Source organism: Paenibacillus sp. FSL H3-0321 (assembly GCF_038002865.1).
Lineage (GTDB): Bacteria > Bacillota > Bacilli > Paenibacillales > Paenibacillaceae > Paenibacillus_AQ.
The window spans coordinates 4150972-4208642 of sequence record NZ_JBBODH010000001.1 but is presented as its reverse complement, the minus strand read 5'-3'; the positions used below and the strand labels follow the sequence as shown (position 1 = coordinate 4208642).

The window sequence follows — 57671 nt, the reverse complement described above, 5'->3', positions numbered from 1 at the left end:
TCCCTTGGGTTAGGCAATGATCTCCTGAATGTATAGCTCACGTTCCATCATCAGGTTGACGATCTTTCCCTCCACCTGCACCATAGGGCGGGTAGGGTTGCTGCGGTCTGTAAAGATAATCTCTCCATGACGCCCGTCGCTTAATCGTATTCTTGTGCCATTGTAGAGATCCGTTGTTTTCTGAATAAAGGTTTGAACGATAACCGGATCCAGCTTACCGAAGCTTTCAGTCTGTAGCTGCTCCAATACCAGATAAGGCGACTGAGCCTTTCTGTAAGCCTTCTCCAGGGTCATAGCGTGAAAGATATCAGCCACAGCAACGATCTTGGCGTAGACATGAATTTGGCTGCCCTCCAGATGGAGCGGATAACCAGTACCGTCTATTTTTTCGTGATGCTGAAGTGCCGCAAGTCTAACCCCTTCGTTAATAGCTGTAACATTTCTCAGCAGCTGGTATCCATAAGTGGTATGTCTGCGGACTTCTTCTAATTCCGCTCCATTCAGCGGGGTCGGCTTGTGCAGCAGTGCCCCATCTACTTTAACGTTACCGATATCATGCAGCAAACCGGCAAATGCAGCCTGCATCCAATCTTTCTGCGGATATCCGCACCACTGGGCGATTTTATAACAGGTTAATGCCGACAGCACTGCATTGTGATAGTTATAATCTTCATCATGCAGAATCCGTGGAGCAAACTTCAAGACATGATAATCTTTTAAATTGCCGATCAATGCTTCCAACTGACTCCGTAATTCAAAAATGGGTATCGAGGCAGCAGCAACAGAACCGTAGCTCTGCTTAATCAAAATCAGCATCTTCTCATATTCATCATGTAAAGAGGAATTGCTTTTGGCCAGCACTGACTCATTTATGAGTGTTCCTGCCTTGACTGGCAACGTCTTCGCGGCTGTTTTAACATTTTCAGCAGGTACGGCCTCTCCCTGGTTGCCTTCAATCTCCACATGTTGAATTAAAAAAGCCTGCAGAATCTCAACGTCGCGTGGCAGTATTATTTTTCCTTTGGGAAATAATACTCCTCCTAAAGGGGTAACTACATCTTTAATAACTTTTGAACCTGGTTTAACTTCTGCTACGGATATATTTGGCATCCACTCAGCCCCTCTACTTCATGACACTTGCGCTCAGGAATGCTGCTCTATATAGAGACTGAACATTACCGGCTAACTGGTGTGCCGCCAGGCAGCACCGGAGTATTTGATTCTCTAATTATAGTATGGATAGTTGCAAGCGGCTAGATAGTGTATCGGCAATCCATAAAAATTATATTAGAAAGCAAAAAAAGAGCACGGGCTTCTTATAAGAAACCTGTGCTCTCTTTATAGGGTGCTATTCGAGAATATCCTCGTCATTGCCGGCGTCCATTTCAGGCTCAGCGGCTTCAGTAGTTTCAGCAGTTTCATCTATTGCTGTAACCTGGCCCTCTTCGCCGTCCTCGAGCTCGGACAATTCGTCTTCCTCATTCTTATCGGCTCTGCAAAGGGTGGCTACTGCATCATCCTCACGGATATTAATCAGCTTAACGCCCTGCGCATAACGGCCCATGGTAGAAATCCCATCCATACTCGTACGAATCAAGGTCCCGCTCGTTGTAATGATCATCAGGTCTTCGTCTTTCTTAACAACCTTCAAGCCAACAACCGGTCCATTCTTATCCGTAAGATTAATGGTCTTGATTCCCTTACCGCCACGGGTTTGTGAACGATAGTCGCTGGCAGGTGTACGTTTGCCGTAACCCTTAGTCGTTACGATCAACACCTCAAGCTCCTTGTCCACGCAGTCCATTCCGATCACATGGTCATTGTCGTCCAAGTTAATCCCTTTGACCCCTGTTGCACTGCGGCCCATAGAACGTACATCGTTCTCGGAGAAGGTAATCGACATGCCGCGGGCAGTACCGATAATCAGATTCTGCTCTCCGTCTGTCAGCTTAACTTCGATCAAGGAGTCTTCCTCACGAAGATTAATGGCAATCAATCCGCCTTTGCGGATGTTGTTATAATCTTCAAGCGGCGTTTTCTTCACGATTCCTTCGCGGGTAGCAAAGAACAGGTATTTGTCGCTATCCGCTTCCTCTACCTGGATGACTGCACTGATCTTCTCACCCTGTTCAATTTGAATCAGGTTGATGATCGGCGTCCCCCGTGCAGTACGTCCGAGCTCAGGAATCTCATACGCCTTGATCCGGTACACTTTGCCCTTATCGGTAAAGAACATGAGGTAATTATGGGAATTACTCACGAAGAGATGCTCCACGAAATCCTCATCCTTGGTATCCATCCCGATCACACCGCGGCCTCCACGCTTCTGGCTGCGATATGTGCTCACCGGCAGACGTTTGATATAACCGGTATGCGTAATCGTAATGACAACCTCTTCACGCGGGATCAGATCCTCGTCAAGAATGCTTTCTTCGCCGACAGTGATTTCGGTGCGGCGGTCATCCGAAAATTTATCACGGATTTCCTGAAGCTCGTTGCTGATGATATCCAGCACGAGATGCTCATTGGCCAGAATTTCCTTATACTCGGCAATCTTGACTAGCAATTCATTATACTCGTTCTCAATTTTTTCCCGTTCCAATCCGGTCAGGCGCTGCATCCGCATATCGAGAATTGCTTGAGCCTGCTCAATACTGAGGCTGAATGTTTCCATCAAGCCTTCACGGGCGATATCCGTCGTACGGGAAGCTCTGATCAGCGCAATAACCTCATCCAGATGATCCAGTGCAATACGCAGACCTTCCAGAATATGCGCCCGTGCCTCAGCCTTCTTCAGATCAAAGATCGTACGCCGGCGGATAACTTCGATTTGATGCTGTAAGTAGTGATACAGCACGTCGCGAAGATTCAGGATCTTCGGCTCGTTGCCTACGATAGCCAGCATATTGATACCGAATGTAGATTGCATGGCAGTATGTTTGTACAAGTTATTGAGTACGACACTTGGATTGACATCACGCCGCATCTCAATTACAACGCGCATACCGTTACGGTCGGACTCATCACGAAGATCGGTTATTCCCTCGATCCGTTTCTCGCGTACCAATTCTGCAATCTTTTCAACCAATCTCGCTTTGTTGACCTGATAAGGCAGTTCATGCACAATGATCCGCGCTTTACCATTGTTCTCCTCAATGGTTGCTTTAGCACGCATCGTAACCGATCCGCGTCCTGTACGGTAAGCTTGGCGAATACCTTCACGGCCCAAAATATAGCCCGCTGTAGGGAAATCCGGCCCTTGAATATATTCCATAAGCTCCATAGGTGTGATCTCTGGATTCTTGATCATCGCCTGTACGCCATCAATGACTTCACCCAGATTATGCGGAGGAATGTTGGTAGCCATCCCTACAGCGATCCCGGATACCCCGTTAACGAGCAGGTTAGGATAACGCGCAGGCAAAACTACAGGTTCATTCTCTTCACCGTCATAGTTAGGTGCGAAATCAACTGTTTCCTTGTTGAGATCGCGAAGCATTTCTCCGGCGATTTTGGACAGGCGTGCCTCGGTATACCGCATTGCTGCCGCCATATCTCCGTCAATGGAACCGAAGTTCCCATGGCCGTCTACGAGCATGTAGCGCATGGAGAAATCCTGCGCCATCCGTACCATCGTCTCATAAACAGCGGAGTCCCCGTGAGGATGATACTTACCGATAACCTCACCGACGATTCTCGCTGACTTCTTGTGAGGTTTATCCGGAGACATTCCAAGTTCCGACATCGCAAACAAAATGCGTCGGTGAACAGGCTTGAGTCCGTCCCGCACATCTGGCAAAGCCCGGCTTACAATGATGCTCATTGCGTAATCCATAAAGGATTCGCGCATTTCCTCACCAATGTCCCGATCTTTGATTTGCGGGTTATTTTGTTCAGCCATGAGTTGCTGGACCTCCTTCAGTTAAAAACCGCTACCCTTTATTATATTACTTTCACAAAAGCAGCACAATTAAACACTATAGATTTATATCTTCTATATTCATTTCTTTTGGCACAGTCAGGGGTAAATGCCCTTTCCGCCAATGTCTTCGTTACATAGACTGTAAAGACAAGAAGATTGGTTATATGGCCCTGGTTTTGTCCAAAATGACATAACCCCATATCCTTATATTATAACATTGTTTAGTTAGCTTGTCCTAAAATTTCAGCTTTCCAGATTCATCATTCAGATCAACCCACAAAACTTTAAGTTTATACTTTCGAAGCAAGTTTTGTACGAGGAGAATTCAATGCTGTTACGCTCACAAAACTTTTAAGGAGGAAGATAATGAGGATTCAACGGGTCTCCAGCAAATGGGCAAAAACTAAAGTTATCCTGCAAAACCGCCTACTGGCAATCTTCATCCCTGAAACACGAAAGTACAGTTTGGCCGCTCTTAACGAATTGCTCGGAACCTACGGGACGGTATATATAAAACCTGACCGCGGGACTTATGGGAATGGTGTGATGCGAGCCGAGCAGCGTACGGTGAATTTAAGTCCCAGCGGACAGCAGCCGGTCAACGGAGATTACGGTACTGGAAGCAGTGAAGCCGCGGTTGAACAAAAAATAATGTATATCTTGCGTCATGGTTTGGAGGCAGAAGCATTCTCCACAACGGAGGAGCTGCATAATGCTTTGAAGCCGAAGATTAAAGGACGCTCCTACTTAATCCAACAGGGAATTGATTTGCTCCGGCATGCTGACCGGCCGTTTGATTTGCGGGTACTGACGCAAAAAAGACCGGATGGAGGGTGGGAAACAACCGGAATGCTGGGCAGAGTCGCCGCTCCGCAAAAGATTGTGACCAATTATCATAACGGGGGAAGTGTCTTTACCGTCAATGCGTTGTTTAAAGAACATATGGGCCCGGCAGAGATGGCATCCACGCTTCAGTCGTTAAAATCCCTGGGTGTAAAAATCGCCATGCAGCTTGAAACAGCCTACCCTGGGCTTAAAGAGATCGGGCTTGATATCGCCCTGGATCAGCATCATGATGTATGGCTGCTTGAAGTGAACACCCTTCCCTCCATCATTGCCTTTAAATTAATTCACGACAAATCTATTTATCGCAAAATTCATCGTTATGCTGTGGCGTATGGACGGTTAAAGAGAAGAAAAACAGCAGTCTCCCGCCGGTAACCCCTCTCCTGAGCAAAAGATTGCCCTAAACTAAAAGAACCTCCGGTTTCTATTCGCCAAGGAATAGAAAACTGGAGGTTCTTTGCTAAGAACATATGCTTCAGCCCTGTATGAGGGCCGGAGTACGCATATGATTAAATATCAAGGTTCCGAACAGATTGGGCATGTTCCTGAATGAACTCGCGACGCGGCTCGACGTTGTCGCCCATCAGCGTATCGAAAATTCCGTCAGCCAAGATGGCATCATCAATCGTTACCTGCAGCATCATGCGGCTCTCAGGATCCATGGTGGTATCCCAAAGCTGGGTGGCGTTCATTTCTCCCAGACCTTTGTAGCGCTGAACATTTACCTTAACATTCTCACCAAAGGTAGCAATGATCTCATCACGTTCTCTCTCACTTTGAGCATAGCGGATGACTTTGTTGCGCTCAATTTTGAACAGCGGCGGCTGGGCAATATAAATATAGCCAGCTTCGATAATCTTCCGCATGTAGCGGTAGAAGAAGGTCAACAGCAGAGTCCGGATATGGGCTCCGTCGACGTCGGCATCAGTCATAATAACAACCTTGTGATAACGCGCCTTGGACAGATCGAAGTCCTCGCTGATCCCGGTTCCCAGAGCAGTAATAATCGCCCGGATTTCGGCATTGGATAGGATACGGTCAAGCCGTGCTTTCTCTACGTTCAGGATTTTACCGCGCAGCGGCAGAATCGCCTGGAAGTGACGGTCCCGGCCCTGCTTGGCTGATCCACCGGCAGAGTCACCTTCGACGATATACAGCTCACTGATCGAAGCATCCTTGGATGAGCAGTCTGCCAGCTTACCCGGCAAGGCACTGACTTCAAGGGCGCTCTTGCGGCGGGTCAGTTCACGGGCTTTGCGGGCAGCCTCACGGGCACGTGAAGCCTGCAGTGACTTCTCGAGCACCCGCCGGGAAACCGCAGGGTTCTCTTCCAGGAATTCCTGCAGCTTCTCACCGAACAAGGACTCTACAATCCCGCGGACTTCACTGTTGCCGAGCTTGGTCTTCGTTTGCCCTTCGAATTGCGGCTCAGGAATTTTCACGGAAATAATCGCCGTCAATCCTTCACGAACGTCATCTCCGGTCAGATTGTTGCTGCTGTCCTTGATCACGCCGGTCTTGCGGGCATAATCATTGATGATCCGTGTCAATGCACTCTTAAAGCCGGATTCATGCGTTCCGCCTTCATGCGTATTGATATTGTTGGCAAAAGAGTAAATGTTCTCTGTGTACGAATCGTTATATTGCAGAGCTACTTCAACCGCAATCATATCCCGTGAGCCTTCCACGTAGATCGGATCCTCATGAAGTGCCTCTTTTTTCTCGTTCAGATATTTCACATATTCCACGATACCGCCATCGTATTTGAAAGTATTGGAAACGCCAGTCCGCTCATCCAGCAATGAAAGCTCGATTCCCTTGTTAAGGAACGCCAGCTCGCGGATACGGGTAAGGAGCGTGTTGTATTCGAAGACTATCGTTTCGGTGAAAATCTCCGAGTCTGGATGAAAGGTTGTAGTGGTACCCGTCTCGTCGGAATCTCCGATAATCTTGATATCATATTGCGGTGCACCGCGTCTGTATTCCTGCTGGTAGACGTGGCCGTCACGTTTGACGGTTACAACTACCTTCTCGGATAATGCGTTCACAACCGATATCCCTACACCGTGAAGACCGCCCGAAACCTTATATCCGCCACCGCCGAATTTACCACCTGCATGCAGGACAGTCATTACAACCTCAAGCGTCGATTTCTTCAGCTTCACGTTCTCACCGACAGGGATACCCCGTCCGTTATCAATAACGGTCACACTGTTATCCTCATGAATAATCACTTGAATCCGGTCGCAAAAACCTGCCAGCGCCTCATCGATACTATTATCGACGACCTCCCAAACCAAATGATGCAGACCTTTAGCGCTAGTGGAGCCAATGTACATGCCGGGACGTTTCCGAACAGCTTCCAGCCCTTCCAGTACCTGAATCTGGCTCTCATCATATGTCGGTTGATTCATTGACATGCCTTCACCTACTTCTTTCTGATTATCTCTTGTAACCTGAAAAGCTTATATTTCCAACAAGATTTTGGCTCTTTTTTTTAGAGTGGAGGAGGAAATAGGGGAGTAGTACACAGTATTTTTGGTCACGACAATGGACTTCGCTTCCTCTTCACCGATTCGTTCCAGTTTTTTATCCTGCTGGGAATGAACAATGAACTGCTTCGACACCTTCGAGGATTTCTCAATCGATATATCAAATATAGCAATCAGCTCTGAGGATCGAATAATCTTTTCTCCGCCCAAATGAATATACATTCTCTTCCTCCGCTCTTTATAACTCCACTTTTCCATCATGAACATGGTATAGGCTTGCGCCTTTTAATTTATCGGCACTTAAACTTTCCACACCGGTGGCAGTGATGAAGGTTTGTACCTTGCTTTGAAAGGTTTCTATAAGCTGAGTCTGGCGGTAAGGGTCAAGCTCGGACAAAACATCATCAAGAAGCAGCACAGGATACTCCCCGATTTCTTCATGGATCAGCTCGATTTCCGCCAGCTTGAGCGATAAAGCTGCCGTGCGCTGCTGCCCCTGAGAACCGTAGACCTGAGCTTCTCTTCCGTTGATAAAAAAGGACAGGTCATCCCGATGGGGACCCGTCAGCGTCATGCCGCGCCTAATTTCCTGATCTCTTGTTTGTGATAACTTTAACATAAATTTGTCTAATAAGACAGCTTCATCTTCCTCGTCACGCTCGCCGAAAGAGGGGACGTACAGCAATTTCAGCTCTTCCCCGCCGTTCGTAATGCCCCGGTGAATGCTTTCTGCCCAGATTTGCAGCTTCTTTATGAATTGTTTCCTTTTTTTGACGATTTTAACACCATGCTCTATAAGTTGGGCATCCCATATTTCCAACAGCTCCTTGCCTGCTGCTTCTTTGCCCCATAGCTGCTTCAGCAGATTGCCTCTTTGCAGGAGCACCTTCTGGTATTGCTGCAGATGGAAAAGATAACTTGGCTGTACCTGGCCAATCTCCATATCAAGAAACCGGCGCCGTATTCCAGGTGTCCCTTTGACGATCTCCAAATCTTCCGGAGCGAACATCACCACGTTGAGCGATCCGACGAATTCACTGAGCCGGCGCTGTTCCAGCCCGTTGATTCTGGCTTTTTTGCCTTGGGCGGACAAGGTCAGCTCCAGCTTCAAGTCGCCATATTTACGTTCCACCTCGGCAACAATTTGCGCGGATCCTCCGGGAGCATCGAAAGAAATGAGTTCCCGGTCCTTCGAGGTACGGTGGCTCTTGGTCATCGCCAGGACGAACAGAGCCTCCATGAGGTTTGTTTTGCCCTGGGCATTCTGACCGAGAATCAGGTTCACATCGCCCAGGCTCTCCAGACGCAGCAGCCCGTAGTTACGGTAATGCTGCAGACCGATATTTTTAACAAACACGAACCTCTGCCTCCTTGGGTGAACTACTCTTTTATTCCGCCGCCTTCAATCTCGAATGCGCCGTTGTCCTGAACCTCTATTGTATCACCCGGATAAAGCTTTCTGCCACGTCGTTCTTCTTTTTCTCCGTTAACCTTCACGTAGCCTTCCTGCAGCAGCGCCTTCGCCATGCCGCCTGTGGATACGCAATCCGAAAGCTTCAAGAACTGATCCAGCTTAATATATCCACTGTGGATAAGTATTTTTTTCATGTTTTTTATCCTTCCCACCACTTATCCACAGGTCCGTGAACAGCGGCGTTTAATTTGTTGTTCGGTACGGCAGAATGACATACAAACTGCGGCTGTCATCCAGCGGTTTAAGAATAATCGGACTCATCATACCGGTGAAGGCGATGACGAGCTGCTCGCTTTCGACAACTTTCAGGACATCGAGCATATATTTGGAGTTGAAGGAGATTTTGAGCGGTTCGCCTTTGAAATCAAGCACTTCAAGTTCTTCACGGACCTTTCCCAGCTCTGACGAGCTGGAAGAGATCTCAACATCGCCGTTCTCCAGTGTCTGCATACGCACAATGTTTGTTTTTTCTTCACGGGACAGCAAATAAGCGCGGTCAATCGATTCGCTGAGTTTTTTTGTATCCAAAGTTAGTTCTGTTTTGTAGTTGGTCGGAATAATTCTAGAAGTATCCGGATAAATTCCATCCAGAATCCGCGAATAGAACAGCACTTTGTCGATTTTGAAGAGCACCTGATTATCGGCCACGACAATATCCACCAGCATATTCTGGTCCGGTATGATTTTGCTTAGCTCATTCAGCGTTTTGCCGGCAATGACAATGTTGGCGAATTGGACACTCTCGGTCCCTTCCAGATGTGCAGCTCTTGTGGCCAGACGGTGGCGGTCGGTAGCTGTAAATTTAAATTCGTTCTCACTCAGATTCCACAGAATCCCTGTCAGAATCGGCGTTGTCTCTTGGGTGGAGATGGAGAAAGCGGTTTGTTTAATCATATTTTTCAGCAAATCACCTGGAATTGAGATCGTTTCGTTCTCCTCGATGCTCGGCAGCACTGGGAATTCCTCGGGGTCAAGACCTACGATCTGAATTTCCGTGGAGCCGGAAGAGATATAGGTTTGAAAGCCCTCTTTGACTTCCATGTGGATTTCTTTGGAGGGAAGCTTCTTGATGATCTCGACGAAAAACTTGGCTGGAAGCACAACGCTGCCTGGCTGTTCCACTTTTACGATGGTATGGCTATCATTCTCTGCAGGTATGAAGGACTGGATGGAAATGTCCGTATCACTTGCAGTCAGGGTAACGCCTTGATGGCTTACCTCCAGCTTAATGCCGGTCAGAATGGGGATCGTGGTTCTGCTGGAGATTGCCTTGGATACGTGCCCGATTGATTCGTTGAGTTCATTTTTAAGAATGCTGATTTTCATGATTTCACTCCTAGCTGAAAAATTGGGAAATAGGTGTACGTAATTCCTCTTCGAAACCTGCTCTTAGAAGATGAATTATTATAGTTATTTAATAGTATTAGTAGTAGGGGCGCCGTTTATGTGGATAACCCCGGAAACAGCATAAAATTAAGCCTATCCACATGTGTATAGATTGTGCATAGGCTCTTTGTTCCTCTTAGGAAGGATTTTTAATTTTCTCCGCAAGATTATTTACCACTTTGTACAACTCCTGGTCTACCTTTAATTGCTGCGTAATCTTCTCATGGGCATGTATAACTGTCGTATGGTCACGTCCCCCGAAAGCTTCTCCGATTTTGGGAAGCGAATAATCCGTTAATTCACGGGAGAGATACATAGCGATTTGACGTGGAAAAGCTACGGCTTTGGTGCGTTTGCGCGCCTTGAAATCTTCCATGCGCAAATTGTAATATTCGCCGACCTTTTGCTGAATATCATTCATGGTGATCATCTTCGGCCGGCTGGAAGGGATGATATCCTTCAGTGCTTCGGCTGCCAGATGAGTGGTTACGTCCTGGTTGGTAAGCGATGAGTAGGCAACAACCCGGATCAATGCGCCCTCAAGCTCGCGAATGTTCGTATCGATCTGGTTGGCGATGTACATCATGGCCTCATTGGGGATATCCAGGTTCTCCGCCTTGGCTTTTTTGCGCAAAATGGCAATCCGCGTCTCCAGATCAGGCGGTTGAATATCGGTAATGAGTCCCCATTCAAAACGGGAACGAAGCCGTTCTTCCAGAGTGGGAATTTCCTTTGGGGGACGGTCGCTGGAGATAATAATTTGCTTGCGTTCTTCATGAAGAGCGTTAAACGTATGGAAAAATTCCTCCTGCGTTGACTCTTTGCCGGCCAGGAATTGAATATCGTCAATCAGCAGAATGTCAACGTTGCGGTATTTGTTACGGAAGCTTTCACCGCGGTTGTCACGGATGGAGTTGATGAATTCATTCGTGAATTTCTCGGACGAGATGTAGATAACCTTATTGTTAGGGTTATGTTCCAGGACGTAGTGTCCGATGGCATGCATTAGATGAGTCTTCCCGAGACCCACCCCGCCGTACAAAAACAAGGGGTTATACGCTTTGGCAGGCGCTTCCGCTACAGCCAGAGAGGCTGCATGCGCAAACCGGTTGCCGGAGCCGATAACGAACGTATCGAAAGTGTATTTGGGATTAAGCAAATGAGTCTGCGCTTCTTCACGCGATACTGCGGGAGAAGGCGTCATCTGCTGGATTACAGGCTCTATGGGCTTGTTCTCCTCAATCACAAATTTGACGTCAACCTGTTGTCCGGTAACTTCATAAACCGTAGCTCCTACCAATTTGGTGTAACGACTTTCCAGCCATTCTACGGCAAACGTTGTAGGTGCCGAGATGATAATGGCGTGCTGGCTAAGAGTTAATGCCTTCGTAGCCTTAAACCATGTATCGAAGCTCGGTTTGCTTAATTTGGTTTGAATAATCGATAATATTTGCTGCCATAATTCGGAAGTATGGCTGTCCACAGACTGTCACTCCTTTAAATCTTCCAAATGTGGCATCAGCCATGAAGTGGAAATGTCGAAGAAAATGGGTTAGTGCTGAATCTTATCCCCAATATGCAATATCAAGAGACAAAAAAATATGGATAAATTTGAATTGTTCACAACTTTATCCACAGCTTGTTGATAATATATAGAACAAACAAATCTATTCACATTCAAAAGTAATACCATCATAGCAAATGCCCCCTTACTTTTCAATGAGCGACACCATTTTATCCACAAATTCAAGCACTTGTGTATAATTTTTAAGAACAACACTACATATTGTTGATAATTTGTTTACCGTTCGACAGTTTCCGTCATGACTTCGATTTTTTTATACACAGGTTGTGCGCATGTGTGATTAGTCGACTTCATTTTTTGCGCACAGGTGGATAACTGTAAAACGCTGTGGATTAAATTTTTGGATCGGTGGATTGTGGATAAGCGGATTTAGATGAGGGGGAGTAAGGTTGGAGAGACAAGGTTGACTTTTTCGCACATTATGTGTTTAAATATATAAAGGTGTTTTCTGTGAGGATATGTCTTCAAATTATAATGACAATACTTGTAGATACTGTCCCTACTCAAAAGAGCGGCTTAGTCCGTTTCTGCTAATATGACAGTAATTAAGTTCCTGTAAGGGAGGTGCAATACATGAGACCGACGTTCAAACCGAATGTGAGCAAACGCAAGAAGGTGCATGGTTTCCGCAAAAGAATGAGCACGAAAAACGGCCGCAAAGTGCTGGCAGCCCGCCGCTTGAAAGGCAGAAAAGTTTTGAGTGCGTAAGTTAGGCCACTTAAGGACCACTGCGGTGGTCCTTTTTTAAATATAAGGGGGCTGGACAGGTGGATCATCTGATTCGCTTCCTTATATAGCCTGAGAAACGGATATCGCCCTTTATAATGGAGGAGGTTCCGTTTTTCACGAGTGCATGAATATTTGTTAAGCTCTGCAGAGGATGTTGGCTACACTTTGCGGGGCTTTTTAATGTATGCGGATGTAAATGAAGGAATAAGCCATATGTCCGGACTCAACCGTTTATGGCGGCAGCCGGATGACTATACTAATTAGAAGAAAAATTCCGGAGCTCATCGTGTCCGGTCTTTGAATAGGAGATTCCCGTGCACAAAAGATTACGATTACGAAACCGTGCCGACTTCAGTCGCGTATATCGCCATGGGAAGTCATTTGCGAATCATCAATTTGTAGTGTATTGGTTCAGCAGAAAAGAGGTGGAGCGGTTCCGGTTGGGTGTGTCGGTTAGCAAAAAGGTCGGAAACGCCGTTGTCCGTAACCGGATGAGACGACTGGTGAAGGAAATTATCCGTCATCATGAACCGGAAATTGCCGGCGGGCTGGACATGGTCTTCATCGTTCGTAAAGGAGCACTTTCCATGGATTACGCCGAGCTGGAGAAAAGTGCGCTTCATGTGCTGCGCAAAGCCAAGCTGCTCAAGGCTTCACGCAAGTAAGGGGCTTGTTTATTTGTATTCATAATTATGGTATGATTTACGGTGCAATGGAATGTTTATGAGAGGGGTTTTGAAGTGTCTCTATTGAAGACTAGACGAGGAAAACAATTTCTTCTCCTCGGCCTAATGGTACTGATGATTGCTGTTCTGTCAGGGTGCGCTCCATCATCAGCGGTTACGCACACTACGGAGGATTTGAAGAACGGAAGCTTTTGGCAAAGTAATGTCGTTTATTATTTCGCCATAGCGCTCGATACTTTCGCAAAATGGTTTGATGGACAGTATGGACTAGCCGTACTTGTAATGGTTTTGATCGTCCGCACATTAATTTTGCCGCTTACCATGAAGCAGGTAAGGAGCTCGCGTGCGATGCAGGCCATTCAACCGGAACTCCAAAAGATCCAGAAAAAATATAAAGATCAGCCTGAAAAAGTACAGCAAGAAACGATGCGCCTGTTCCAGGAGAATAAGGTGAATCCGATTTCCGGCTGTCTGCCGCTGATTGTGCAAATGCCGATTTTTATCGCTCTTTACAACTCGATCTATTACAACCCTGCTCTGCGGGAGCATTCGTTCTTGTGGCTCCAGCTCGGCAAACCCGATCATCTGTTCATCCTGCCGTTGCTGGCTGCCGCTACTACATTCCTGCAGACCAGAATGATGACCAAGATGAATCCGGTTCAACAGCAGGGCCCTATGCAGTTCATGATGATGGTATATCCGGTTCTGATTTTCATCATGTCCTACAATTTCCCTTCAGCACTTCCACTGTACTGGTTCTACAGTAACCTTTACACCATTATTCAGAACTACTTCTTATACCGCAACAACGATAAGACCAAATTGGCTGTTGCAGGTGCCGGTAGCAGCAGTGAAGTTAACCTTGTGAAGAGCAAGAATCCTGCTTCCGTTACGAAAAGCAATGGAAGCAAAGGATCGAAGGGGGCCAAAAAGTCAAAATGAGCAAAATCGTCGCAACAGGGAAAACCATTGAAGAAGCTGTAGAACGGGGACTTAACCAGCTTGGAGTTCAAAAGGACCGGGTCACGGTCAACGTACTTGAACAGCCGTCAAGAGGATTCCTTGGATTGATCGGTGCGAAGGATGCCAAGGTTGAATTAACCTTAATTGCCGAGGCCGCACCGGCATCAGCGGCGAGTGCTCCGTCAATGCCTCAGCAGTCATCTAGAGAGAGCAAACAGGAGGCTGTCGGCGGCGTGCCGCGCCAAGATTCCGGACAACCGGTGGAGGAAGCATACCAAGAAGCCGTTCATTTCATCGTGGATGTCGCCAAGAGTATGGGGCTTGAGGTAGAAGTGGAAATCGTTCATACAAAGGAATCGACCATTCTGCAAATTTCCGGTCCGGATCTGGGGCTGCTGATCGGCAGAAGAGGACAAACTCTCGATGCTTTGCAGTATTTGGCTAATATTGTGGCCAACCGTTATTCTGACAGTTTCATCCGGCTGGTGCTGGATGCGGAGAATTTCCGCGAACGCCGCAAAAAGACATTGGAAGAGCTGGCTGACCGGCTTGCGGGACGGGTAGTTCGAACCCGTAAAGAGGTTGTGCTGGAGCCGATGTCACCGCAGGAACGGAAGATTATACATGCCAGACTGCAGGATCACCGGCAGGTTAACACCCTTAGTAAGGGTGAAGAACCGAATCGCCGTGTCGTTATAACATTGAAGTAGAGACTAATATTGCCGCAATGACTCCTTGACCAATGTAAGGGGTCATTGCTTTTTTTAAAATAGAAGAAAGTATAGATTATATCGAGGTGAATAACAGCATGCTTAGTGACACCATCGCTGCCGTATCGACGGCATTAGGCGAAGGGGGAATTGCGATCATCCGGGTGAGCGGCCCACAGGCCATCTCCCAGGTCGCACCCTTATTCCGCAGCCGGGTCCCGCTGACCGAAGCGGAATCGCATACCGTTCATTACGGTCATATTATAAGTCCGGCTGACGGTGAACGAATGGAAGAAGTACTGGTAACCGTGATGAAGGGGCCGCGTTCTTTTACAACAGAGGATGTAGTGGAGATCAGTGCCCATGGCGGGGTGATTTCGGTTAGAAGAGTGATGGATCTGCTGTTACAGCAGGATATCCGATTAGCTGAGCCGGGTGAATTCACCAAGCGTGCTTTTTTGGGCGGACGAATTGACCTTTCCCAGGCAGAAGCGGTAATTGATTTGATTCGTTCCAAGTCGGACCGTGCTTTTTCCGTTGCGCTGAAGCAGGTTAGCGGTTCTTTGTCCCAGCGTATCGACTCCCTGCGCCATACCCTTATCGAGACGCTGGCGCATATTGAAGTGAATATTGATTATCCCGAACATGATGTGGAATCCTTAACCGCCGAGTTTATTAAAGACAAGAGCAGTGAAGTAATGGACGGCATTAATAAGCTGCTCAAGACTGCTAATGAAGGTAAAATTTTGCGCGAAGGCATTACGACAGCTATTGTGGGCCGTCCCAATGTCGGTAAATCATCCCTGCTGAACGCACTGGCTCGCGATAACAAAGCGATTGTAACGGATATTCCTGGAACAACGCGTGATGTCATAGAGGAAATTGTAACGATTAATAATATACCGTTGAAGCTGCTGGATACAGCAGGTATTCGTGAAACCATGGATGTGGTGGAAAGAATCGGGGTAGAGCGTTCCAAAGCAGCTTTTAGTGATGCTGACCTGATTCTGCTGGTGCTGAATGCAAATGAAGAGCTTCATGAAGATGAGCTGGAACTTATGGAACAAATCCACGGTAGACAAGCGTTAGTCATCATGAATAAAATGGACTTACCGGCACGCCTGGATAAAGCCAAGCTGCACGAATATTTTAGCGAGGCCAGCATTGTCCCGATGTCGGTACTGGAAGAGGAAGGTCTGGATAAACTGGAAGAAGCTATTTCGGAGCTCTTTTTTGGCGGCAAGCTTGAATCGGGCGATTTGACTTATGTAAGTAATGTACGCCATATCGCTCTGCTCAAAAAAGCGCATAGGTCGCTTCAGGATGCGTACGAGGCTGCGGAGATGCATATTCCAATTGATATGATCCAGATCGATGTAAGGTTGGCTTGGGAGCAGCTTGGAGAAATTATCGGGGATACTGCTGCCGATTCTTTGCTGGATCAAATTTTCTCGCAATTCTGTTTAGGCAAATAGCATGCTTCTTGCGAATGATTCATTAATGAGTTATTGCAGATCATGTTCATCATATTACTGCGATTGAAACGCAGCCTTTGGGGAGGAACAAGACATGAGTTATGAAGGAGGCAGCTATGACGTTGTTGTCATAGGCGCCGGACATGCCGGTTGCGAGGCTGCTCTGGCGGCTGCACGCATGGGCTGCAATACGTTGATGATTACGATAAACCTGGATATGGTAGCGTTTATGCCCTGCAATCCGTCCATTGGCGGACCAGCTAAGGGCCATGTAGTGCGCGAAATTGATGCCCTCGGCGGTGAAATGGGCCGCAACATTGATAAGACATACATTCAATTGCGTATGCTTAACACAGGCAAAGGACCCGCAGTCCATGCCTTGCGCGCGCAAGCGGATAAATTCCTGTATCAGCATGCGATGAAGGAAACGATGGAGAAAACGCCTAACCTAACGCTGCGCCAGGGCATGGTGGAGGAGCTTATCGTTGAAGACGGCCGCTGTGTAGGTGTAATTACGAAGACAGGTACGGTGTACCGCAGCAAGACGGTAATTCTGACGACTGGAACTTATTTGCGGGGCAAAGTGATTATGGGTGAGCTGACATATGAGAGCGGGCCGAATAATCAGCAGCCTTCAGTACGGTTGTCCGAAAATTTGCGTGAGCTTGGTTTTGATCTGGTGCGCTTTAAGACGGGGACACCCCCACGTGTGCATAAGGATACGATTGATTTTTCCAAAACGGAAATTCAGCCGGGTGACGACAAACCCAAGTTCTTCTCATTTGAAACGAAGTCGTCGCAGAATGAGCAGCTTCCTTGCTGGCTCACCTATACCTCTGAAGTGACTCATCAGATCATTAATGACAATCTTCACCGGGCGCCGATGTTTACTGGAATAATTGAAGGAACAGGACCCCGTTATTGCCCTTCTATAGAAGATAAAGTTGTCCGTTTCAGCGATAAATCCAAACATCAGATATTCCTTGAACCGGAAGGAAAAAACACATCGGAATACTATGTACAAGGACTTTCCACCAGTCTTCCTGAAGATGTTCAGCTGGCGGTTCTCCGTTCGATTCCAGGGATGGAGAAGGTCGAAATGATGCGTAATGGTTATGCGATTGAATATGATGCCATGGTTCCTACACAGTTATGGCCTTCACTGGAAACCAAACGTTTGCCTGGGCTGTTCACTGCCGGTCAAATCAATGGAACCTCCGGCTATGAAGAGGCAGCAGGGCAGGGGGTTATGGCAGGCATTAATGCAGCGCGGAAAGTTCAGGATAAAGAACCGGTTGTACTTGATCGGTCACAAGGTTATATTGGCGTACTGATTGATGATCTGGTGACCAAAGGAACTAATGAACCATATCGTCTGCTTACCTCGCGTGCGGAATACCGTCTGCTGCTTCGCCATGATAATGCTGACCTGCGTCTGACGCCTATCGGACATGATATTGGTCTGATCCCAGAGCAGCGGTATGCGGCTTTCCTGGATAAGAAAGAGCGTGTTGAACGTGAAATCGTCCGGCTCCAGGAAACTAAGGTGAAACCAGTGGAGGTCAATGATGCGCTTGCGGGTTATGAGTCTGCCCCAATCGTAGATGGAAGCAACATGCTTACTCTGATGCGCCGCCCTGAGCTTACGTATAGTTTCGTGGACCAGGTTTCTCCTTCTCCTGAAGCACTGGACGAAGAGATGAAGGAGCAGGTTGAAATTCAGATTAAATATGCCGGATATATCGAGAAACAGCTGCAGCATGTGGAAAAACTGCAAAAGATGGAGAAGAAGAAGATTCCTGAGAGTATCAACTATAACGAAATTCATGGATTGGCAATGGAAGCGCGGCAGAAGCTGACTAAGATTGCTCCAATCTCAATCGGGCAGGCTTCGCGGATAGCTGGGGTAACACCAGCAGATATTTCGATTCTTCTTGTACATTTGGAGCATTTCAATCGTGTGACGGCAGCGAAAGGATAATCTATGGATAATACTGTAGCACAGTTTGCGGCTCTACTTCAGGAACAGGGAATCAAGCTGAACCCGGAGCAGCTTAAGCAATTTGAGCTTTATTATCAGGAACTGGTTTCCTGGAATGAAAAAATGAATCTCACCGGAATTACCGAACGGGATCAGGTATATACCAAACACTTTTATGATTCCCTTTCACTTGCTTTCTATTTAAAGATGGATGATGCGAAAAGCCTGGCTGATATCGGATCAGGAGCCGGCTTCCCAGGAATTCCGCTTAAGATTTGTTTCCCGCATTTGAAGCTGACAATTGTTGATTCACTAAGCAAACGAATTTCCTTTCTCCAGCATGTATGCGATACACTGGGTTTAGAAAATGTTCAATTGATTCATGGCCGGGCAGAGGATGTATCCCGACAATTTGTTCATCGCGATGCCTATGATATAGTTACGGCCCGGGCGGTTGCCCGTTTATCCCTGCTGAATGAATTCTGTCTTCCGTTTACGAAAAAAGAGGGTGTGTTTGCAGCAATGAAGGGCAGTGATCCTGCTGAGGAACTAAAGGAGGCGAAGTTCAGTTTCAAGGAGCTTCGCGCTGAACTGCAAAAGGTTGAATCCTTCAGTTTACCCGTAGAGGAATCTGCGAGACATATCGTTATTATTCGTAAGACAGGAGCCACACCAGCAAAATATCCGCGTAAAGCGGGAATTCCGGCCAAATCTCCTTTGATCTGATTGTTTCACGTGAAACATCGTTTGAGAGAATGAATGCTGTAAAGATCAAGTCCTTATTCCTTAGGGCTTGATCTTTTTTTATGTTTCTCCATAGCTATATTCGTGGCATACATTGCAGGAAAAATAGGTCCATATGGAGAATAGGATTATGAGCGAAAAAGTGATAGAATAATATAGTAAGACTTTTAGGAAGGGTTGCACTCCCGATTTTGCAGATTTTTCATCTAGAAAGAGATTTTTGCGCCGGGAACCGCCACCGAAAGAACTGCAATATCTTTTGGAATGAAGTCAATAGAAGCTTTCTTTTTGCTGTACGATACGATAAGCTTTTCGCTAGACAGGGTCAAGGCGATCGTACTATAACGAAATTAGGTGGTAATGAACGGAATGAAAGAACAATTCACCAAGCTTTTTGGATTTACCGAGCGGAGCAGCGGAGAAGAGATCAAACAAATCCCGGTTCATGAGGTCATCAGCAGTCCTTATCAGCCACGGACTATTTTTGATGACGACAAGATAGACGAGCTTTGTCAGACTATCAAAACTCACGGTGTGATCCAGCCTATTGTCGTGCGGATGCGCGATTCCCAGTATGAGATTATCGCAGGTGAACGTCGCTGGCGGGCTGTGAAGAAGCTTGGTCTGGAGACAATTCCGGCTATTGTTCGTGAGTTCAATGATTCGCAGGCTGCATCTATTGCCTTAATCGAGAATTTGCAGCGTGAAGGTTTGACCTCAATTGAAGAAGCTATCGCCTATCAGAAATTGATTGATCTTCACCAATTGACTCAAGAAAGCTTGGCACAGCGTCTCGGTAAAAGCCAGTCAACAATCGCGAATAAAATCCGCTTGCTGCAATTACCTGAACAGGTTAAAACTGCACTTATGGAACGCCAAATTACAGAACGGCATGCCCGTTCCTTATTATCTCTAGACAGTGTGGAAATGCAGTTGAAGGTGCTCGCGGAGATTATTTCTAAAGGTCTAAATGTTAAGCAGACAGAGGCAAGGATCGCATTTTATAAAGCTGTGAATCAAACCAAAAAATCCAAACGGGTTTCCTATACAAAGGATGTCCGGCTCGCTCTAAATACAATTCGTCAATCCATAGATATGGTATCAGGTTCTGGAATGGAGATTAAAACCTCGGAAAATGACCGCGGTGACCATTACGAGATCGTGATTCAAATCCCAAAAAGATAATTCGTTTTAAAAGCTGAAGGCGGCCCTGAGGTGATTGGCCGCCTTTTCTGTGACTTGAACCGGAGTATATCACATAAGACAGAAATGAAATGATACTTGTATATTTGTCTATATTTCTCGCAAAAAGTGATGCCGTATTCAATTTACGATTGCGCCGTAAAACAACTCACGACCTACAAGATGATTTTTCCTAACAATTCGAGGTGAAATAAGTGTCCAAGATTATTGCCATAGCAAATCAAAAAGGTGGAGTCGGTAAAACGACAACCTCTGTGAACCTTGGTGCCGGTATGGCTACTTTAGGGAAAAGAGTGCTTCTTGTCGATATTGATCCGCAAGGCAACACTACAAGCGGCGTTGGCGTCAACAAAGCGGATGTAGCAAATTGCATTTATGATATTCTTATTAATGAAGTGAATCCTCAGGAAACGATATTGGAAACACAAATTGAGGGGCTTCATATTATCCCGGCAACGATTCAATTGGCAGGTGCGGAGATTGAATTGGTATCTACAATTTCCAGAGAGCTGAAGCTGAAGAAGGCGCTTAATGCGGTGAAGAGCAATTATGATTATATTATCATTGATTGTCCTCCATCATTGGGCATCCTTACCATTAATTCGCTGACGGCTGCGGATTCAGTGATTATTCCTATCCAGTGTGAATATTATGCCCTTGAAGGATTAAGCCAGCTGCTTAACACTGTACGGCTCGTGCAAAAGAACCTCAACCCGCATTTAAAGATTGAAGGGGTATTGTTAACCATGCTTGATGCCCGGACTAATCTGGGGATCCAAGTCATTGAAGAAGTGAAAAAGTATTTCCAGGAAAAGGTTTACAAAACGATTATTCCACGTAATGTACGATTGAGTGAAGCGCCTTCCCATGGGCAATCCATTATTACTTATGATACCCGTTCCAAAGGAGCGGAAGTGTACTTAGAGTTGGCAAAGGAAGTGATCTCTTATGAGTAAGCGTTTAGGGAAAGGTCTCGATGCGTTAATTCCATCCTTGTCTATTAATGAAGACGATAAGGTTGTGGAGATACCTTTAGGGCAATTGCGCGCTAACCCTTATCAGCCCCGTAAGGACTTTAATGAGGAAGCCATACAGGAGTTGGCTGAATCCATAAGACAACATGGTGTAATCCAACCGATTATTGTTCGCGCTGTGCTAAAAGGTTATGAAATCATCGCTGGTGAACGCAGATTCCGAGCTTCACAATATTGTGGAAAAGCAACCATTCCTGCTGTTGTGCGAAGTCTTAGCGATCAGCAAGTTATGGAAATTGCCCTGATTGAAAATCTGCAGCGGGAAAATTTAAACGCGATGGAAATCGCAGTTGCTTATCAAGGGTTAATGGATCAATTTTCGCTTACCCAAGAGGAGCTTTCACTGAAGGTAGGTAAATCAAGATCGCATATCGCTAATTTCTTACGACTGCTGACTTTACCGGAAGAAGTGAAGGAATATGTTTCACGTGGAACAATTTCCATGGGACATGCTCGGGCAATCGTTGCCTTGAAAGATCCGGAGACGGTGAAACAGTTAGCGGATCAATGTGTGGAACAGCAGTGGAATGTCAGACAGTTAGAAGAGGTCGTAAAGAACCTGGACCGTAAACCTGCCAATGGCATAAAAGCGAAAGTTGTTAAACGTGATCCATACATTGATAATGTTGAGGAAGGGTTGCGCGAGCGATTCAAAACAACAGTGAAGATTAAACAAGGTAAAGAAAAAGGCAAAATTGAAATCAATTATTACAGTGCCCAAGACCTGGAAAGATTACTGGAACTATTGGGAAACTGATTTGGATATCTGTGCCCGAAAACATATCCTGAGATATCCTTTAGCGGATATGGAGGGGTGTGTTTTTTAAATGAGAAAAAGTGAGGGTGGAGAGATGGAGGAATTGATTTATTTAGATCATGCGGCAACTTCATGGCCTAAGCCCCCTGAGGTGGCTGCCGCGATGCTGGATGCCCTGCAACACTCCGGCGCGAATGCCGGCCGTGGTAATCACTCGCTGGCCATTGGGACAGGCAGGGTACTGGTGAGAGCGCGAAGCATGCTTGCTGAACTTTTTTCTATCTCCAACGCACAGGATATTGCCTTTACCTACAATACAACAATGGGGCTAAATATGGCCATTAAGGGTACACTGCAACGGGGGGATCATGTCATCTCAACGATGACGGAACATAATTCCGTTCGTAGGCCGCTGGAATATTTACGCCGGACTTTAGAAGTGGAAGTAGATTATTTACGCGTCGATTCTAAAGGCCAGGTCGATTTGCTGGAACTTCAAAAATCATTAAGACGCAATACTAAAATGGTGATCTGCAATCATAGTTCCAATCTGCTGGGCAGTATTCTACCGATCGGGGAAATTGGCGACATCGCAAAGTCTCACGGGGCGGTATTCCTGGTTGATGCTGCGCAAAGTGCCGGGACGCTGGAAATAGATGTAGCCCAAATGAATATTGATTTGCTTGCATTTCCTGGTCATAAAGGGCTGCTTGGACCGCAGGGGACAGGAGGACTATATATTGCTCCAAACCTTGATTTAGAGCCATTGATGCATGGAGGGACAGGTAGTCAGTCTGAAATCAGTGAGCAGCCTACTGTTCGGCCTGACCGGTATGAAGCGGGGACACAAAACGCTGTGGGGATAGCCGGGCTGCTTGCAGGCTTGAAAAAGATTAAGTCTTTAGGCCCGGCGAATATTCACCGGCAGGAATGGCTGCTGACACAGGAACTAATGGAAGGCTTGTCCGGCATTCCTGGTATGAGGTTGCTTGGGCCTGAAATTGGTGTTTCGCGCAGCGGAATTGTTTCGTTTACAATAGAAGGGCAGGAGTCGGCAGAGATTGCACATCGGCTGGACCGGGAGTATAACATTGCTGTGCGTGCCGGTATGCACTGTACTCCGTTGGCCCATAAAGCGGCGGAGACACTGGAGAGCGGTGCTGTACGGGCAAGTGTAGGAGTCAGCTCCACAGAACATGATATAAACAGAATGCTGGTCGCCATGGAGGAACTATATGGCATTGCCCGCAGCAGATAAATACGAAGGATGGTCCATATATGTCAGAATTGAATCAGTTAATAAATGAGCAATTATCCTGGTTTGTTATTGCGTTCACCGTTGTGGTTATAATAATGGCTATAGTGTTGATTCTTCAGGGCAGCAAGCTTGGCAAGATGCGGCGCAGATATGAAACGATGATGAGCGGTAGTGGTGTGGAAGATCTGGAAAGCTTGTTAATTGATCTTAAGAATCAAGGCGATATGCTGGAAGAGGAGCAGAAGGAGCACAAGGCTTTGATTGAAGCTGCTCAGGCTAAAATGCGCGGCATGAAGTCAAAAATGGCAATGAAGCGATATAATGCCTTCGGTGAACGCGGAAATGACCTGAGCTTTTCGCTGGCAATAGTGGATGATAATCGCAGCGGAATTGTGCTCACCAGTCTTCATAATCGTGAGAACTCCTATATCTATTCCAAACCGCTTGAAGCGGGAGAATCCCAATATCCTTTGTCTCCGGAAGAGAAGGAAGTTATTGCTCTCGCGTTGCAGCAGATTTAGCGTGAAGATTCCACTGTTTCAAGGCAGAATAGAGGCTGACAGCAATAATATCAGATAACCGCATTACAAGGCTCAATCTTGTGTTTTGTAATACGAAGTACTCCATAAAGCCGCCTACATTAACGATGCCAGTCAGATGGATATCGCCAACAGGAGGGAGTTGCTTGTTAACGCCCGCTCCGGGCTTTAAAGGTCCATCCACGACCTGAATACAGCCGACACTCGTAGAATGGCCCAGGCAGGCATCTATACCAATAATAAAAGGGTTATTATACTTCTCTCGGATGAGAGTAAGTGTTTCTTCCAGATTAACGGCATGCACAGGCTCGTCCAGTGTTCCATACAGGTGGAACAGAGGGCTGTGGAACCGTGCCAGGGCTGTTCCAACCAACGGGCCAAGTGAATCTCCGGTTGAACGGTCCGTGCCTATACAGACGATTACAATCGGTGTATCGGGACGGGTGCGGGAAAAGTGAAAAAGCAGACGGTGAGTAATAGCAGAATAGATATTGGGATCGGCATGTGATATTTTTAAACAGGATGGTTCTTGCAGTGGTGCAGCTTTAGAAGAAGAGTTCATATAATCTTCCTTTCTGAGGGGGACTCTACGAAAATATCAGCAGGCTTGTCTTTCAGTTGAAGGGTTGCTGATGATCCTAGTATATGGATGAAAGAGATTTTTTATACTACAGGGGCAAGAGATAGGACGTTTAACCCAGAGGGAGGCGTGGAGATGGAGGAAGAGCTGCTGATTGCTTTTGATTCTACGCAGCAGGCGCTGCGCGCCGAAATGCTGCTGGAATACGCGGAAATCGAAATTGATATCTTCCCGACTCCCAAAGAGATTACAGCAGGCTGTGCAATGTCTATTCAGTTCTTTCGGGGAGCAATCGGGGAAGTCCGGAAGATTATAGCGGAGCAGGACGTTGAAATCCGCGGGATCTATGGTAAGGACAATAAAGGAAGAGGTTATACACTTATCACCGAAGGGGAGGGAGTAGATGAATAATTGGACGTTGAATGCAGAAGCACCTACAGATCCATTGAAAGCTGCATATACTCTTAGTGATAAGGTGTGGGAGTTTTTCACCAACACGGAAATGTGGGCCAATGTATTGTTTTCAGGCTTGCGGATTCTTATCATCTTCATCCTGACCCGGGTCATTATAAAAGTGGTATCCAAGATCATTGACCGTTCAATGGAACGGGAGACCCGTGGCAGAATACTGGTGAACAGCCGCCGGTTCTCAACCGTTGGAGGACTGCTGAAGAATGTGGTTACGTTTATCTGTAATTTTGTAATGATCATGATAATTCTCGCTGAATTTAATTTTAATTTGGGCCCGCTGCTGGCAGGAGCCGGGGTAGTGGGGCTTGCTATTGGTTTTGGAGCGCAGAGTTTGGTCAAAGATGTAATTACCGGATTCTTTATCATTTTTGAGGATCAGTTCGCGGTAGGTGATGTAATCCAGACCGGTACTTATAAAGGGACTGTAGAGATGATCGGTCTCAGAACGACAAGACTGCTGAGCACTACCGGTGAGGTTCATATCATCCCGAATGGCACCATTATCAATGTGACCAACTATTCCCTTGCCAACGCTTTGGCGGTGGTGGATGTTCCGGTGAAAATAGAGCGGGGGCTTGAAGCCACTCTTTCATTGATTGGTGAAGCGCTTATGGGGATCGAGGAACGTAATTCAAATGTACTGGCGTACCCGAATATACTGGGGATTCAGTCCATGAGCACTTCAGAATATGTGATTCGTGTGGCGGCGAACTGTCTCCCTAACGCCAGAGATTCGGCAGAACGGCAAATCCAGAGCGATATCAAACAGGCGCTGGAGAAGCAGACTAGTCTGGAGGCGGCTAAGGCCGAGCAGGAAGCGCGTGAGCTGGCGGAACGCGAGGCTCGGGCGGCAGCGGAAGCCGAAGCGCTTGAAGCGGCACGGAGAGCCCGGGAAACCGAGGGGAATAACCCGAGAAGGCAAATCGCTGCGGCCCAGGAAAGAGAAGGCGAAGAGGGGGAAGAGTGATGGAACGGAAGGTTTTCCAGTTGGGTGATGTTGTGCAGATGAAGAAGCCGCATCCTTGCGGCACTAATGAAATGGAGATTATCCGCATGGGTATGGATATCCGCATTAAGTGCACCGGGTGCCAACATAGTGTCCTGGTTCCCCGTGCAAAGTTCGAGAAGAACATGAAAAAGGTTCTGCGTGCAGCGGAAAGCGGACTTGAATAATTAAGCTTGCAAAGCAAGCTGCATCATGATACAATAAATCTTGCTGCGGAGAGGTACCCAAGAGGCCCAAGGGGGCTGACTCGAAATCAGTTAGGCGTGTCACAGCGTGCGTGGGTTCGAATCCCACCCTCTCCGTTTTCCTAAAAACACGCTAGTATCAACGGTTTCAGTACGATATGTGTGCGGAAACTACACGATAACGACGCTAGATGATTCCGAGATACCTTACTGATTACACGATGCTCTCTACGTTAATATGACGTAGGGGGCTTTTTTGTATGGATAAACGCTCGGGCAAGCCGACATTAACGGAGCGGACGCCGATTGCAGACGTAGCATTGCCGGGTTACTCAATGGAAGACGCGATTGATTTCGTAGTGAAGGTTAAGCGCGCTAAAAATCTAAAGGATAAAACCATCGACGGGTACATTCAGAACCTGCGCTATTTCACCGAATGGTTAACGGAGAATGTCGGGGATATCGCGGTAGACGAGGTTACAACGGATCATCTGCGCAATTACATACTGTGGTGTTCGGATGAGAAGGAATACTACGGAGGCCATCCGTTTAAGTCGGAGGTTGACCGGGATCGACGCGGCATATCTCCGGCCTCTGTAAACGTCCGTATTCGCGTTCTAAGAACGTTCTTCAATACGCTATACGAAGAGGAGGCCATTAGCGTTAATCCCGCTAAAAAGGTCTCTCTATTGCGCCAGGACGAAGATACGGTAATGCCGCTGACTGACGACGAGCTTAAACGGTTTATGAGAGCGCCGGATCAGCGTCAGTGGGCGCAATGGAGGGATTACGTTATCATGACGTTAATCTTAGACGCCGGCTGCCGCCTGAATGAGATATGCGCGTTGGAGAAGGCGGAGGTTAGTTTCGTTAAGAAGCATATCGCGCTGCCGGCTTCGAAAAACAAGAACCGCAAATCGAGAATAATGCCTCTGTCTACGGAAACGCTGCGGCTGCTTAAGCAATTGATAGCGGAGTCCGAGCAGCACTTTAATACGTCTCACGTGTTTACAACAAATTATGGTGAACAACTCAGCGAGAAGACGATACAGAAGGCGTTCGATAAGTACGCGGAGAAGGCGAAGCTCGGCCGGTCTGTTTCCCCGCATGTGCTGCGTCATAATTTCGCAACTATGGCGGCTGAGAACGGTATGTCGATATTCCACCTGCAGAAGATCATGGGACACGCGGACATAGCTACAACGCGGAAATACGTGCAGATCAGCGAGAGCAGTATAGCGGAGGAACACCGGAAACACTCGCCATTATCACGCCTAATGAATCGTAAGGGTGGCGCGAATTAATGACGACAAAACAGCGTAAGTCTGGCATTGTCCGCGTATCTAAGCGCGATAGCTCCTACACGATACTCGATCCGTATTTCTTATCGGACGAGCGCTTAACGTGGAAATCGAAGGGGTTACTCGGTTATCTATTATCGAAGCCGTCAAACTGGCGCGTCTATATCTCCGATCTCGTTAAGCGGTCAAAAGACGGCAAAGATGCGGTTTATTCGGCATTGCGTGAATTAGAGGCCGCCGGTTATATCGACCGTAAGCAAACGCGGGAGAATGGCCGTATAACCGGCTATGAAACGATCGTATACGAACGGCCTATCGTAGAGTATAACGAACCACTTGTGGAACCGAACGCGACTTTTCCACTTACGGAAAATCCGGATATGGGCGAATCGGATGCGGAAGAACCTACCCAAGTTATTAATGATTTAAATAATAATGACTTAAAGAGAAAGATAAATAAGAGCGCGCATATACCCGATGAAGACGAAGCGGTTCTCCACACATTGACCGCCGCGCTGACTAAACTACCGCTCAACGATACCGCCAGCCTCTACGATCACTACTTCGAGGATATTTACGCTATGCTGACGCGGAGATTTGGCGACCGCCTAGAGCCGGAGGTCATTGCGTTAGCTGCCGATCGGTATTTCGATAAAGCGGTCGATTTACGGACAGGACTGCCGAAGGACAGCGTATACTCTCCGGTCGGTCTGTTTCACGATGTTTATACGGAGGCACTAGCGGAGTGGAAGGCGCTGCGGTACAAGCGGAGTGCTGGCGGTTAGTATTGTATTTACATTATGTTCCTAATCCTTGATAATAAGCATAAAAGGGAATAAATGGGGGGTTATGGGATGTTTCGAGCAGTTAAACGGGCAGGTACTACATTGATACTTGTTCTTATATTATCGGCATGTACCTCAGCGAAAGACAGAGAGTTCAGCGACCTCATAGAGCAGGCTAGAGTGCATGTGTCAAACTTTGAATATCAGGCTGCTGCAGACGTGTACAGCAAGGCATTAGAAGTTAAGGAGGATGCGACTGTTAGGTCCGAGCTTATCAAAATCAACGCAGATATAAAAGAGGTGCGGGAAGTCAAAGAGATGACCAGCGATTTGCAGGCATATGCAGGTACATATAAGAACGTTATCTCATCATCAGACTTAATAGAAATGTGTGATGAATTAACGAAAGTAGTTAATAGTATTGATAGCTTTGATGCGAGTAGAAATAGCCCTGCTGCAAAGTATATTCAGGATATGCGGAAGTCCAATAGGTACTTTGATTTTACTTCTAGCATTGAGATGGCGCGGATATACCGCTTAGTGGAGGGTCAAGAAGGCCACGATACATTCACGGATGCCAAGGCTATCAGCGACAGTCTCGACGCGTTGCTGGCGTCTGTACCCGTCCCGTCGGAGTTTGGTGCGATTAATTAGAATAACGAAAAAAGGCGCAGTCTTAGCGGAGAGTATCCGTTATGGCTTCGCCTTTTTTCGTTTATAAACCGGTAATTCCAACTGCTGAAAAATCAGCACCTGAACAAATTCCACGTGCTTCATTTGAAGCACGTGGAAAAATTTCAACTGTAACGAATGAACCAGTTGAAAACGTAGAGTCAGCGCAATATTGTTCAACTGATCAAAAATTAACAGTTAGAAAAATGTTCAGGTGGTTCACATGGACCAGTTGCACTCCTTACGTCAAACCGCGCCGGCGCCCTACGTATATCGACCGATCAGCCTGCGTACGCCCTTGATATAGCCGCGCTAGAGCCGTCCGAGGGTAAACGTAAAGGTGCGGGCGTAAGGCGCTAATTTAACGGTGATTCTACGTAAAAGACCGCTACCTATTCGGCGCGGCCTGTGTTCGTATCTTCTATGAACTCAACAACTTCCTCGATCCGGCACTCCAAATCCTCACAAATTCGTGCAATCACGCTGAGAGCAACATACTCGCCATTTGACATTTTAGCAATAGTAGCGGGAGACAGTCCTAACGTATTTCGAAGATACGTTTTAGATTTGTCTCGCCGTATAAGTGTGATCTCCATCGGCTTATAGCTTGGCCGAAGTTTCATATGTATTCCTCCTAGAAATCTATACCTAGATTGTACCTTTCGCAAACGTTAAGTACAATAACGCAAACTTTATGTATGCTAAGTGTTGACAAGTTGTTTTTGATGGCGTACTATAGGTTCATGATCTTAAACATTTAGTACGTACAAATATACAGGAGGTTTCAAAAATGCCGAATTTAATTACGATCGCAGCCGCTACTATAGAAGTCCCCTCGTACCCATCTCGCACAACCGGCCGTAGCGCCATAAAGAAACGCCGCTCAGCCCTTAAAGGTGCTCTATGGCCGTTCGCTAAGGCGTCCGTAATTCTCCTGGGCATATTCGTCCGCGAAGTATTCCTATAACAACGATAAAAAACCGGCCGGCGGGCATACGCGGGAGGAATAACGATGGATAAACAAACGACCATGAAGATATTGGTGGCTTTAGGAGAACAACTTGATCGCCTTATCGCCACGCAGCGCGGATACGCTGAGCGTGGCAGCGCAAACTTAGCGGAAATGTATCTCAATCAAATCGGTGGTGTTTCGGCAAGCATCGACCTCGTACGTAAACTAGCGAGTATCAATTTTGAGGAGTACATCGATGCTCTTGTTGCTGCGGAGGAGGCGGATGAAGCTGCGCAAAAGAGAAGTAAACAACACGGGGCTGCGGCCCCTCTAATCTATAGCCGAAGGGCTTTAACCATGGAGAGTGACATGAACAAAATTGAGACTGAAAGAGCTGTCAAAGCTGCCGAGAAATTCAAGAAGCGGTTTCAGACAGATGCACTTGCGGAACTGTTGGAATATTGCGAAGAAGCTACCGACGAATTGCAAGAGAAGATAGACCGGATCGAATCCATGGATAATATCGGAGATACGCTTCAAGAGAGATTGGATACATATAACCTCCGCATGGAAGCGATGGAAACGATGAAGGAACAACTCGAAGCGATACAAGATGCTTTCTCTGATTTTGAGGATGCAGCTACAGACTTGGAAAATACAATTTAACCGCCTGACGAGCGCTTATGCGCCTTGGGCCCGCAGCGGTGCGGGTTGAAACAAGGGAGTAGCTTTAACCGACGCCCTTGTCGCGGGACTACCGCGCAATACTAAATAGATATTTACGGGAGGGTTTCATCGCATGAACGAAATCGGATTCTGCATCTGCAACCGCAGCGGCAACTTTATCGTGACTTGGATCAATGCGCCAGGTCGCACGCAGCAAATCGTCGTCCTCACTCGTGTATTTCTCCGCAATTTCCCCGCAACAAATCGCCGCACCATCAGTGGCACGCACTACGCAACGAATACGCAACTCGTAGATTTGGGCTTTTTTGTACCGCAAATAAAAACGGAGGCCGTCGCCTATGACCAACTCATCCCGGCCTAAGTACCCGCGTGTTAAAATCCGCTGGATTCCAGGCGGCGAAAATCACGGCATGGAACCGGAAACGTTTCGCGGCATTCTCCTCCCTGGTGGCGCGCTTTACCGTGTGCAAGACGGCAATGCAGCGCTCGGCATCGTGGAACCTACGGATGAACCCGGCGTGTATCGGCTTGTAGGCGCAGACATTACGTTATTGAATAAAGGCTCTTTGTCCAAACTTGCGCAGCGCCTTACGGATATGACCGCGCTGCAGCTATTGCTCAGTATCGTACCGCATGTGAATTGTCCGGAAGAATTACCAATCTAATACTCGGAGGTTACTTATGTACTACCCACGGAAAGATGTACTGAGAATCAGAACGCGTCATGCGATTCTTGTCCGCTCACATAACGGAGAATGGGCGCGTATCCGGATCGACGCCGGCCTGCGCTGTGTACGTTTGGGTTAACGTTATTCCTTCGATGATGGCGCTCGAACGCCGGAGAAGACGATTAGTATCCATTAAACGGATAGTTTGATTCCGACCGTCTTCGCGCCAACGTTGACGTCCGTAGGGTGTCACCAACTTTGGGGAGACCGCCTCCGCGCCTACCGGTTGCTGCCGGAGGAACTCGACGCGAATAATCTTCCCAACTAGCTGGGAAAGCCGCCCCATCCCGTACCGTGCGCTAACACGGACCGTCATGCGGGATTGTAACAACCTATCAGCGCCGCCGACCGCTAAGCCAACGTTATGAGACCTGTCCGTGTCCTGCGGTTGCTGACGCAGGAGTCGCCACGCGGTACGCTTCACCGGATTGCGCTAACAGTTCGGGTAACAACGTGGATTATGGCTGTGATGCGCCAACGTCACCAATAGTCTGCGGAACACTGCTCCGGTCACTCAGCTAAGGACACGCCAATGTCCAATGTGTGGCCGGATTTCATAACGCCAATTACTGTACTCTGCGTGCTTGGCCGCGCGCAGGCTACGTTCATATACAGCGGATGGCTACCGCGTTGTACTGCGGGCAGCTTCGACCGGGAAACCGGGAATCGGGCAACGGGGCTGTCCTTGTTTTGTTTTATACCGAGTAATACGGGGGAGGGGAACAAACGTTTCGTTTTATCTCAAAAAAATAAAAAACAAAACAGAAAAAAACTATTGCACATCAAAATATGTGTGGTATACTGAGATTTGACCCACACTATTTTTGGCTATAGTTATCCATATTATTCTTATGTTCACACCTTAAGTATAAAGGGATTTCACTTAATTGTCAATAGTAAAGTGTGCGGCCAAAATAAACTTTTTTGGAGGGCTTGCTATGAAGGCAAAAGGCGACGAATTGCAAGAAAATATCCTCACTATTACAGAAGAGATACTCCAGCTAAAGAAGGGTATTGACGACTCCATATTTCAGATAGGAGAACGACTGAAACGCGTTCGAGACGAAGACCTAGCGCGTGGTCAGTGGTACGCATGGCTAGGCAGTGTCGGCTATACTCCTAGCACTGCAACGAGGTATATCCAGACGTTTGAGCAGTTCGGTAGTTGCTCGGAGGCAAAGGATATCCCTATCGGAAAATTGTTCGAAATTATACGGTTACCGGAAGAGGTTGACCGCGCTGAATTTTTAAGCATAGCGCATACGGTTCCATCGACTGGCGAGCAAAAGCGGGTAGGAGAAATGACGGTCAAGGAAGCGCGCGAGGTTGTGGCGGTCCGTCGTGGGGGAGAAGCTTCGCCGTCGAAGCGAGGAGCTGCAGCAACTGTCGGCGCTACGCCTTATATGCAGGGGATTATAACCTCTCTCACGCGTATCACTCCGGACATATCGGCGCTTGTTGAGTCCGGGGCCATCCCGCTCGAAACGGCAATTCAGATAGGGAACGATCTGTCCGGAGAAAGCCAAAGAGTGCTTTCGCGCGTCTGCAGTGAGTACGGTGGCGATGAGCAATTCGGCCGCTACCTGGATTTCATTGTCGGATGCTTAAAAGACGGGGCCGCTTACGAAACGGTTTGTCTTATTTTCGACGTGGACGATCTCGTTGGTGACTTAGTGCGGGATTATCCAGAGTCGGAAACCGAGATCAAGGCTATTGAGAGAGCGCTAAACGACATTCAGAATCCGAGCAACGCCACAATAGCGAGCGCCTTGCTGTCCGCGATAGAGAGAATCGAAGGTATTCGCGCGCGCTGCGAAGCGGTCCGGCGCAGTAAGGAAGTCAGGGACCGCCGAAGTGAGTTCGTGTACAACTTCCTATATACGGAGTACTTGCGTGTTTTGGGATTATCGGCCGGCGCGACGTTTGGTGAAGTCAGAAGCGCATACCGCACTCTATCGAAACTGTACCATCCGGACATAAGAGAAACCGGCGACGCGCACAAGTTTAGACGAGTGAAGGACACTTACGAGTCGCTAGAACAGGCGATGAAAGCCAGCGCATAGAGCGTGCGACGTCGTACGGTAGGAGAGCCGCGAGCTAGGGGTTGACCTTCCGCGAAAAATGCACAAAAACTCTATAAGTACATCTTACCGAGAAAATGTGCAATTCCGAGTATTCAGACATATTCGGCGAACGTTAGTGAGTCGGGCGTGACCGAGTTATGGTCGCGTCAGCCGTTGACCTTTAAGTGCTGGCCTACGGGGAATACCGCCCCTTGTCCCGGCTCCGCCAAAAACCGGCGTATCCGAATATGTAGGGAACATCGCCCAATCACTAACTGCGCGACAAGTTTATCGGGTAAGACCATGACGCCTAATCAAGAAGCGCGCTCATGTAGGCAGACCAAAGAAACGGAGGAGAGCGGATGAGTACGGAGTTATTTGTCGGTAGTACACCTGTATTAACCTCGCAAAGAAACGAAGTGACAGACGGATTCAAGGCGCTATTACTAGCTCGCGGTCATGAGGTGGGCGCCGTAGACTTAGCGTTTGCATCGGGAATGGTGGCCGCTTGGAATGCGCCAGATGATATGGATTATCCCGTAGTTTTCGCGGCTGAGTGCGGATTCGGAAAGTCTACACTACTGGAGGTCTACCTCCGCCATATGACCGCAACCGACCCGCATTTCGGCGCGATTATCGTCAAGCAGAAGAGGGACGAAGTCGAAGCGCTGACCAACGCTATTAACCAAAACGATACAGCGGAAGGGCGCGTAGGCGTGCGGCATCGTCGTGCGTTTGCTATCCGTGGATTTGATCCGGCCGTTACTTCCTACGAATCCCACCGCCGGCAATTTAACAGGCAGGCGTATTATCCGGTGGTAGTCATGACCGCAGAAATGTTTGCCCGTCAATCGACAATGCGCGTGCTCGATCGGTTCTCCTCGTTTTATGACCGGGATGAACAACGTAGGCCTCGCCGCCTCCTTGTCATTGACGAGCGGCCAGTCTTAACGCGTACACACTCCGTATCCGTGGAGGACGTGAGTCGCCTTATCGAAGACGTACGGCTAATCACCCATCAAACTAAACAACGATCCGGGTCGACTACTCGCCGGGAAATTAACAGCGATTACCGCGAGTTTTTAGCATTTGCGCAGCAGCTCCGGGGAGAGCTCGAAGCGTGCGACGTGCCTAAACGCTTAATGCCGATTGACTTTGATTATGTACTCCCTGACGGCTTACGTAGATTATGGTCCGACCTCTACGACGGGGAATCCTTCGACGCCCTGGCAACGTTCGAGAGTACCGTCAGGCTTGGTGGGATGGTCTACCTGCGGCGGGGAGTTACGCCAGTGGTTACGGTTTCACACCGCGTTTATTACGAATGGACGGCCTTTCGTCCGTTCATACTGGATGCAACTGCAGCTACAGACCCGTACTATGCGGCAGGGAATTTCATTGTATTGGAGTCCCCTAACCCGCACGCCTACGGCAATGTGCAATTCCATGTCTGCACAGGTGAAAATCTATCAAAGTCCTTTTTCGAGAACCATCACCAATCCTTTGAAGAGGTCGCTAGCATGGTACGTGAAATTGCAGAGAAGCATCATAAGACAATGGTTGTTTTCTACAAAGAGCACCTACCGCAGCTTGAGAGCTACTTAGCCGAGGATATTCAGTCCGGCCGGGTGGTGACTAAGCATTTTGATAGCGGGCGCGCTTCCAACGACTATAAAGACTGTGACGCGGCAGTTTTTCTCGGCTGGCTATTAAAGGGAGAGGCATATTACCCTCAGGTTGCGAGCGCGATCTACGATGAACTGCTTTCATATGAGAGCTGGGTAGATATGACCGGAGTTCACTATAGGGACGCCCGCGTCGAATCGTTTAAAGTCGGGGAGTTGGTAACAGAACGTATCCAGGACGTTCACCGTATCCGGCCACGCTCAAGTGATTATCCCGTTAGTGTGTATCTGTTCCACCGTGACGAGCAGGTTCTCGGTAAGATTATCGGCAGCTTTCCGGGAGCACATCGCCGGGAGTTCATTCCGCGACGGCAGCTTAAAGGACCGAGCAAAAACGTGAGCACTCTTATCGAGTTCTTCCGCTCAATGGCGCCCGGTAGTCGCGTTAAGTCAAAGGAAATATACGAGAGTCTCGGAATACACCGCAACACCTTCGCGAGCCTCCAGGCGGACGGAGACGTGATAGAAGCCCTGAAAGAGCTCGGAGTATATCGGGAAAGGACCTTCTATATAAAGAGACTACACAATGAGGAGGTGGCCGCATGATAGGGATGTTTGAAAAGGAGGATACCGCTATGCAAAGCACAGCCTATAAACTCACAGACGGTCAGCGCCCGCACTTAACCTTAATCACACCGCAACTCCGCGTAAATGACTTCTCCGCTGTACAAGAGCCATCCGGCCCCGCTAGCGACGCATTCCCGAATCGGAAGCGCGCTGATTTCCGCAGATACGCAGACCATCCGCTTAAACTCCGGATTCGTTCAGCGGGCCGGATGGCTGCGGCTATCCTTGCGTATCATCACGCGCAGCATGTCGGAGGTGACGGGCGCTTCCTTACAGGTGCGGAAAAGCAGCGCCTTGAACGGATGGCTGACTACATACTCGCGGAGGATCACGCGCTCGGCCTGACTATCCTGCGCGATCCATACGACAAACCGCGCGATGAGGATGTTATTATTCCGCCGGGTGAGGGCGCTCTTGCTTTTATGGAAGAACGCGGTATCAGCATTTATTGCCTGGCTGACGCAGAGGCGCTAGCGGACGGTGTACGGATTAAAGTCTGCCGGACGTGCGAGTATCCGTTTGAAGACCGCAGCCCCGCGCGGAATAAACGAGATTGCGGAGATAGTTGCCGTACGTTCGCGAAGAAGCTGTCCGCGCGGCGGGGGCGGTACGGATCGGAGGACTTAATAGGCGAGCGCAGTCGGATGCGCCTACCTTACCCGTTCTACAATCCGCAGGAAATGTACGAAATAGAGAACCGTTCGGAACGCGCTTATGGAGGTTACGAAAAGATTAGCGGGATAGCAGCGGCGAAGGAGCGCAAAGAGTCGCATGGTAAAAAGAATACGGTTCAGCTCGTAGACAAAAAGGGAACGGAGGATAACGGGTACCTCGACGGGCGGTATGGCTGGCAGAGCGATCGGAACTCGTGGAAGGGAAAAACGTCGCCTATATGGTGGGGGCCAGTTGTGTCGTATAACCTGCGAGATAGAGAGCTGACGGAAAGTTTCGTAGACTGCGAATCCTCGTACACTGTCCACATCTCCGCCTAAGAAGGGAGAGGAACACAATCCCAACTATTCTATTTATTACGTTTGCGTTATCTCTAATAGATTAAGGGGGTTTGTGATATGGACGGAGAGGGTGTCCGTGGTATTCGGATAATGGCCGGCATGACGCAGGCTACATTCGCTGATACGTTGGGCGTTAGTCAGGCGCTTGTGTCCGATGTGGAGTGCGGACGCCGTGCGGTGTCGAGAGACTTGCGTATAAAGATCGCGCAGGTCTTCGGCACTGGTGACGACGTGCTCACGGCAATTCAGCGCGCGAAGGAATCCGGTAAGTTGGCGCTCTAGGGCGCTTTTATTTTGATTAAAGGCTTTAGCGCTTTTAAGCGTTAAACAACGTCGTACAGGCGGACTATAAACGCCCGGGAGCACCGCGCAGGCACAAATACACGGCAAACTGCTAGGCCAACGAAGGACGTTACACAATGGAAAATGCAATATGGCGGCTGGATTCCGATAATCTGGCTGCGTACACAGAAGATCACGAAGTCATGGCGAAAATACGCCGCTCCTATCCGGACTTTATCGTAATGGCAACGTACCGGCAGGACGGGAAGCTCCTCGCGAAGCAGTACCGTGTCCCATCCGCACGCAAACGCTCAGCTCGGCATTTATTCGGCGTCCGCTTATCGTAGAAATAGCGTGTTTTAAGCGTGTTTATAACCTGGACGAACAAAGTATCACCGGGCATATTTGTGCGCCTTAAATCAAGCATACGAAGGCAATAGCGTACCGAATATGCGCCTATTTTACGCGAGGGAGGCTAACAGCGGTGGAAGATTACACGATTGAGTACGGAGCCAAGCGCCCGCTCAAATTCAGCGAGTACGTTGTCGATAGTTTAGCAACGGAGGAACTTTTAGAAGAGATCGTCTATTTCGTAGGCCGCGAGGTTAACGTCGATACATACCGGAAGATGGACGCTGTTAAGGCGTGCCGGCTTATCGAAAGGCTCGCAATCATGGTATGCAAAGCGGAGTCACCTACGAAATTGTACGGGATCACGAAGGCACAGGTTAGACACGCGATATTAATGGCGCTTGAAATATTCGGAGGAGGCCGGCCACCGTGGGAGAGAGAATCCGCGTCGTTTCTATAACTCCGCTTGAATTTTACCAGCGAGTAGTTCGCATGGTCAACGAAGACACCGGCCAGCAGCGCGAAATAGTCTACGGCGAGTCCGTGTCTGACCGCTGGATACGTCGCCGAGCGCCCATGGCATGGAAACGTGCAACAACAATCCAAACACGATAAGGAGCAACAAAGATGTCACTTTACCCAAAAGCAAACATATTCACGCTCAGCCCCGCAGAGCAGGCGGTTCTTGACGGATTTATCGGGCCGAGTCTCGGTAAAAGCCGTGTGAGCGATAAGCCGCGCCGCAAGCCGCGCCAGCCAAGCGGTCGAATGAGCGGTTATATTAAGCTCTATGACATTACGCGGGCCTTCGGCTTTATTCGTGTCGGCCGCGACGAGTACTTTTTCCACCGGTCAGCGCTCGGTCCCGGCCTTGAGTACCTGGTAACGGGCGAAATGGTGCAGTTTGACCTCGGCACTGACCGGCAAGGCCGCCCCGTCGCGCTAAACGTCACGCTAGTATGATGCGCCCGCTAATCATCGTCGAGACGGCCGCCGTTGAATCGGCGAAGTTTCTGTCCGCGCAGCTATTCGACAGCGCCGGACACTTACTTGATTCGCTCATCTACCCGTGGCCGGACTTTGCGACGCCAGAGATAGCGGTCCAGGCGGCGCAAGAACTGGCCGCGGCACACCGGATTGATGTGGTAGAGCTTTGGACGTCGGACATCGCACTATATGCGGCTTGCCTGTCCGTCGCGGGCGTAGGTGCAGCGATTAAGCATCCGTCAGATACCGTATCAGCGCGCCGGGCCGTTGAGGATATTCGCGAGGTACTGATTGAACTGCACGGAATCAAGCGGGATATACCGGATGAACCCCTGCCGTCACTGCCGCCGTTACCACGTTGGCGCGCATGGCTGGCGAAATATATCCGAACATTACTAACCAAAATTGAAGGAGCCGGTAAATATGGAATTTACTAAAATTAAGCAGTTTATCGAGGAACGGGCGAACATGTCCGTTAAGCAGGCAGTCGTTAAACAGGAACGGGATTCAGCGCTCGAAGAAGTCCAGGCGCTTAAAGCTGAGTTTGAAGCGACAATGCGGCGCTCACTTGAAACAGGCCAGGACGCAGGAAAGGCGCTCGACGCACTGTCTGTCCGGATCGAAGAAGCGGAACGCACATTCAAACGTAAGGAACGCGAGGCGCAGGTAGCCGCCGCTGTCTTCCAGCCGAAAATGACCTCCGATGACATCATTACGGCGTGGAATACGGAGTTCAAGCCGGCGTTTAAAAAGGAGAAGTTTGACCCGGCAGCCGAGGCGCTGCTTGCGGCAAAAAAGGCGTACATTGTGGCGGTGCAGCAGTACAAGGCAGTAGTGCAGGAGTACGGCAGTATCCGCAGTATGGCTGCGTTTGAACTCGGGCCGGGCGGCAACCATAGTCGCTACATCTACAGGATGACGGACGTTGACTTTCAATCTACTAGAGATACAGACGTGTACTTCTTAAAAGACTCTGACCTGTACGACCTTAACGTAGGCCGGGCGGTTAGAAGCCTCGCCGGAAAGGTGGGCGCTTAATATGAAGTACGCCAAGCTCGAAGAAATGAAGAAGCTCGCCGCCGGCCATCCGCACAAGATTGCAGCCTATTCCGCAGCCAAGCGTGAGTACAACGATACGATCGCTACCATGTTTACCGAAGACGCCCCGTTCAAGTACGTAGGCAGTCCGACGGAATCTTATGTACAGGAAGCGGAAGCACACGCGTCAAAGACCGGCGATGCCGACGACCTGGCGCGGGCAGCGATCCTGCGTGACCGGTTCGATTATTACGACGGTCTGAGCGACGCGGGGTTCGAGTTGCGTACGGCTGCGACAAGCCTGCGCGCTAAACTGGAAAGCGGCGATCCTCTCTCTGCAAAGGACGTACGGGACGCGCACAGGCTCGCCAAGCTTACGTCGTCAGCGGATAACATTGCGCTTTATTCCCGGATTAAGCACGGACACGAAAACCCATCCGAACGACCGGCCCGTACTGAACCGGAAGATTCAAAAGTTACGGCCGAAGATGTAGAAGCAGCGAGAACAGCGGCGCAGGCAAATCCATCCGCGCAGAATATCGCCCGCTTCTCGATCGCGAAAAGGGAATACGCAGCACAGACGGAAGCCTCTGAGTAATCGGGGGCTTCATAATTAAACAAGGGAGATGGTCTAATGAGTCTATGCGTATCAATTTATTCGGTCGGTCAAATCTACGTATTCGCGGACGGGAGAATTTCCGCAAACAGTAACGGAGTTGACTACCTAGTAACTGACACCTATCCGAAAGCGCGCTGCATCGGTGATAAGGTCATTTTTACAACGGGAATGGTGGCAATCGCTGAACAGTTTTTCCAGAACGTAAAGCCGACCAGTACCCTCCGCGAAATCGAGCGAATCGCGAGACGAGTATACAACGGGTTCAAGAGTGAGAATGAAGGCCGGGCGGAGTACAAGGCGCTTGAACACGGTATCGAGTTCGGCGTTGCTGTCCACGATATCACAGCGGGTAAGGCGAGGTATACGCAGCTTTCGTACTACAACGATTTCAAAGCCGATACGAGGATTCCGATTGAGACTGACGTATTTGCGTGGGGCGCTAATTCCGACTGCGTTCTTCCGGAGATTGAACGGTTGTTCCAGATCGGCGGAGATATCACTGAAATCGTTAAGGAGGCGTTTGGGCGCGTGTCTGACGTCCATGTCGGCGGCAAGCTGCACGCGTTCTTCTTTGATGGGCGCAACATCATCGTCCCAAAAGACCCGCTGTGGATACGGAGTAAAACGCAGTACCCTGCGTGGCCTAGTGATAAGGTTCCGAGTACGGCGGACATGGCAGGTAACGTAGTCGCGCGCTCAATTAAGCTTACTGGTGAAATGACGGACAGTGAAGTTATTTCGACCGTTATCCGCGCGAGTCGGATCATTGGAAATGAGATCGAGGGCGGGACGATTACCGGAACAAAGATACAGACGTCTGACTCCGTGTACCCGCGCGTGGTGATCGATCCGGCGAGCGTGGCGTTCGGTGTTTATTCTAGTCCTAATGACGGTATATTGATACCGGCGTATGAGGATGGAGTAAGTAAAATACGCTTTCTTGCGAATGGTAACGAGTCCACAATATATAACTCGCCGGGCGTAGGTTTAGCTATTAGCGCGTTTGGAAATGCGACGATCACAGGATCAAATATTGATCTACAACCAACTAGCGGACGTGTTCGGCTTTCTTCATGGGATAAAATCGCTGACGCTTCAGGAACAACGTTACAGAGTGAATTAAATGCTCTATGGTCAGCGATAGCAGGAAAAGCAAGCGCGTCGCACAGCCACACAGTAACTATTCCGTCGCATAATCATGGGAACCCCGCTAACGCAAACAGTGGAGGGGGAACCTTCACAGCATCTTAACGTAATGGTACTATTAGGAAAATACTATTACGGAGGCTATCATATGAAAAAGTTTGTATCAGGTGTAATCGTCGGAGCGCTGCTATTTGGTGGCGCTTCTGCATTTGCAGGATCAGCGAGTTTAATAGGGCAGAAGGTACAAGGCTTATTTACAGTAGAAAAGAACGGAGCAAAAGTAGCCGATGCTATTATCATAAATGGGTCTGCCTACGCGCCTATTCGTGCGGTTTCTGAGGCGACGGGAACGAAATTAACAATAGAGGGGAAAAAGATAATTATGGGCGATGCGACTGCTAATCAAGTCTCTGACACAACAAACAATGTATCTAATAGTTTAGTAGAGCTACAATCACAAAGAGAGTCACTTATTGCTAATATAGAGAAGAAAAAGACCCACATTAAGAACTACGGAGAAAATCAATTACACATTTGGGAATCTCTCATTAAGGAAAATCCCAATTCCACTACTGTTCCGCAGTGGAAAGAAGCACTGGAACGAGATAAGGTTGTATTAGAGGAACTAAAAGCCGAACTCGCTACACTCGAAGCGCAATTAATAGAGATCGACGCTAAGATTGCCGCATTTAACGAATAACATACGCACATATAACGGCCGTCCTATATGGGCGGTTTTTATTACGAAAGGGGACGCTTAATTATGAAAAAACGCTGCTTACTCGAATTTACGGTAGATGTCACAACGGCCGCCGCAGACCTTACGGAAATGATTACGGCGGTACTGGCGGTCAATCCCGGCCGAGAACTCGAAATACTCCGCGCGCTAGACGTAGAGATTGGTGTCGCACTGGCCGCAGCGGAAGGAGGTGGAGACGTTGGCGCTAACTAATGCAGAATTGCAGACGGACATCCAGCGGTTAGCGGAGACAATTCGCGCGATCCGCGTCAGACAAGGACTGCCGGCCGATCCGTTGCCTCTGCCTCGAACCGTAGAGGAGCCGCTAGCCGGCGCACTCATTAAGCGGCTGGAACCGTTTAGAGCGATCGCGGTCAAGTATGCGTCTCTGCTCGCGGATGGGCGAATCGCTCACGTTGACATCAGTAAGCTTGAACGATACCGGGAATACGGCCGGATGCTGATATATGCGCGCGGCATTTGGAGTTCGTTCTACGGGACAGCGGTAAACGGCATCTTTCAACAGCTCGATAAGATAAGCGCGGCCGTTGAGTCCGGAGAGGCTGCAGAGGTTGATACTAACCGAATGATGCGTACCTTTCATTTGCTGCTGGAAACGTTCATGAAAGCGGACGGTAATAGCTGGGATATGTTTACAGCATACGGAGGCTATTCGGATGAGCGCCGGGCAGCAGAGGCGGAACTTAAACGCTTGATTGCGGATGACGAGGCGTTCCAGACTGCATATGACGAAGCACTAGCGCAATTACCTACGAAAGAGGAGGACGATTTATATGAGTAACAACGCGAGACAACGTAAGGTACTGGAGGCGCAATTAACACCGCAGCAACAGAAGGCCGCGCAGCTTATCGTAACAAACGAGTGGGCGGAGTTGCTGACGGATGACGGAAAGAAGAAGACAGCGCAGGAGTTAGCGGACGAGATCGGTATCGCGCGGAGTACGTTCTTCGAATGGAAAGCGCAGGAGGTATTCGGTGCTTACGTTAACTACCTTACGGACATGCAGCTTAGCGCTATGAGATCGGAGGTTAACACCGCGCTCATGAAAGCGATCCGAGGCGGAGCGAACGGAGTACCTAGCGTTAAGGCGCTCGACCTGTACTTCCGCAGATACGGATTGCTCACCGATCGGACCGTCGTTGAGGATACGCGTCAGACCGTCGAGGACAGACGCAGAACTGACGAAGAGATTCGCACGAGCCTTAGCGAATTGGATGCGATGGTTAACGGCAGCACAGACGCAGAGAGTGCGTAGTATCGTAGAGGCGTACGCCGACTATTCCGGACTAAAAGCGCGTTTCACCTGCACGGTGCTCGCGGTGGACGGCCGCCCTAAAACTCGGGGGTCACCGCTGCATAAACGCTGCATAAACGCTGCATGAACGTATGTATAAACGTGTGATTGACGTATGTATAAAGCACAGCGGCTACGGCTGACCTGCGTATGAGCCCGTAAATCCTTGATACATAAGGGTTTGCGGGCTTTTTCTTTTGTCTGCGAATAGCTACGTGATTACAAATCAGCTAGGTTAGCGAGTGTATAAAAATACATATTCTTGTTTCCGCAGGGCGTTACCCCCAAGGCCCCTAGCGCCAGGACCGCATTCTGCTGTATGTACAGTCCGACAATAAATTTTTACCCGAGGGTCACATTCTGCGTTTGTCTACGCGTATCCGATATGCTATTATAATAGGTAGATAATCGAATAAACGTAGAAGTATCGGAATCAGTCCGGTATGTGATCGTAAACTAAACGTTGATGCTGCGGGCTTTTTCGTACATTAGCGGGCAAATACGTGACTCGAAATCAGTTAGGCGTGTCACAGCGTGCGTGGGTTCGAATCCCACCCTCTCCGCCACTACAGCACTTTATAATCGTTAATCCAACCTTCGCTGATCGGCGGAGGTTTTTTTATTTGTACTTAATCAACAACAAAAAGAGGAACCCTTTCGGGTCCCTCTCCAGAGGCAGTACATCAATGATGTTCGGAATTTCTCTGTGTAAAGCCGCTAAAGTGATTGGGTTGTGCTGAGACTGTGCTTTTTTTAGGAGCCCAGCCCTTACTCTTCCCGGGTTACAATAGTTGCTGAATCAGAATCCCAGTGATTGTGTTCGTCTACGACGTCCAACGGAACCACACCTCTCTTTTGTACTGCCTGAGTTTATTATGGGACAGGATCGACTCTTTTATACATGGTGCTCAAAAATTAATGGACCCGTGCTTTTTCGACCTTTTTCCATTTGCGGTTTTTGTTGGTGGTTTCGGGGAAGGTATCACCCTTTTCCATTTCAATCCGTTTCGGATTACTGATCTGTGTATGGAAGCTGCGTGCTTCGCCTACTTCCATGTAGACACCGGGGTTAGGTGCTTTGTCGCCTTTTTCATATTCCGTCTGTTCGCCCATGATATCCCTCCTTCTCTTGAGTGGTGAATACAGTTATATTGTGCGCACTCGTGGGGTTGTTCATGTAGCTAAAAAGTACCTGGAACTGGCATTGATTAATATTGCTTGCACTCGTCAGAACTATTTGGTATATTAATATGGTGCGAGTCTATGTTTGTGCTCGTTCCTTGCTCCTGACGTGATCAGGGGCCGCAGACCATAAGGAGGTGAAAATTATGCGCAAATATGAAGTCATGTACATTATTCGTCCTGACATTGAACAAGAAGCCGTTCAAGCAGCAGTCGAAAAATTCCAAGGCATCATCTCCAACGGCGGAGAAATTACAAAGCACGATGTGCAAGGTAAACGCCGTCTTGCGTATGAGATCAAGAAATTCCGTGATGGCGTTTATGTTTTGGTTAACTTCAATGCAGAACCTGCAGTAGTTACCGAATTGGAACGTCTCATGAAGATTTCCGACGAAGTAATTCGTTATCTCATTACGAACGACGTTGCCTAAGATGTTGACAAGCTTTGTAATTGATCGCGTTAAAGGAGGGGATTGAATTGTTGAACCGTATCATTCTGATCGGTCGGTTGACCCGTGACCCGGAACTTCGTTATACTCCCGCTGGTGTTGCCGTAACGCAGTTTACACTTGCTGTAGACCGCAACTTTACGGGCCAGAACGGTGAACGCGAGGCGGACTTCATCCCGGTAGTAACCTGGAGACAGCTGGCTGAGACCTGTGCCAATTACTTGCGCAAAGGACGACTGGCAGCCGTGGAAGGACGCATCCAAGTACGGAATTACGAGAATAACGAAGGTAAACGTGTATACGTAACCGAAGTCATTGCCGATAATGTCCGTTTCCTGGAATCTTCGCAGAACCGTGAAGGCGGAAATACACCAAGTGGTGCAGGTACTCCTGAAGAACCAGCCTATGGCGGTGGCGGCGGTAACAGTGGACGCGGAAATAGCAATAATTTCACGCGTAACAACAACAATAATCAAGATCCTTTTTCGGGCGATGGAAAACCGATCGATATATCGGACGATGATTTGCCATTTTAATAAGGAAGGACTGAACTGAACATGGCTTTCAAACAAAGAGAAGGCGGAGACAACGACAAAAGACCGGCACGTCGTGGTGGACGCAACAAGCGCAAAAAAGTGTGCTACTTCACTGTGAACAAAATTACTCACATTGATTATAAAGACACTGAGCTTCTTAAGAAGTTCATCAGCGAACGCGGAAAGATTTTGCCGCGTCGTGTAACAGGTACAAGTGCAAAATACCAACGCGCTCTGACCATTGCTGTAAAACGCTCGCGTCAAATCGCGCTGCTGCCTTACACAACGGAATAGGACGTTTTATACAAAGCAGCCGGGCAACCGGCTGCTTTTTTATTTGCTCCTAAACGACACCCTCCCGCAATAACCGGACTCAGCTAAATAGAAGAAAGACGGATAAAACCAAATGATAGCAGGACGGCTGCGGTCAAAGTATGCCCGCTTGGTCATAAATACTTAATTGTATATAATGAGTAAGAAATGACGGAAGCTGAACAGCCGCATAATTTAATTCTTGGAGGCATGATGATGGTCAGTGCAAGCCCCTTTGTAGTTATTGAGAATGTACAGGAATCGGTAGAATATTATCAGAGCGTGTTTGGCGGGGAAATTAAGATTTTGAATGAGCATAAAGGAAAGTGGCTGCATGCAGAGCTGCATCTGGGCCAGAGTCTGATCCATTTCTCCGATGATTACGGGAAAGGCGCCAAGACGGAAAATGTCAGCATTATTATGGGGCTGGACAGTGAGGAACAGCTGCGCGGCATTTATGACAAACTGATTGCTGATGGCGGTCAAGTCCTGGTTGAGCTGCAAAAGACTTTCTTCGGCGCTCTTCATGGACAAGTTGCAGATAGTAAGAATAGAATTAGTTGGGTATTGAACTGTTTTGTTGCCAATTGACGGATGTCACAGAATGTAGTAAATTACAGTTATCCTAAACTAAAGGGGAAATTTTGATGTTGGTGAGCGTTCTTAACTAAGCAATTTCATATTACCTGAACAATTAGCTGCGCCAGGTATCGGATTAGGCGATACGTGTGCTCTGTTTGAGTCTGTCCCGCGACATGCTCTGGTTGTTGAAGGTGAATGATTTAGTTAAGAACACACGAAGCGTCACGATGGCCTCTTTACGGCTGTTGTTCTCTTTGTAATTAACCGTGCTCTTGCAGCACGGTTTTTTCTGTTTTCAGAGACAACACCATATAAATGAGGGCAAGGACTGCCGTAGTGGCAGTCTTTGCCCTTTTTTGCGTTAGGAACAATCACGCCTGATACATTCAGGTCGACAATAGAGGAGGAGAAACATTGAATCTGCAAAGTTTGAATACGCTTGAATACGAAGAGATCAAACAGGATTTGGCACGGCATGCAGTATCCTATGAAGGAAGAAGATATGTAAATGAGCTGGCACCGATGACTTACCTGCCGGCAATCCACCGGGCAATGGATGAAACGGATGAAGCCTATGAGCTGCTGGGAAGAGGGGCAAGTGTTCCGTTGCCTTCTCTGGAGGGAATCGAGTCGATCATGTCACTGCTGGGTACCGGATATATGTATAACGAGCAGGATCTTATGTCGGTATGCACCTTTCTGAACAGCTGCAGTCAGCTGCGCAAGTATATGGCCTCCAAGGAGCAAAGTGCGCCGCGAATCGCCGCCTATGGAGCTTCTCTGCAGGAATTGAGGCATGTCAGAGAGGAAATTGAACGCTGTATCCGGTTTGGGGTCATAGAAGACCAGGCGAGTAAAGGGCTGGAGAGAGTGCGCAAGCGTCTGGCAGTGGCTAAAGAGCGGCTGAACAGGAAGCTGGAGAGCATTATGTCCAAGCACCAGTCTATCCTCCAGGAGAATCTGGTCAGCATGCGCGGCGGGCGTTATGTTATTCCTGTAAAACGCGAATATCACAAACAGGTGAAAGGCTCAGTGCTGGATCAATCCACCAGCGGACAGACCGTCTTCGTCGAGCCTTATGATATAGCCGCCCTGCAGGGAGAGCTGGAGCTGCTGGCTGCTGACGAGGCACGGGAAGAGGGAATGATTCTAAGCATGCTCAGCGGCATGGTGGAACAGGAGCAGGAAGCCTTGCGGGTAAATATTGATGTGACGGGCACGTATGATTTCATCTTTGCCAAAGCTAAGTACGCCCGCACACTTGGGGCGAGGAGAGTTGCTTTGAATGACCGTGGTTACCTGAGGATGAACGGCGGCAGGCATCCGAAGCTGAAGGATATGGTGCCGGTCAGCCTAGAGTTTGGCAAGGGCTATAGGTCTTTGATTGTAACAGGCCCCAATACTGGGGGGAAAACAGTTGTGCTCAAAACGCTGGGCCTACTGACCTTAATGGTGCATTCCGGAATGCTGGTTCCTGTAGAGGAGGACTGTGACTTCGCTGTATTCAGCGATGTAATCAGTGTTATTGGAGACGGACAGAGCCTGACGCAGTCGCTGAGCACCTTTTCTGCCCAGATGAAGAGCATTGAGGGAATGCTGCAGGATGCAGGCAAAGGGGTACTGCTGCTGATTGATGAGCTGGCGGCAGGGACAGATCCCGGTGAAGGTTTTGCTCTCTCGATAGCTATTCTTGAGGAACTGAACCGCAAAGGGGCGAATATCATTGTCACTACCCATTTTAATGAGCTAAAAGTGTTTGCTGCTTCCACCCCGGGATTCCAGAATGCGCGGATGGAGTTCGATAAGGAGACACTCCGGCCGCTCTACAAGCTGACCATTGGCGAGGCGGGTGAAAGCTACGCGCTGCAAATCGCCGAGAAGCTGGGTATCCCGGGCAATGTCATTCAGCGCTCGCAGCAGCTTGTAGCCCAGCAGCGGGAACAACAGGGCGGGAGAGAGAACTGGAGCAGTCCTAATGCCGGGTACACAGGGCATAAGACTGAAGGATTGAGACTGTCCGTTGAATCGAATGAAGAGGACAAAGAGCGGACTCAAGAAGGCGGAGAACAGAATGACTCTGCGGAGGAAGCAGGCAGTAAGAAGCAGGCCGTAAATTTTGAGGTAGGGGATGCGGTGTATGTCAGCTCCCTTGGAAGAACGGGAATTGTGTATGAGAAGCGAAATGACCTGGGAATGGTTGGGGTCATGATTCAAAAGCAAAAAATGCAAATAAATCATAAACGCCTGAAACCCTACCTCTCCAAAGCGGAGCTGTATCCTGACGATTATGATTTTGATATTATTTTCGAGAGCAAGGATACCCGTAAAAAGCGCAAACTGATGCGAAAAAGACATGTTGAAGGCGTGACGATCATCCATACGGACGAGGAGCAATAGGCATAAATTCTGAACGGAGGTCTGCCCCGAAAAGGCAGGCCTTTTTGTGTCCGCAGCACAAAGGTTACAAATATGGTCTTTTCTTTACGGAGAATATTGTATATCCTCTATAATGTGGTTTATCAAAACCGTGTTTTAAAAATTTTACACATTATATGATATATATAGCTTAAATTGGAATGACAACTAAATTTTAATAATAAATTCAGTAAAATAAACATTAGAAAACGCTTCCATATAGGGTTAGAGGAACAGAAGAAAGGAAGGAATACATGCATAAACGTAAACTTGGCGGAATGCTGATGCTCATGGCTTTTCTACTTTCAGCATGCAGCGGTTTAGGCTTAAGCAATAATTCAAATACAATATCCTTCAGCAAAACGGCTGATGAAGCGAAGGCAGGAGGTACCGTTACCTATGGCTACACCTCACCGTTCCAGGGATTGTTTGAACCCGCTTTTTTTGAAGGAGATGATGATTCCAATGTTCTTGATTTCATTACGGAGGCTATGTTTACCGTCGAGGATGACCTGACAACCGTACCGAATATTGCTTCCTGGCAGGAATCCGAAGATCATACCGTGTTCACATTCAGCATTAAACCCGGTGTCCGCTGGCATAACGGCGATGAGCTGACGGTGGAAGACTGGAAATTTGCACTTGAGACAATTGCCAGCCCCGACTACACAGGTTCAAGGTATTACAGCGTGGAAATGATTAAGGGAGTAGAAGATTATCACAGCGGAAAAGCGAAGGAAATCTCCGGAATCAAAGTCATTGATCCTTACCGGCTGAGAATTACGGTAAATGCCGCACGCGTGAATACAATTGACAATTTGTGGCCTTATCCGATGAACAAGAAATATTATAGCGGAGTGGCTGTTAAAGATATGCCGGAAAGTGATCAGGTGCGGAAAAACCCAATTGGCATTGGCCCTTTCGAGGTAACTCAAATTCAGCCGGGGCAGCTTGTGGAAATGAAGCGATTTGACCATTATCACCGGGGAAAGGCGTTGCTTGACGCTGTTGTATATAAGGTAGTGGATCCTGAGAGCCTTTCTCCCCAGTTCGAGGAAGGCATGATCGATATTGGAACGGTTCCGCGGGATAACTTTGCAGCCATAAAGGACTTGGATAATATTGAAGTTCTGCAGTCACCGGAGCTGTCCTACGAATACATAGGCTTCAAATTTGGACATTGGGATGATGAAACACAGCAAAATGTCATGGATAACCCCAAGTTTGCAGACAAGCGCTTGCGCAAAGCTATGTATTACGCACTGGACCGTCAAGGTATTATCAATAAATTCTCCAATGGGCTGGGAACGCTGATTGAAACTCCGGTCCCCAGTACAAGCTGGGCCAAAATTGCCGATACAGAAATTAATACCTATCCCTATCACCCTGAACTTGCCAAGTCATTGCTTGATGAAGCGGGATATGTGGATGTGGATGGCGACGGCTTGCGCGAGGACCCCAAGGGAGCTAAATTCATCATTCACTATGATGCCATGAACGGCAGCAAGACCTCAGCGCCGCGCACGCAGGCGATTCTGCAGAATTGGCGGGAGGTCGGCCTAGATGTACAGCTAAACGGCGGAAGTCTGAAAGAGCTGAATACGTTCTACGAAGCGGTAGAGAATGATGATCCTTCGGTCGAGCTGTTTAACGGGGTATGGGGACTAGCCAGTGACCCGGATCCGTCAGGCTTGTGGCGCTCATCGGATCTGTGGAATTATTCTCGCTGGTATTCAACCCGCAGCGAAGAACTGATCCGTGAGGGTGTGGGCACCAAGTCGTATGACAAGGAGCATCGCAAGCAGGTGTATTATGAGTGGCAGAAGCTGATTAACGAAGAGGTTCCGATGATCTTTTTTGCCGAACGGGCCAATATTACTGCTGTTAATCATCGACTGCAGGGCGTAAGAGTGAATGCTATAAGCAATATTGTGGAGCCGCAGAAGTGGTGGATTAAGGATATCGATTAGACATTTGAGACCGCAAAAACCGCATCCCAAGAGATCGTGGGGGTTGCGGTCTTTTTGTATTAAAGCCTAAGCTGTCAGCAGGTTTTTAAATATTTATTTGTCAAGCTGCATAACAAAATAGAGTTTTGCTCGTCATATACTTTATGGATTACAAGTAGCTGCAGCACAAATGATGTCGGTATTTGTTGTTTCTTTTTATGCGTCAAGTGATTACAATAGAAATATTGTTTCTGTGTCAAAGTTGTTTTCCAGGTTTATTCAACAATTAGAATGACCCTAATTCCTGAAAGGGGGAACACTAAGACTGAATAGGGCAGAGAGCATGTTCAACAACAAAAGAAACACAGTCATGACTGTCTGGTAAGCAGCAGGCAAGCATTATAAATAGATCTTCAAGCAATCCTGTGTATATTCCACCATAAAGAAGGAATCTAATGATGAAGAAGAAAAAAATGAAAAAAAGGTATATTGCCCTTATAGCACTTGTAGTCGTCCTTGCGGGAGGTTTTTTGTTTCAAAAACAGCTGGCTGTATTGGCTTTTGATCTTTTCCTGTCAGACCGGGTCGAAAAAACATTGGCGGAAGAATCTTATCAGCCGCTGAACGACAACAAAGTCAAACCGGAGCCGGTTGTTTATAAAAGCGACCCGTTCTCTCTTATGCTTCTGGGTACAGACCAGCGTGACAATGAAACGGCGCGTTCCGATACGATGATCTATGCGGTCATTCGTCCAGAGGATTATAAGATGCTGCTCATTTCCATACCGCGTGATACGTACACCGAAATCATCGGGCATAATGACAACAAGAAAGACAAAATCACACATGCGTACGCATTTGGCGGCCAGCAAATGGCAAAGGATACGCTGGAGGCGCTGTTGGGGCACGATATTCAATATTATGCCACAATTAATTTCCAAGGCCTCAAGGATGCGGTGAATGCCATTGGAGGCGTACCGCTGCCAATTAAGAAGGATATCGTAAACAAAGGCAAGGATCATGAGAAATTTACGATTGAGGGCGGCAAACCGAACTACGATGGTGAAGAGGCGCTCAATTACACCCGTTACCGGGAGGACAGTGATTTTAACCGGACCAAACGGCAGCAGGTCTTTATTGATGTGGTTGCGAATAAAATGTTATCAATCAGTCAAATCGGCAAGATCCCTGAGCTGCTGGACATTATGGGTGAAAATTTCAAGACCGATATCGAGCCGTCCACCATTATTAGCCTGGCCAAGAAATTCATGAGCGGCAAAGACATGGATATCTCCAGCTTTACCGTGATGGGTGAAGGGGAGCGTATCAACGGATTGTATTACGATATCATTGATGAAGAAGACTTGAAGGAAGCGAAGGCCTTGATCGACAATTGGATGAGTGCCAGCACACCGGTTGATCAGCTGATTGAGCCGGGCAAAGCCGAGAACGCGCTGGAGCCTAAGGCTACAGCTCAAGCACAATAGAACGGTCAGGACGAATATCATATCCTTAAAAAAGCAGCAGCCATGTGCAAGGTTAGTGGCTGCTGCTTACTGTCTTCATGGTATAATGAGATGGAACTTATTGCTCGCTGAGGCGTATAACTACAATGGCCCTATAACAAGGGGAAGGTAAGTGTTAATTCCTTCGGAACTCTTTGAGGAGGATCAAGAGATGAATATTGCGTTTTTTTTACTTCCGAAGCTGGAGGTCGCGTGCGTGACACTGGATTCAACGCTGCGGCAGACTCTGGAACGGATGGAATTTCACCGCTATACTGCTGTACCGATCCTGAACCGGAACGGGGAATATGCCGGAACTGTAACAGAAGGCGATTTGCTCTGGTACATGAAGGACTCGGGCGGGGCGGTTACGTTTGAAAATGCTTCAAAATATTTGCTTAAAGATGTGCCGCTGCGGATGAACAATCTGCCGGTATCGATCGATGCCGATATGGAGGATTTGATTAATCTGGCCAAGGTGCAGAACTTTGTGCCGGTGGTCGACGATATGAACCGATTTATCGGTATTGTCCGCCGGAGTCAAATTATTGAATATTGTGAGAAGGTTGTTTCGCGGCAATCGCAGGAATCGTTATAATTTATTGATGCATCAGATGCAAATGCAGCAAGGCCTGTATTTCCGGCAACAAACGGAATGCGGGCCTTTTTTGAAGAGGGATGGCCCGTAGAAGCGGTGTTAACGGGCCTATTGTCTGAAGACAAGCAGGGCTCTTTCCGGGGGGCTGACGTCCCGTGTGGCTGGGAAATATTTATGCTATAATGGAGAATAATGCTTTTTGCCGGAGGTTAAGAGACATGCCCAATGTGCCGAAGGATTTGGATGTGGCCAAACGCGCCAAGGTAATTGAGTGGTTAAAAACCGAAGTAATTGATCAAGTCTCAAGGCTGTTCAAGGCATTGTGGGAAGGCAGCACCGCCCGTGTGGGCGACAGTCTGGCCAGCCTGATTATGAGCTCATATATTCTGGGGCGCAGACTGGGTATTCCCTATCGAGAGCTGGATGATTTATTAATCGAAAAGCTTAGAAAGCACAGGCAGGAAGGGCATCAGCTTGAAGAATGGTACCAGGATATATCTGCGTTAGAAGAACATATGCGTAAGAGGTGAATACTGTTGAAATTTCGCTGGACATCTGTGGCATGGAGCATCGTCTACTTGCTGCTGCTGCTATCCTTATCAACCCCGCTGCTCATTATCACTACCCTTTTCTTGATTATTCCGGCTGTAGTGCTATTCACTACTCTGAGTACTAAACAGTTTATTGTGCATCTGCTGCCAGTACTGCTGATTGTAGGCCTGATTACACCTGTTTACGTAGTGTTAGCGCTCTATTTCTTAATCCCGGCAATAGTTATGGGACGATGGTATAAGAAACGCGCTTCGGCGCTGTCCACCATCCTTGCGGGAACCGTTACGATTTTAGGCGAGTTTCTGCTGCTGCTGGTGATCGGTACGGCGCTGTTCAATTTTGATCTCTCCAGTTATGTCAATGATATGATGCAGATGGTTACGTCCCCGCTCTCTGATCTGGGCACGGGCAATCCGCTGATGACCGAGTTCAATCTTACATCTGAGGATGTAAATACGATCAGTCATATGACCATACAGGTTATTCCTATGACGCTGATTCTGAGCTCATTTATGATGGCTGTAATCACCCACTCCATTGTCCGCCCCATCCTTAACAGCATGGAATATGCGGTTCCTAAGCTGAAGCCTGCGCGTGAATGGAGACTTTCAAGATCATTTATCTGGTACTATCTGTTGGGAGTCGTAATTAACCTGCTGTTTGGCAATTCAGACAACAGCTTTATGCTGATGATCTCGGCCAATCTGCTGCCATTGCTGCAAATTGTATTTAAAATCCAGACTATCGGATTCCTGTTCTTCGTGGTCTACGAGCGTAAATGGTGCAAGATTGTGGCGATACTGCTGGCACTGCCGGTTATTTGGCTGCCGGGATTATGGATTATCGGTATTATCGATATGGCGTTCCCACTGCGAGAGCTAGTGAAGAAATCGAAACGATAGGGTGAGAGCTCATGCCTAAATTTCTGCAAAGACGCTGGCACGGCTATCATACCGTATGGGCGTTCCTGCTGCTGCTGGTCCTTATTATAGTCGTCAGTATCTATAACTGGGCTCTGGGGATTGCCAGCCTGTTCCTGGCCGGCACTTTATGTTTCTCCATGCTGCAAGCGGAGATCTCATTCCGGCGCAACCTGGTGGAATATATCAACGGGCTTTCTTTCCGCATCAAGCGGGTGGAAGGTGAAGCGGTCAGCATGCTTCCGCTCGGCATTATCCTGTATAGCGAAGACCGCACGGTGGAGTGGAACAACCGCAATGCCGGGGATATCTTCTCCCGGAAGTCCCTGGTAGGCGAAGCGCTGCAGGAGCTGCTGCCTGAGGTGATGTCCTCTCTGACGGGAAATGTGCCGGTCAAGCGGGACCCGGCCAAAGAGGGCGTGCTGAAGGACATCAGACAGGAAATTTCAGTGGATGACCGGTATTATCAGGTTGTGGCTATACCCAGCGAGCGTCTGCTCTATTTGTATGACATTACCGAGCTTGTGGTTCTGCGGGAAAGGTATGAAGAAGAGAAGCTGGCCATCGGTATTGTGATGATGGACAATCTGGATGAAGCAGCCCAAGGCATGGACGATCAGCAGCGCACTTCGCTGATCGCCAAGGTAGCCAGTGAGATTACGGAGTGGAGCAAGCAGTTTGAAGTATACTTGCGGCGGTTGTCCTCAGAGCGCTACTTGATGCTGCTGAATCACCGTAGCCTTCAGGCGCTGGAAGAGAGCCGGTTCGTTGTACTCGACGAAGTGCGCGAAATGACGGCCGACCTCAAGGTGCCGATGACGCTGAGCATAGGCCTTGCCTATGGTTCAGAGTCCGCCAGTGAGCTCGGAGCGCTGGCGCAATCCAGTCTGGACATGGCGCTGGGCCGCGGCGGGGATCAGGCAGCCGTTAAGGCGGGCCAGAGGCTCTCCTTCTATGGAGGCAAGAGCAACGCGGCGGAGAAGCGCACGAGAGTCCGGGCGCGGGTCATTGCGCATGCGCTGCGTGACCTGATGCAGGAGAGCGACAGAGTGCTGATTATGGGTCACCGGGTCCCCGATATCGATGCCGTAGGGGCTGCTATTGGGCTGCTTAAGGCGGCACAGATGTACAATGTGGAAGCAAACATCGTGATGGAGACGCCTAATCCGTCCATCACTAGGATGATGGAGCAGATCCGCCGCGATGATGAGCTGTACAAAACCTTTGTTACTACAGAGCAGGCACTCCAGATGATGACTGAACATACGCTGCTGATTGTCGTGGATACGCACAAGGCTTCCATGACGATGGAGCCGCGTCTCGTGCAGTACGCCAGCCGCATTGTTGTTGTCGACCATCATCGCCGGGGTGAGGAGTTCATTAATGATGCGGTGCTGGTCTATCTGGAGCCCTATGCCTCCTCTACCTGCGAGCTGGTAACAGAGCTGCTGCAGTACATTCATGACAAGATTAAGCTCAGCCCGCTGGAGGCTACCATGCTGCTCGCGGGGATTACAGTCGACACGAAGCATTTTGCGTTGCATACCGGCTCGCGAACCTTTGAAGCGGCAGGGTTTCTGCGGCGGATCGGCGCGGACACGATCCTTATCCAGCGTATGCTGAAAGAGGATTTGCAGGAGTACATTTCCAAAGCGGAAATTATCAAACATGCCCGGATGGTGTATGATCATATTGCACTCGTTGTAACCTCACCGGGAATGAAAATTCCACAGCTCTTAATTGCCCAGACAGCGGACACGCTGCTTGGAATGACGAATGTGGTGGCTTCATTCGTGATCAGTGAGCGGCCTGACGGCCTCATCGGCATCAGTGCCCGGTCACTCGGACGAATGAATGTGCAGGTGGTAATGGAGAAGCTCGGCGGCGGAGGACATTTGTCCAACGCAGCGGTGCAGCTCGAGGGAACATGCAAGCAAGCAGAAGCCAGACTAATGGAAGTTCTGGCTGAAATTGAAGCGAAAGAGGGGCTATTCGAATGAAGGTCATTTTTATAAAGGATGTTAAAGGTCAAGGCAAGAAGGGGCAAGTGAAAGAGGTATCGGAAGGCTATGCAGCGAACTTCCTGCTGCCGCGCGGCTTGGTCCGCCCGGCCACAGACGGCAATGTGAAAACTCTGGAGAATCAGGCAGCAGCCGAGCAGCGCCGCAAGGACCAGGAGAAAGAGGAAGCCCAGCAGCTGGGTAAGAAGCTGGACGAGCTGACGCTGACCCTGAAAGCAAAATCGGGTGAAGGCGGCCGTCTCTTCGGCGCTATTACAAGCAAGCAGATCGCCGAAACTTTGGTGGAAACACAAGGGATCGTAATCGACAAGCGCAAAATTGAGCTGAGTGATCCCATTCGCCATGTAGGTACGTTTCAGGTAAGTGTGAAGCTGCATACTGAAGTAAAGGCTAACCTTACGGTTCAGGTAACGGAGGAGTAAGATGGGTGGAGATCTCTTTTTCGATCGGATTCCCCCGCAGAACCTGGAGGCAGAGCAGGCTGTAATCGGTGCTGTTCTGCTGCAGGATGAAGCGCTGGTTACCGCGATGGAGCGGGTGAATACCGAAGACTTCTACGATAAACCGCATCAAATGATTTTTGAGGCGATGGTGCAGCTCGGAGAAGAGAGCCAGCCGATTGATCTGGTTACGCTGACGTCCAGACTGCAGGACAAGGGACAGCTTGAGGATATCGGCGGTGTCAGCTATTTGGCTAAGCTGGCCCATGCAGTGCCGACTGCGGCCAACGTGGAATATTATGCGCAGATTATTGAAGAGAAGGCGATGCTGCGGCGGCTGATCCGTACAGCGACGCAGATCGTGAGTGAAGGGTACACCGGCGGTGAGGATGTAGCCGATATGCTGAGCGATGCTGAGCGGCGGATTCTGGAGATCTCCAACCGCCGGAGCGGCAGCGGCTTTATCGCCATCCGCGATGTGCTCATGCAGGTCTTCGACCGTGTGGAGCTGCTTCATCAGAATAAGGGGGGCACCTCCGGGATTCCAACCGGCTTTGCCGACCTTGATCATATGACCAACGGTTTCCAGCGTAATGACCTGATTATTGTGGCGGCCCGTCCATCCGTAGGGAAGACGGCATTCGCACTGAATATTGCCCAGAATGTAGCGGTCCGTGCCAAAGAGACCGTAGCCATCTTCAGTCTGGAAATGTCGGCGCCGCAGCTGGTACAGCGTATGATCTGCGCGGAAGCCAACCTCGATGCCAACATTATGCGTACCGGTGATTTCAAAAGTGATGATGATTGGTCGAAGCTTACGATGGGGATTCAGTCCTTATCTGAAGCAGAAATCTATATTGATGATACTCCCGGGATCACGGTTACAGATATCCGGGCGAAATGCCGCAGGCTCAAGAAGGAAAAAGGCCTCGGCATGATCGTCATCGACTACTTGCAGCTGATTCAGGGCCGCGGCAAGGGCGGGGAGAACCGCCAGCAGGAAGTCTCCGAGATTTCCCGTACCCTGAAGCAGATTGCCCGTGAGCTTGATGTTCCGGTTATTGCCCTTTCCCAGCTCAGCCGGGGTGTGGAGCAGCGGCAGGATAAGCGCCCGATGATGAGTGACCTTCGGGAATCCGGTTCCATCGAGCAGGATGCCGATATCGTAGCCTTCCTGTATCGTGATGACTACTATAACCAGGATACCGAAAAGAAAAATATCATTGAAATTATTATTGCCAAACAGCGTAACG

The 57671-nt window shown here is 48.6% G+C and carries 62 protein-coding genes and 1 tRNA gene (1 of these 63 running past the window's edge); 52 read left to right on the top strand and 11 right to left on the bottom strand.

Features of this window, described 5'->3' with window-relative positions; genetic code table 11:
• Positions 1 to 9: 9 nt before the first annotated feature.
• Positions 10 to 1110: an HD-GYP domain-containing protein gene (locus MHI45_RS18700; protein ID WP_341119286.1), complete on the bottom strand. Its 1101-nt coding sequence runs from the start codon at positions 1108 to 1110 to the stop codon at positions 10 to 12.
• 238 nt (positions 1111 to 1348) lie between these two features.
• Positions 1349 to 3901: a DNA gyrase subunit A gene (gene gyrA, locus MHI45_RS18695; protein ID WP_341119285.1), complete on the bottom strand. Its 2553-nt coding sequence runs from the start codon at positions 3899 to 3901 to the stop codon at positions 1349 to 1351.
• 387 nt (positions 3902 to 4288) lie between these two features.
• On the opposite strand from gyrA, the gene MHI45_RS18690 reads away from it, so the two are divergent.
• Entirely contained in the window at positions 4289 to 5143 is an 855-nt protein-coding gene (locus MHI45_RS18690) for a YheC/YheD family protein (protein WP_076114401.1), read from the top strand.
• 134 nt (positions 5144 to 5277) lie between these two features.
• Here the strand turns inward: MHI45_RS18690 and gyrB are convergent, their stop codons facing one another.
• From gyrB to dnaA, 6 genes are all read right to left on the bottom strand, one after another.
• The gene (gene gyrB, locus MHI45_RS18685; RefSeq protein WP_341119284.1) at positions 5278 to 7188 is read right to left on the bottom strand and encodes a DNA topoisomerase (ATP-hydrolyzing) subunit B; all 1911 of its coding nucleotides are present in this window, start codon (positions 7186 to 7188) and stop codon (positions 5278 to 5280) included.
• A gap of 45 nt (positions 7189 to 7233) precedes the next feature.
• Positions 7234 to 7482, bottom strand: coding sequence for an extracellular matrix regulator RemB (remB, locus tag MHI45_RS18680; protein ID WP_076114400.1), 249 nt, complete (start codon positions 7480 to 7482; stop codon positions 7234 to 7236).
• Positions 7483 to 7498: 16 nt separating this feature from the next.
• A complete protein-coding gene (gene recF, locus MHI45_RS18675) occupies positions 7499 to 8617 on the bottom strand; it encodes a DNA replication/repair protein RecF (protein WP_038584292.1) in 1119 nt (372 codons plus the stop codon).
• A gap of 23 nt (positions 8618 to 8640) precedes the next feature.
• Positions 8641 to 8868: a S4 domain-containing protein YaaA gene (gene yaaA / locus MHI45_RS18670; RefSeq protein ID WP_038584289.1), complete on the bottom strand. Its 228-nt coding sequence runs from the start codon at positions 8866 to 8868 to the stop codon at positions 8641 to 8643.
• Positions 8869 to 8917: 49 nt separating this feature from the next.
• Entirely contained in the window at positions 8918 to 10060 is a 1143-nt protein-coding gene (dnaN, locus tag MHI45_RS18665) for a DNA polymerase III subunit beta (protein ID WP_076114399.1), read from the bottom strand.
• Between the two features lie 196 nt (positions 10061 to 10256).
• Positions 10257 to 11603 (bottom strand): chromosomal replication initiator protein DnaA, encoded by a 1347-nt coding sequence (gene dnaA / locus MHI45_RS18660; protein ID WP_076114398.1) that lies wholly within the window; start codon positions 11601 to 11603, stop codon positions 10257 to 10259.
• 675 nt (positions 11604 to 12278) lie between these two features.
• Here dnaA and rpmH point away from each other — a divergent pair.
• The 12 genes from rpmH to MHI45_RS18600 all read left to right on the top strand — a co-directional run bounded on the left by rpmH (position 12279) and on the right by MHI45_RS18600 (position 23766).
• Positions 12279 to 12413: a 50S ribosomal protein L34 gene (gene rpmH / locus MHI45_RS18655; RefSeq protein WP_019914530.1), complete on the top strand. Its 135-nt coding sequence runs from the start codon at positions 12279 to 12281 to the stop codon at positions 12411 to 12413.
• Between the two features lie 335 nt (positions 12414 to 12748).
• Positions 12749 to 13099, top strand: a complete 351-nt coding sequence (gene rnpA / locus MHI45_RS18650) for a ribonuclease P protein component (protein ID WP_038598273.1) — start codon at positions 12749 to 12751, stop codon at positions 13097 to 13099.
• A 75-nt stretch (positions 13100 to 13174) separates the two neighbouring features.
• Positions 13175 to 14062: a YidC/Oxa1 family membrane protein insertase gene (locus MHI45_RS18645; protein ID WP_076114397.1), complete on the top strand. Its 888-nt coding sequence runs from the start codon at positions 13175 to 13177 to the stop codon at positions 14060 to 14062.
• Positions 14059 to 14793 carry an RNA-binding cell elongation regulator Jag/EloR gene (gene jag, locus MHI45_RS18640; RefSeq protein WP_038598268.1) on the top strand — a complete coding sequence of 245 codons (735 nt, stop codon included), beginning with the start codon at positions 14059 to 14061 and terminating at the stop codon, positions 14791 to 14793. The genes MHI45_RS18645 and jag overlap by 4 nt, the downstream gene beginning before the upstream one ends.
• 98 nt (positions 14794 to 14891) lie before the next feature.
• Positions 14892 to 16268, top strand: coding sequence for a tRNA uridine-5-carboxymethylaminomethyl(34) synthesis GTPase MnmE (gene mnmE, locus MHI45_RS18635; protein WP_341119283.1), 1377 nt, complete (start codon positions 14892 to 14894; stop codon positions 16266 to 16268).
• A gap of 94 nt (positions 16269 to 16362) precedes the next feature.
• Positions 16363 to 18249: a tRNA uridine-5-carboxymethylaminomethyl(34) synthesis enzyme MnmG gene (gene mnmG / locus MHI45_RS18630; protein WP_341119282.1), complete on the top strand. Its 1887-nt coding sequence runs from the start codon at positions 16363 to 16365 to the stop codon at positions 18247 to 18249.
• 3 nt (positions 18250 to 18252) lie between these two features.
• A complete protein-coding gene (gene rsmG / locus MHI45_RS18625; RefSeq protein WP_341119281.1) occupies positions 18253 to 18975 on the top strand; it encodes a 16S rRNA (guanine(527)-N(7))-methyltransferase RsmG in 723 nt (240 codons plus the stop codon).
• A 387-nt stretch (positions 18976 to 19362) separates the two neighbouring features.
• Complete coding sequence (noc, locus tag MHI45_RS18620; protein WP_076111692.1) at positions 19363 to 20178, top strand: nucleoid occlusion protein; 816 nt, start codon at positions 19363 to 19365, stop codon at positions 20176 to 20178.
• Positions 20179 to 20390: 212 nt separating this feature from the next.
• Positions 20391 to 21152, top strand: coding sequence for a ParA family protein (locus MHI45_RS18615; protein WP_038598260.1), 762 nt, complete (start codon positions 20391 to 20393; stop codon positions 21150 to 21152).
• Positions 21145 to 21987 carry a ParB/RepB/Spo0J family partition protein gene (locus MHI45_RS18610; protein WP_340895750.1) on the top strand — a complete coding sequence of 281 codons (843 nt, stop codon included), beginning with the start codon at positions 21145 to 21147 and terminating at the stop codon, positions 21985 to 21987. Before MHI45_RS18615 ends, MHI45_RS18610 begins: the two co-directional genes overlap by 8 nt.
• Before the next feature lie 94 nt (positions 21988 to 22081).
• Positions 22082 to 23245: an aminotransferase class V-fold PLP-dependent enzyme gene (locus MHI45_RS18605; RefSeq protein WP_341119827.1), complete on the top strand. Its 1164-nt coding sequence runs from the start codon at positions 22082 to 22084 to the stop codon at positions 23243 to 23245.
• Positions 23246 to 23265: 20 nt separating this feature from the next.
• Entirely contained in the window at positions 23266 to 23766 is a 501-nt protein-coding gene (locus MHI45_RS18600) for a DUF4446 family protein (RefSeq protein ID WP_038598258.1), read from the top strand.
• Here the strand turns inward: MHI45_RS18600 and yyaC are convergent.
• On the bottom strand, positions 23738 to 24346 hold the full coding sequence (yyaC, locus tag MHI45_RS18595; protein ID WP_038598257.1) for a spore protease YyaC: 609 nt from the start codon (positions 24344 to 24346) through the stop codon (positions 23738 to 23740). The two genes, MHI45_RS18600 and yyaC, sit on opposite strands and share 29 nt — an antisense overlap.
• A 153-nt stretch (positions 24347 to 24499) precedes the next feature.
• Between yyaC and MHI45_RS18590 the strand changes: the two genes are divergently transcribed.
• From MHI45_RS18590 to MHI45_RS18560, 7 genes are all read left to right on the top strand, one after another.
• On the top strand, positions 24500 to 24775 hold the full coding sequence (locus MHI45_RS18590) for a DUF3343 domain-containing protein (protein WP_038598256.1): 276 nt from the start codon (positions 24500 to 24502) through the stop codon (positions 24773 to 24775).
• Positions 24768 to 25802, top strand: coding sequence for a mechanosensitive ion channel family protein (locus MHI45_RS18585; RefSeq protein WP_341119280.1), 1035 nt, complete (start codon positions 24768 to 24770; stop codon positions 25800 to 25802). Before MHI45_RS18590 ends, MHI45_RS18585 begins: the two co-directional genes overlap by 8 nt.
• Positions 25802 to 26008, top strand: coding sequence for a DUF951 domain-containing protein (locus MHI45_RS18580; RefSeq protein ID WP_341119279.1), 207 nt, complete (start codon positions 25802 to 25804; stop codon positions 26006 to 26008). Before MHI45_RS18585 ends, MHI45_RS18580 begins: the two co-directional genes overlap by 1 nt.
• A 47-nt stretch (positions 26009 to 26055) precedes the next feature.
• Positions 26056 to 26143 (top strand) — tRNA-Ser (locus MHI45_RS18575).
• 143 nt (positions 26144 to 26286) lie between these two features.
• A complete protein-coding gene (locus MHI45_RS18570; RefSeq protein ID WP_341119278.1) occupies positions 26287 to 27330 on the top strand; it encodes a tyrosine-type recombinase/integrase in 1044 nt (347 codons plus the stop codon).
• Positions 27330 to 28112, top strand: coding sequence for a helix-turn-helix domain-containing protein (locus MHI45_RS18565; protein ID WP_341119277.1), 783 nt, complete (start codon positions 27330 to 27332; stop codon positions 28110 to 28112). The genes MHI45_RS18570 and MHI45_RS18565 overlap by 1 nt, the downstream gene beginning before the upstream one ends.
• Before the next feature lie 69 nt (positions 28113 to 28181).
• A complete protein-coding gene (locus MHI45_RS18560) occupies positions 28182 to 28766 on the top strand; it encodes a hypothetical protein (protein ID WP_341119276.1) in 585 nt (194 codons plus the stop codon).
• 410 nt (positions 28767 to 29176) lie between these two features.
• Here MHI45_RS18560 and MHI45_RS18555 read toward each other — a convergent pair whose 3' ends face one another.
• Positions 29177 to 29407: a helix-turn-helix domain-containing protein gene (locus MHI45_RS18555; RefSeq protein WP_341119275.1), complete on the bottom strand. Its 231-nt coding sequence runs from the start codon at positions 29405 to 29407 to the stop codon at positions 29177 to 29179.
• Positions 29408 to 29796: 389 nt separating this feature from the next.
• On the opposite strand from MHI45_RS18555, the gene MHI45_RS18550 reads away from it, so the two are divergent.
• From MHI45_RS18550 to MHI45_RS18460, 19 genes are all read left to right on the top strand, one after another.
• Positions 29797 to 30402 carry a hypothetical protein gene (locus MHI45_RS18550; protein WP_341119274.1) on the top strand — a complete coding sequence of 202 codons (606 nt, stop codon included), beginning with the start codon at positions 29797 to 29799 and terminating at the stop codon, positions 30400 to 30402.
• A gap of 133 nt (positions 30403 to 30535) precedes the next feature.
• Positions 30536 to 30784 (top strand): hypothetical protein, encoded by a 249-nt coding sequence (locus MHI45_RS18545; protein ID WP_341119273.1) that lies wholly within the window; start codon positions 30536 to 30538, stop codon positions 30782 to 30784.
• On the top strand, positions 30762 to 31088 hold the full coding sequence (locus MHI45_RS18540; RefSeq protein ID WP_341119272.1) for a hypothetical protein: 327 nt from the start codon (positions 30762 to 30764) through the stop codon (positions 31086 to 31088). Before MHI45_RS18545 ends, MHI45_RS18540 begins: the two co-directional genes overlap by 23 nt.
• Positions 31089 to 31104: 16 nt before the next feature.
• Positions 31105 to 31230, top strand: coding sequence for a hypothetical protein (locus tag MHI45_RS18535; protein ID WP_341119271.1), 126 nt, complete (start codon positions 31105 to 31107; stop codon positions 31228 to 31230).
• Between the two features lie 859 nt (positions 31231 to 32089).
• Positions 32090 to 33214 carry a DnaJ domain-containing protein gene (locus tag MHI45_RS18530; RefSeq protein ID WP_341119270.1) on the top strand — a complete coding sequence of 375 codons (1125 nt, stop codon included), beginning with the start codon at positions 32090 to 32092 and terminating at the stop codon, positions 33212 to 33214.
• 362 nt (positions 33215 to 33576) lie between these two features.
• On the top strand, positions 33577 to 35445 hold the full coding sequence (locus MHI45_RS18525) for a hypothetical protein (RefSeq protein ID WP_341119269.1): 1869 nt from the start codon (positions 33577 to 33579) through the stop codon (positions 35443 to 35445).
• Complete coding sequence (locus MHI45_RS18520) at positions 35442 to 36458, top strand: hypothetical protein (protein ID WP_341119268.1); 1017 nt, start codon at positions 35442 to 35444, stop codon at positions 36456 to 36458. Before MHI45_RS18525 ends, MHI45_RS18520 begins: the two co-directional genes overlap by 4 nt.
• Before the next feature lie 78 nt (positions 36459 to 36536).
• On the top strand, positions 36537 to 36761 hold the full coding sequence (locus MHI45_RS18515; RefSeq protein WP_341119267.1) for a helix-turn-helix transcriptional regulator: 225 nt from the start codon (positions 36537 to 36539) through the stop codon (positions 36759 to 36761).
• A 137-nt stretch (positions 36762 to 36898) separates the two neighbouring features.
• Complete coding sequence (locus tag MHI45_RS18510; RefSeq protein WP_341119266.1) at positions 36899 to 37108, top strand: hypothetical protein; 210 nt, start codon at positions 36899 to 36901, stop codon at positions 37106 to 37108.
• Positions 37109 to 37245: 137 nt separating this feature from the next.
• Complete coding sequence (locus tag MHI45_RS18505) at positions 37246 to 37572, top strand: hypothetical protein (protein ID WP_341119265.1); 327 nt, start codon at positions 37246 to 37248, stop codon at positions 37570 to 37572.
• Between the two features lie 167 nt (positions 37573 to 37739).
• Positions 37740 to 38075: a cold shock domain-containing protein gene (locus MHI45_RS18500; protein WP_341119264.1), complete on the top strand. Its 336-nt coding sequence runs from the start codon at positions 37740 to 37742 to the stop codon at positions 38073 to 38075.
• Complete coding sequence (locus MHI45_RS18495; protein ID WP_341119263.1) at positions 38072 to 38536, top strand: hypothetical protein; 465 nt, start codon at positions 38072 to 38074, stop codon at positions 38534 to 38536. Before MHI45_RS18500 ends, MHI45_RS18495 begins: the two co-directional genes overlap by 4 nt.
• The gene (locus MHI45_RS18490) at positions 38523 to 39137 is read left to right on the top strand and encodes a hypothetical protein (RefSeq protein WP_341119262.1); all 615 of its coding nucleotides are present in this window, start codon (positions 38523 to 38525) and stop codon (positions 39135 to 39137) included. The genes MHI45_RS18495 and MHI45_RS18490 overlap by 14 nt, the downstream gene beginning before the upstream one ends.
• 1 nt (position 39138) lies before the next feature.
• Positions 39139 to 39735: a hypothetical protein gene (locus MHI45_RS18485; protein WP_341119261.1), complete on the top strand. Its 597-nt coding sequence runs from the start codon at positions 39139 to 39141 to the stop codon at positions 39733 to 39735.
• Between the two features lie 36 nt (positions 39736 to 39771).
• Positions 39772 to 41007, top strand: a complete 1236-nt coding sequence (locus tag MHI45_RS18480; protein ID WP_341119260.1) for a hypothetical protein — start codon at positions 39772 to 39774, stop codon at positions 41005 to 41007.
• A 43-nt stretch (positions 41008 to 41050) separates the two neighbouring features.
• On the top strand, positions 41051 to 41602 hold the full coding sequence (locus MHI45_RS18475; protein ID WP_341119259.1) for a hypothetical protein: 552 nt from the start codon (positions 41051 to 41053) through the stop codon (positions 41600 to 41602).
• Between the two features lie 63 nt (positions 41603 to 41665).
• Positions 41666 to 41854 carry a hypothetical protein gene (locus MHI45_RS18470; protein ID WP_341119258.1) on the top strand — a complete coding sequence of 63 codons (189 nt, stop codon included), beginning with the start codon at positions 41666 to 41668 and terminating at the stop codon, positions 41852 to 41854.
• Positions 41841 to 42443 carry a hypothetical protein gene (locus MHI45_RS18465; RefSeq protein WP_341119257.1) on the top strand — a complete coding sequence of 201 codons (603 nt, stop codon included), beginning with the start codon at positions 41841 to 41843 and terminating at the stop codon, positions 42441 to 42443. The genes MHI45_RS18470 and MHI45_RS18465 overlap by 14 nt, the downstream gene beginning before the upstream one ends.
• Positions 42436 to 42918, top strand: coding sequence for a phBC6A51 family helix-turn-helix protein (locus MHI45_RS18460; RefSeq protein ID WP_341119256.1), 483 nt, complete (start codon positions 42436 to 42438; stop codon positions 42916 to 42918). Before MHI45_RS18465 ends, MHI45_RS18460 begins: the two co-directional genes overlap by 8 nt.
• Before the next feature lie 954 nt (positions 42919 to 43872).
• Here the strand turns inward: MHI45_RS18460 and MHI45_RS18455 are convergent.
• Positions 43873 to 44070, bottom strand: coding sequence for a YjzC family protein (locus tag MHI45_RS18455; RefSeq protein ID WP_038598253.1), 198 nt, complete (start codon positions 44068 to 44070; stop codon positions 43873 to 43875).
• A gap of 215 nt (positions 44071 to 44285) precedes the next feature.
• Here MHI45_RS18455 and rpsF point away from each other — a divergent pair, with 215 nt between their 5' ends.
• The 13 genes from rpsF to dnaB form a co-directional block, all read left to right on the top strand.
• Entirely contained in the window at positions 44286 to 44570 is a 285-nt protein-coding gene (gene rpsF / locus MHI45_RS18450) for a 30S ribosomal protein S6 (protein ID WP_038598251.1), read from the top strand.
• A gap of 47 nt (positions 44571 to 44617) precedes the next feature.
• Positions 44618 to 45124 carry a single-stranded DNA-binding protein gene (gene ssb, locus MHI45_RS18445; RefSeq protein ID WP_038598246.1) on the top strand — a complete coding sequence of 169 codons (507 nt, stop codon included), beginning with the start codon at positions 44618 to 44620 and terminating at the stop codon, positions 45122 to 45124.
• A gap of 21 nt (positions 45125 to 45145) precedes the next feature.
• Complete coding sequence (gene rpsR, locus MHI45_RS18440) at positions 45146 to 45418, top strand: 30S ribosomal protein S18 (protein ID WP_019914552.1); 273 nt, start codon at positions 45146 to 45148, stop codon at positions 45416 to 45418.
• Between the two features lie 234 nt (positions 45419 to 45652).
• Positions 45653 to 46027, top strand: a complete 375-nt coding sequence (locus MHI45_RS18435) for a VOC family protein (protein WP_038598245.1) — start codon at positions 45653 to 45655, stop codon at positions 46025 to 46027.
• A 405-nt stretch (positions 46028 to 46432) separates the two neighbouring features.
• The gene (locus tag MHI45_RS18430; RefSeq protein ID WP_341119255.1) at positions 46433 to 48415 is read left to right on the top strand and encodes an endonuclease MutS2; all 1983 of its coding nucleotides are present in this window, start codon (positions 46433 to 46435) and stop codon (positions 48413 to 48415) included.
• 272 nt (positions 48416 to 48687) lie between these two features.
• Positions 48688 to 50403, top strand: coding sequence for an oligopeptide ABC transporter substrate-binding protein (gene opp4A, locus MHI45_RS18425; protein ID WP_076111708.1), 1716 nt, complete (start codon positions 48688 to 48690; stop codon positions 50401 to 50403).
• Between the two features lie 437 nt (positions 50404 to 50840).
• Entirely contained in the window at positions 50841 to 51869 is a 1029-nt protein-coding gene (locus MHI45_RS18420) for an LCP family protein (RefSeq protein ID WP_076111856.1), read from the top strand.
• Positions 51870 to 52059: 190 nt separating this feature from the next.
• On the top strand, positions 52060 to 52485 hold the full coding sequence (locus MHI45_RS18415) for a CBS domain-containing protein (RefSeq protein ID WP_076111710.1): 426 nt from the start codon (positions 52060 to 52062) through the stop codon (positions 52483 to 52485).
• 218 nt (positions 52486 to 52703) lie between these two features.
• Positions 52704 to 53015: a MazG-like family protein gene (locus MHI45_RS18410; RefSeq protein WP_036706324.1), complete on the top strand. Its 312-nt coding sequence runs from the start codon at positions 52704 to 52706 to the stop codon at positions 53013 to 53015.
• Between the two features lie 6 nt (positions 53016 to 53021).
• Positions 53022 to 53939 carry a DUF2232 domain-containing protein gene (locus MHI45_RS18405; RefSeq protein ID WP_341119254.1) on the top strand — a complete coding sequence of 306 codons (918 nt, stop codon included), beginning with the start codon at positions 53022 to 53024 and terminating at the stop codon, positions 53937 to 53939.
• Positions 53940 to 53950: 11 nt separating this feature from the next.
• The gene (locus MHI45_RS18400) at positions 53951 to 55957 is read left to right on the top strand and encodes a DHH family phosphoesterase (RefSeq protein WP_076111712.1); all 2007 of its coding nucleotides are present in this window, start codon (positions 53951 to 53953) and stop codon (positions 55955 to 55957) included.
• The gene (gene rplI / locus MHI45_RS18395) at positions 55954 to 56400 is read left to right on the top strand and encodes a 50S ribosomal protein L9 (protein WP_038598236.1); all 447 of its coding nucleotides are present in this window, start codon (positions 55954 to 55956) and stop codon (positions 56398 to 56400) included. Before MHI45_RS18400 ends, rplI begins: the two co-directional genes overlap by 4 nt.
• Position 56401: 1 nt before the next feature.
• Positions 56402 to 57671: the 5' portion of a replicative DNA helicase gene (gene dnaB, locus MHI45_RS18390; RefSeq protein ID WP_038598234.1), read on the top strand. The gene runs 92 nt beyond the window's last position; only the first 1270 of its 1362 coding nucleotides appear in the window; the start codon lies at positions 56402 to 56404; its stop codon lies beyond the right edge, outside the window.

Bases quoted from the DNA above. Each gene is read 5' to 3' on its own strand.
- MHI45_RS18700 (WP_341119286.1), bottom strand. From the start codon at position 1,110: ATGCCAAATATATCCGTAGCAGAAGTTAAACCAGGTTCAAAAGTTATT.
- gyrA (WP_341119285.1), bottom strand. From the start codon at position 3,901: ATGGCTGAACAAAATAACCCGCAAATCAAAGATCGGGACATTGGTGAG.
- MHI45_RS18690 (WP_076114401.1), top strand. From the start codon at position 4,289: ATGAGGATTCAACGGGTCTCCAGCAAATGGGCAAAAACTAAAGTTATC.
- gyrB (WP_341119284.1), bottom strand. From the start codon at position 7,188: ATGTCAATGAATCAACCGACATATGATGAGAGCCAGATTCAGGTACTG.
- remB (WP_076114400.1), bottom strand. From the start codon at position 7,482: ATGTATATTCATTTGGGCGGAGAAAAGATTATTCGATCCTCAGAGCTG.
- yaaA (WP_038584289.1), bottom strand. From the start codon at position 8,868: ATGAAAAAAATACTTATCCACAGTGGATATATTAAGCTGGATCAGTTC.
- dnaN (WP_076114399.1), bottom strand. From the start codon at position 10,060: ATGAAAATCAGCATTCTTAAAAATGAACTCAACGAATCAATCGGGCAC.
- rpmH (WP_019914530.1), top strand. From the start codon at position 12,279: ATGAGACCGACGTTCAAACCGAATGTGAGCAAACGCAAGAAGGTGCAT.
- jag (WP_038598268.1), top strand. From the start codon at position 14,059: ATGAGCAAAATCGTCGCAACAGGGAAAACCATTGAAGAAGCTGTAGAA.
- mnmE (WP_341119283.1), top strand. From the start codon at position 14,892: ATGCTTAGTGACACCATCGCTGCCGTATCGACGGCATTAGGCGAAGGG.
- mnmG (WP_341119282.1), top strand. From the start codon at position 16,363: ATGAGTTATGAAGGAGGCAGCTATGACGTTGTTGTCATAGGCGCCGGA.
- rsmG (WP_341119281.1), top strand. From the start codon at position 18,253: ATGGATAATACTGTAGCACAGTTTGCGGCTCTACTTCAGGAACAGGGA.
- noc (WP_076111692.1), top strand. From the start codon at position 19,363: ATGAAAGAACAATTCACCAAGCTTTTTGGATTTACCGAGCGGAGCAGC.
- MHI45_RS18610 (WP_340895750.1), top strand. From the start codon at position 21,145: ATGAGTAAGCGTTTAGGGAAAGGTCTCGATGCGTTAATTCCATCCTTG.
- MHI45_RS18605 (WP_341119827.1), top strand. From the start codon at position 22,082: ATGGAGGAATTGATTTATTTAGATCATGCGGCAACTTCATGGCCTAAG.
- MHI45_RS18600 (WP_038598258.1), top strand. From the start codon at position 23,266: ATGTCAGAATTGAATCAGTTAATAAATGAGCAATTATCCTGGTTTGTT.
- yyaC (WP_038598257.1), bottom strand. From the start codon at position 24,346: ATGAACTCTTCTTCTAAAGCTGCACCACTGCAAGAACCATCCTGTTTA.
- MHI45_RS18590 (WP_038598256.1), top strand. From the start codon at position 24,500: ATGGAGGAAGAGCTGCTGATTGCTTTTGATTCTACGCAGCAGGCGCTG.
- MHI45_RS18585 (WP_341119280.1), top strand. From the start codon at position 24,768: ATGAATAATTGGACGTTGAATGCAGAAGCACCTACAGATCCATTGAAA.
- MHI45_RS18580 (WP_341119279.1), top strand. From the start codon at position 25,802: ATGGAACGGAAGGTTTTCCAGTTGGGTGATGTTGTGCAGATGAAGAAG.
- MHI45_RS18570 (WP_341119278.1), top strand. From the start codon at position 26,287: ATGGATAAACGCTCGGGCAAGCCGACATTAACGGAGCGGACGCCGATT.
- MHI45_RS18565 (WP_341119277.1), top strand. From the start codon at position 27,330: ATGACGACAAAACAGCGTAAGTCTGGCATTGTCCGCGTATCTAAGCGC.
- MHI45_RS18560 (WP_341119276.1), top strand. From the start codon at position 28,182: ATGTTTCGAGCAGTTAAACGGGCAGGTACTACATTGATACTTGTTCTT.
- MHI45_RS18555 (WP_341119275.1), bottom strand. From the start codon at position 29,407: ATGAAACTTCGGCCAAGCTATAAGCCGATGGAGATCACACTTATACGG.
- MHI45_RS18550 (WP_341119274.1), top strand. From the start codon at position 29,797: ATGGATAAACAAACGACCATGAAGATATTGGTGGCTTTAGGAGAACAA.
- MHI45_RS18545 (WP_341119273.1), top strand. From the start codon at position 30,536: ATGAACGAAATCGGATTCTGCATCTGCAACCGCAGCGGCAACTTTATC.
- MHI45_RS18540 (WP_341119272.1), top strand. From the start codon at position 30,762: ATGACCAACTCATCCCGGCCTAAGTACCCGCGTGTTAAAATCCGCTGG.
- MHI45_RS18535 (WP_341119271.1), top strand. From the start codon at position 31,105: ATGTACTACCCACGGAAAGATGTACTGAGAATCAGAACGCGTCATGCG.
- MHI45_RS18530 (WP_341119270.1), top strand. From the start codon at position 32,090: ATGAAGGCAAAAGGCGACGAATTGCAAGAAAATATCCTCACTATTACA.
- MHI45_RS18525 (WP_341119269.1), top strand. From the start codon at position 33,577: ATGAGTACGGAGTTATTTGTCGGTAGTACACCTGTATTAACCTCGCAA.
- MHI45_RS18520 (WP_341119268.1), top strand. From the start codon at position 35,442: ATGATAGGGATGTTTGAAAAGGAGGATACCGCTATGCAAAGCACAGCC.
- MHI45_RS18515 (WP_341119267.1), top strand. From the start codon at position 36,537: ATGGACGGAGAGGGTGTCCGTGGTATTCGGATAATGGCCGGCATGACG.
- MHI45_RS18510 (WP_341119266.1), top strand. From the start codon at position 36,899: ATGGAAAATGCAATATGGCGGCTGGATTCCGATAATCTGGCTGCGTAC.
- MHI45_RS18500 (WP_341119264.1), top strand. From the start codon at position 37,740: ATGTCACTTTACCCAAAAGCAAACATATTCACGCTCAGCCCCGCAGAG.
- MHI45_RS18495 (WP_341119263.1), top strand. From the start codon at position 38,072: ATGATGCGCCCGCTAATCATCGTCGAGACGGCCGCCGTTGAATCGGCG.
- MHI45_RS18490 (WP_341119262.1), top strand. From the start codon at position 38,523: ATGGAATTTACTAAAATTAAGCAGTTTATCGAGGAACGGGCGAACATG.
- MHI45_RS18485 (WP_341119261.1), top strand. From the start codon at position 39,139: ATGAAGTACGCCAAGCTCGAAGAAATGAAGAAGCTCGCCGCCGGCCAT.
- MHI45_RS18480 (WP_341119260.1), top strand. From the start codon at position 39,772: ATGAGTCTATGCGTATCAATTTATTCGGTCGGTCAAATCTACGTATTC.
- MHI45_RS18475 (WP_341119259.1), top strand. From the start codon at position 41,051: ATGAAAAAGTTTGTATCAGGTGTAATCGTCGGAGCGCTGCTATTTGGT.
- MHI45_RS18470 (WP_341119258.1), top strand. From the start codon at position 41,666: ATGAAAAAACGCTGCTTACTCGAATTTACGGTAGATGTCACAACGGCC.
- MHI45_RS18460 (WP_341119256.1), top strand. From the start codon at position 42,436: ATGAGTAACAACGCGAGACAACGTAAGGTACTGGAGGCGCAATTAACA.
- MHI45_RS18455 (WP_038598253.1), bottom strand. From the start codon at position 44,070: ATGGGCGAACAGACGGAATATGAAAAAGGCGACAAAGCACCTAACCCC.
- rpsF (WP_038598251.1), top strand. From the start codon at position 44,286: ATGCGCAAATATGAAGTCATGTACATTATTCGTCCTGACATTGAACAA.
- rpsR (WP_019914552.1), top strand. From the start codon at position 45,146: ATGGCTTTCAAACAAAGAGAAGGCGGAGACAACGACAAAAGACCGGCA.
- MHI45_RS18435 (WP_038598245.1), top strand. From the start codon at position 45,653: ATGGTCAGTGCAAGCCCCTTTGTAGTTATTGAGAATGTACAGGAATCG.
- opp4A (WP_076111708.1), top strand. From the start codon at position 48,688: ATGCATAAACGTAAACTTGGCGGAATGCTGATGCTCATGGCTTTTCTA.
- MHI45_RS18420 (WP_076111856.1), top strand. From the start codon at position 50,841: ATGAAGAAGAAAAAAATGAAAAAAAGGTATATTGCCCTTATAGCACTT.
- MHI45_RS18415 (WP_076111710.1), top strand. From the start codon at position 52,060: ATGAATATTGCGTTTTTTTTACTTCCGAAGCTGGAGGTCGCGTGCGTG.
- MHI45_RS18410 (WP_036706324.1), top strand. From the start codon at position 52,704: ATGCCCAATGTGCCGAAGGATTTGGATGTGGCCAAACGCGCCAAGGTA.
- MHI45_RS18400 (WP_076111712.1), top strand. From the start codon at position 53,951: ATGCCTAAATTTCTGCAAAGACGCTGGCACGGCTATCATACCGTATGG.
- rplI (WP_038598236.1), top strand. From the start codon at position 55,954: ATGAAGGTCATTTTTATAAAGGATGTTAAAGGTCAAGGCAAGAAGGGG.